General features: G+C 65.5%; 51 protein-coding genes and 1 pseudogene (2 of these 52 only partly in view). 26 read left to right on the top strand and 26 right to left on the bottom strand.

The genetic code is table 11. From position 1 onward, the window contains the following. A protein-coding gene (locus QX128_RS23155) for a YggS family pyridoxal phosphate-dependent enzyme (protein WP_315800891.1) crosses the window boundary here: on the bottom strand, nucleotides 1–481 show its 5' portion. The gene continues 206 nt to the left of window position 1, outside the view; 481 of the gene's 687 nt are visible here — the first part of the coding sequence; it begins with the start codon at nucleotides 479–481; the stop codon falls past the left edge of the window. Between the two features lie 107 nt (nucleotides 482–588). Between QX128_RS23155 and QX128_RS23150 the strand changes: the two genes are divergently transcribed. Beyond that, nucleotides 589–2286 (top strand): diguanylate cyclase domain-containing protein, encoded by a 1698-nt coding sequence (locus QX128_RS23150; protein WP_316238611.1) that lies wholly within the window; start codon nucleotides 589–591, stop codon nucleotides 2284–2286. Between the two features lie 20 nt (nucleotides 2287–2306). Here the strand turns inward: QX128_RS23150 and QX128_RS23145 are convergent, their stop codons facing one another. Continuing rightward, nucleotides 2307–3293: a GGDEF domain-containing protein gene (locus QX128_RS23145; protein ID WP_315800933.1), complete on the bottom strand. Its 987-nt coding sequence runs from the start codon at nucleotides 3291–3293 to the stop codon at nucleotides 2307–2309. A 324-nt stretch (nucleotides 3294–3617) separates the two neighbouring features. On the opposite strand from QX128_RS23145, the gene leuS reads away from it, so the two are divergent. From leuS to holA, 3 genes are read left to right on the top strand one after another with little or no spacing between them, the layout of a single operon-like run. Beyond that, the gene (gene leuS / locus QX128_RS23140) at nucleotides 3618–6242 is read left to right on the top strand and encodes a leucine--tRNA ligase (protein WP_316238610.1); all 2625 of its coding nucleotides are present in this window, start codon (nucleotides 3618–3620) and stop codon (nucleotides 6240–6242) included. Next, nucleotides 6229–6780 (top strand): LPS assembly lipoprotein LptE, encoded by a 552-nt coding sequence (gene lptE, locus QX128_RS23135; RefSeq protein WP_315800888.1) that lies wholly within the window; start codon nucleotides 6229–6231, stop codon nucleotides 6778–6780. Before leuS ends, lptE begins: the two co-directional genes overlap by 14 nt. Nucleotides 6781–6798: 18 nt before the next feature. Further along, a complete protein-coding gene (holA, locus tag QX128_RS23130) occupies nucleotides 6799–7827 on the top strand; it encodes a DNA polymerase III subunit delta (RefSeq protein ID WP_315800887.1) in 1029 nt (342 codons plus the stop codon). A 306-nt stretch (nucleotides 7828–8133) separates the two neighbouring features. On the opposite strand, the gene QX128_RS23125 is transcribed toward holA, so the two are convergent. From QX128_RS23125 to hemJ, 7 genes are all read right to left on the bottom strand, one after another. Then, nucleotides 8134–9030 (bottom strand): ParB/RepB/Spo0J family partition protein, encoded by an 897-nt coding sequence (locus tag QX128_RS23125; RefSeq protein ID WP_315800886.1) that lies wholly within the window; start codon nucleotides 9028–9030, stop codon nucleotides 8134–8136. 151 nt (nucleotides 9031–9181) lie between these two features. Continuing rightward, nucleotides 9182–10033: a ParA family protein gene (locus tag QX128_RS23120; RefSeq protein ID WP_315800885.1), complete on the bottom strand. Its 852-nt coding sequence runs from the start codon at nucleotides 10031–10033 to the stop codon at nucleotides 9182–9184. A 34-nt stretch (nucleotides 10034–10067) separates the two neighbouring features. After that, entirely contained in the window at nucleotides 10068–10727 is a 660-nt protein-coding gene (rsmG, locus tag QX128_RS23115; protein WP_316215423.1) for a 16S rRNA (guanine(527)-N(7))-methyltransferase RsmG, read from the bottom strand. Between the two features lie 12 nt (nucleotides 10728–10739). Continuing rightward, nucleotides 10740–12617, bottom strand: a complete 1878-nt coding sequence (mnmG, locus tag QX128_RS23110) for a tRNA uridine-5-carboxymethylaminomethyl(34) synthesis enzyme MnmG (protein WP_316238609.1) — start codon at nucleotides 12615–12617, stop codon at nucleotides 10740–10742. 227 nt (nucleotides 12618–12844) lie between these two features. After that, nucleotides 12845–14182, bottom strand: a complete 1338-nt coding sequence (gene mnmE / locus QX128_RS23105; RefSeq protein WP_316238608.1) for a tRNA uridine-5-carboxymethylaminomethyl(34) synthesis GTPase MnmE — start codon at nucleotides 14180–14182, stop codon at nucleotides 12845–12847. A 163-nt stretch (nucleotides 14183–14345) separates the two neighbouring features. Then, nucleotides 14346–15611, bottom strand: coding sequence for a transcription termination factor Rho (gene rho, locus QX128_RS23100; protein ID WP_315740414.1), 1266 nt, complete (start codon nucleotides 15609–15611; stop codon nucleotides 14346–14348). A 240-nt stretch (nucleotides 15612–15851) separates the two neighbouring features. Beyond that, the gene (hemJ, locus tag QX128_RS23095; protein ID WP_316183031.1) at nucleotides 15852–16274 is read right to left on the bottom strand and encodes a protoporphyrinogen oxidase HemJ; all 423 of its coding nucleotides are present in this window, start codon (nucleotides 16272–16274) and stop codon (nucleotides 15852–15854) included. 414 nt (nucleotides 16275–16688) lie between these two features. On the opposite strand from hemJ, the gene QX128_RS23090 reads away from it, so the two are divergent. Genes QX128_RS23090 through dnaQ form a run of 4 tightly spaced genes read left to right on the top strand, consistent with a single transcriptional unit; the run spans nucleotide 16689 to nucleotide 19540 of the window. Beyond that, on the top strand, nucleotides 16689–17528 hold the full coding sequence (locus QX128_RS23090; RefSeq protein ID WP_315740416.1) for a pyruvate, water dikinase regulatory protein: 840 nt from the start codon (nucleotides 16689–16691) through the stop codon (nucleotides 17526–17528). A gap of 11 nt (nucleotides 17529–17539) precedes the next feature. After that, the gene (locus tag QX128_RS23085) at nucleotides 17540–18148 is read left to right on the top strand and encodes a Maf family protein (RefSeq protein ID WP_315800880.1); all 609 of its coding nucleotides are present in this window, start codon (nucleotides 17540–17542) and stop codon (nucleotides 18146–18148) included. Nucleotides 18149–18185: 37 nt separating this feature from the next. Further along, nucleotides 18186–18785, top strand: coding sequence for a dephospho-CoA kinase (gene coaE / locus QX128_RS23080; RefSeq protein ID WP_316238607.1), 600 nt, complete (start codon nucleotides 18186–18188; stop codon nucleotides 18783–18785). A gap of 56 nt (nucleotides 18786–18841) precedes the next feature. Further along, the gene (gene dnaQ, locus QX128_RS23075; protein ID WP_316215426.1) at nucleotides 18842–19540 is read left to right on the top strand and encodes a DNA polymerase III subunit epsilon; all 699 of its coding nucleotides are present in this window, start codon (nucleotides 18842–18844) and stop codon (nucleotides 19538–19540) included. A gap of 60 nt (nucleotides 19541–19600) precedes the next feature. On the opposite strand, the gene secB is transcribed toward dnaQ, so the two are convergent. Continuing rightward, nucleotides 19601–20089, bottom strand: coding sequence for a protein-export chaperone SecB (secB, locus tag QX128_RS23070; protein WP_315800877.1), 489 nt, complete (start codon nucleotides 20087–20089; stop codon nucleotides 19601–19603). A 384-nt stretch (nucleotides 20090–20473) separates the two neighbouring features. On the opposite strand from secB, the gene QX128_RS23065 reads away from it, so the two are divergent. The 3 genes from QX128_RS23065 to QX128_RS23055 all read left to right on the top strand — a co-directional run bounded on the left by QX128_RS23065 (nucleotide 20474) and on the right by QX128_RS23055 (nucleotide 23553). Then, entirely contained in the window at nucleotides 20474–21175 is a 702-nt protein-coding gene (locus QX128_RS23065; RefSeq protein ID WP_315716796.1) for a Tim44/TimA family putative adaptor protein, read from the top strand. Between the two features lie 167 nt (nucleotides 21176–21342). Next, nucleotides 21343–22965: a murein transglycosylase A gene (locus tag QX128_RS23060; RefSeq protein WP_316238606.1), complete on the top strand. Its 1623-nt coding sequence runs from the start codon at nucleotides 21343–21345 to the stop codon at nucleotides 22963–22965. Between the two features lie 12 nt (nucleotides 22966–22977). Continuing rightward, nucleotides 22978–23553, top strand: a complete 576-nt coding sequence (locus QX128_RS23055) for a Smr/MutS family protein (protein ID WP_316238605.1) — start codon at nucleotides 22978–22980, stop codon at nucleotides 23551–23553. A 3-nt stretch (nucleotides 23554–23556) separates the two neighbouring features. On the opposite strand, the gene QX128_RS23050 is transcribed toward QX128_RS23055, so the two are convergent. From QX128_RS23050 to hslV, 4 genes are all read right to left on the bottom strand, one after another. Continuing rightward, the gene (locus QX128_RS23050) at nucleotides 23557–24678 is read right to left on the bottom strand and encodes a hypothetical protein (RefSeq protein ID WP_316238604.1); all 1122 of its coding nucleotides are present in this window, start codon (nucleotides 24676–24678) and stop codon (nucleotides 23557–23559) included. A 234-nt stretch (nucleotides 24679–24912) separates the two neighbouring features. Next, nucleotides 24913–26217 (bottom strand): ATP-dependent protease ATPase subunit HslU, encoded by a 1305-nt coding sequence (gene hslU, locus QX128_RS23045; RefSeq protein WP_316183036.1) that lies wholly within the window; start codon nucleotides 26215–26217, stop codon nucleotides 24913–24915. Between the two features lie 50 nt (nucleotides 26218–26267). Continuing rightward, a complete protein-coding gene (locus QX128_RS23040) occupies nucleotides 26268–26867 on the bottom strand; it encodes a DUF2585 domain-containing protein (RefSeq protein WP_316238603.1) in 600 nt (199 codons plus the stop codon). A 3-nt stretch (nucleotides 26868–26870) separates the two neighbouring features. Continuing rightward, nucleotides 26871–27431 (bottom strand): ATP-dependent protease subunit HslV, encoded by a 561-nt coding sequence (gene hslV, locus QX128_RS23035; protein ID WP_315750519.1) that lies wholly within the window; start codon nucleotides 27429–27431, stop codon nucleotides 26871–26873. A 195-nt stretch (nucleotides 27432–27626) separates the two neighbouring features. On the opposite strand from hslV, the gene hisB reads away from it, so the two are divergent. The 7 genes from hisB (at nucleotide 27627) to coaA (ending at nucleotide 32391) form a co-directional block, all read left to right on the top strand. After that, nucleotides 27627–28220, top strand: a complete 594-nt coding sequence (gene hisB, locus QX128_RS23030) for an imidazoleglycerol-phosphate dehydratase HisB (protein WP_316183038.1) — start codon at nucleotides 27627–27629, stop codon at nucleotides 28218–28220. A gap of 27 nt (nucleotides 28221–28247) precedes the next feature. Beyond that, the gene (locus tag QX128_RS23025) at nucleotides 28248–28772 is read left to right on the top strand and encodes a DUF2628 domain-containing protein (protein ID WP_315800869.1); all 525 of its coding nucleotides are present in this window, start codon (nucleotides 28248–28250) and stop codon (nucleotides 28770–28772) included. After that, the gene (hisH, locus tag QX128_RS23020; protein ID WP_316215433.1) at nucleotides 28769–29419 is read left to right on the top strand and encodes an imidazole glycerol phosphate synthase subunit HisH; all 651 of its coding nucleotides are present in this window, start codon (nucleotides 28769–28771) and stop codon (nucleotides 29417–29419) included. The genes QX128_RS23025 and hisH overlap by 4 nt, the downstream gene beginning before the upstream one ends. A 59-nt stretch (nucleotides 29420–29478) precedes the next feature. Then, on the top strand, nucleotides 29479–30213 hold the full coding sequence (gene hisA / locus QX128_RS23015) for a 1-(5-phosphoribosyl)-5-[(5-phosphoribosylamino)methylideneamino]imidazole-4-carboxamide isomerase (RefSeq protein WP_316238602.1): 735 nt from the start codon (nucleotides 29479–29481) through the stop codon (nucleotides 30211–30213). An 11-nt stretch (nucleotides 30214–30224) separates the two neighbouring features. After that, nucleotides 30225–31001 carry an imidazole glycerol phosphate synthase subunit HisF gene (gene hisF, locus QX128_RS23010; protein WP_316183041.1) on the top strand — a complete coding sequence of 259 codons (777 nt, stop codon included), beginning with the start codon at nucleotides 30225–30227 and terminating at the stop codon, nucleotides 30999–31001. 77 nt (nucleotides 31002–31078) lie between these two features. Further along, on the top strand, nucleotides 31079–31402 hold the full coding sequence (locus tag QX128_RS23005) for a phosphoribosyl-ATP diphosphatase (protein WP_316183042.1): 324 nt from the start codon (nucleotides 31079–31081) through the stop codon (nucleotides 31400–31402). Between the two features lie 32 nt (nucleotides 31403–31434). After that, entirely contained in the window at nucleotides 31435–32391 is a 957-nt protein-coding gene (coaA, locus tag QX128_RS23000) for a type I pantothenate kinase (protein WP_315800864.1), read from the top strand. Nucleotides 32392–32439: 48 nt separating this feature from the next. On the opposite strand, the gene QX128_RS22995 is transcribed toward coaA, so the two are convergent. The 6 genes and pseudogenes from QX128_RS22995 to QX128_RS33250 all read right to left on the bottom strand — a co-directional run. Continuing rightward, nucleotides 32440–34674 carry a PAS domain-containing hybrid sensor histidine kinase/response regulator gene (locus QX128_RS22995; RefSeq protein ID WP_316238601.1) on the bottom strand — a complete coding sequence of 745 codons (2235 nt, stop codon included), beginning with the start codon at nucleotides 34672–34674 and terminating at the stop codon, nucleotides 32440–32442. 135 nt (nucleotides 34675–34809) lie between these two features. Continuing rightward, nucleotides 34810–35286: a hypothetical protein gene (locus QX128_RS22990; protein ID WP_316183044.1), complete on the bottom strand. Its 477-nt coding sequence runs from the start codon at nucleotides 35284–35286 to the stop codon at nucleotides 34810–34812. A gap of 99 nt (nucleotides 35287–35385) precedes the next feature. Beyond that, nucleotides 35386–36924 carry a YifB family Mg chelatase-like AAA ATPase gene (locus tag QX128_RS22985; protein WP_316238600.1) on the bottom strand — a complete coding sequence of 513 codons (1539 nt, stop codon included), beginning with the start codon at nucleotides 36922–36924 and terminating at the stop codon, nucleotides 35386–35388. Nucleotides 36925–37106: 182 nt separating this feature from the next. Next, complete coding sequence (locus QX128_RS22980) at nucleotides 37107–37409, bottom strand: hypothetical protein (RefSeq protein ID WP_316238599.1); 303 nt, start codon at nucleotides 37407–37409, stop codon at nucleotides 37107–37109. Next, nucleotides 37406–37828, bottom strand: coding sequence for a hypothetical protein (locus QX128_RS22975; RefSeq protein ID WP_316238598.1), 423 nt, complete (start codon nucleotides 37826–37828; stop codon nucleotides 37406–37408). The genes QX128_RS22980 and QX128_RS22975 overlap by 4 nt, the downstream gene beginning before the upstream one ends. A gap of 244 nt (nucleotides 37829–38072) precedes the next feature. After that, nucleotides 38073–38174, bottom strand: a pseudogene (locus QX128_RS33250) (ATP-binding protein); the annotation flags it as partial. A 232-nt stretch (nucleotides 38175–38406) separates the two neighbouring features. On the opposite strand from QX128_RS33250, the gene QX128_RS22970 reads away from it, so the two are divergent. Beyond that, the gene (locus QX128_RS22970) at nucleotides 38407–39477 is read left to right on the top strand and encodes a DUF2336 domain-containing protein (RefSeq protein WP_316238597.1); all 1071 of its coding nucleotides are present in this window, start codon (nucleotides 38407–38409) and stop codon (nucleotides 39475–39477) included. 19 nt (nucleotides 39478–39496) lie between these two features. On the opposite strand, the gene QX128_RS22965 is transcribed toward QX128_RS22970, so the two are convergent. The 3 genes from QX128_RS22965 to QX128_RS22955 all read right to left on the bottom strand — a co-directional run bounded on the left by QX128_RS22965 (nucleotide 39497) and on the right by QX128_RS22955 (nucleotide 44157). Continuing rightward, on the bottom strand, nucleotides 39497–40285 hold the full coding sequence (locus QX128_RS22965; protein WP_409997877.1) for an outer membrane lipoprotein carrier protein LolA: 789 nt from the start codon (nucleotides 40283–40285) through the stop codon (nucleotides 39497–39499). Between the two features lie 168 nt (nucleotides 40286–40453). Then, nucleotides 40454–42931 (bottom strand): DNA translocase FtsK, encoded by a 2478-nt coding sequence (locus QX128_RS22960; RefSeq protein WP_316238596.1) that lies wholly within the window; start codon nucleotides 42929–42931, stop codon nucleotides 40454–40456. Between the two features lie 11 nt (nucleotides 42932–42942). Beyond that, on the bottom strand, nucleotides 42943–44157 hold the full coding sequence (locus QX128_RS22955; RefSeq protein ID WP_316238595.1) for an aminotransferase class I/II-fold pyridoxal phosphate-dependent enzyme: 1215 nt from the start codon (nucleotides 44155–44157) through the stop codon (nucleotides 42943–42945). An 889-nt stretch (nucleotides 44158–45046) separates the two neighbouring features. Here QX128_RS22955 and bamA point away from each other — a divergent pair. Beyond that, nucleotides 45047–47551 (top strand): outer membrane protein assembly factor BamA, encoded by a 2505-nt coding sequence (bamA, locus tag QX128_RS22950; RefSeq protein ID WP_316183048.1) that lies wholly within the window; start codon nucleotides 45047–45049, stop codon nucleotides 47549–47551. Nucleotides 47552–48069: 518 nt separating this feature from the next. Here the strand turns inward: bamA and QX128_RS22945 are convergent. After that, a complete protein-coding gene (locus QX128_RS22945) occupies nucleotides 48070–48471 on the bottom strand; it encodes a hypothetical protein (protein ID WP_316238594.1) in 402 nt (133 codons plus the stop codon). A gap of 230 nt (nucleotides 48472–48701) precedes the next feature. Then, nucleotides 48702–49460: an SDR family oxidoreductase gene (locus QX128_RS22940; protein ID WP_316238593.1), complete on the bottom strand. Its 759-nt coding sequence runs from the start codon at nucleotides 49458–49460 to the stop codon at nucleotides 48702–48704. A 179-nt stretch (nucleotides 49461–49639) separates the two neighbouring features. Here QX128_RS22940 and QX128_RS22935 point away from each other — a divergent pair, with 179 nt between their 5' ends. Further along, nucleotides 49640–51166, top strand: a complete 1527-nt coding sequence (locus QX128_RS22935) for a malonyl-CoA synthase (RefSeq protein ID WP_316238592.1) — start codon at nucleotides 49640–49642, stop codon at nucleotides 51164–51166. 7 nt (nucleotides 51167–51173) lie between these two features. On the opposite strand, the gene QX128_RS22930 is transcribed toward QX128_RS22935, so the two are convergent. Then, nucleotides 51174–51431, bottom strand: coding sequence for a hypothetical protein (locus tag QX128_RS22930; RefSeq protein WP_316238591.1), 258 nt, complete (start codon nucleotides 51429–51431; stop codon nucleotides 51174–51176). A gap of 555 nt (nucleotides 51432–51986) precedes the next feature. On the opposite strand from QX128_RS22930, the gene sdhC reads away from it, so the two are divergent. The 5 genes from sdhC to QX128_RS22905 form a co-directional block, all read left to right on the top strand. Further along, nucleotides 51987–52385, top strand: coding sequence for a succinate dehydrogenase, cytochrome b556 subunit (gene sdhC, locus QX128_RS22925; protein WP_315800853.1), 399 nt, complete (start codon nucleotides 51987–51989; stop codon nucleotides 52383–52385). A 20-nt stretch (nucleotides 52386–52405) separates the two neighbouring features. Beyond that, complete coding sequence (sdhD, locus tag QX128_RS22920; protein WP_315800930.1) at nucleotides 52406–52780, top strand: succinate dehydrogenase, hydrophobic membrane anchor protein; 375 nt, start codon at nucleotides 52406–52408, stop codon at nucleotides 52778–52780. Nucleotides 52781–52783: 3 nt separating this feature from the next. Next, the gene (sdhA, locus tag QX128_RS22915) at nucleotides 52784–54622 is read left to right on the top strand and encodes a succinate dehydrogenase flavoprotein subunit (protein WP_315800852.1); all 1839 of its coding nucleotides are present in this window, start codon (nucleotides 52784–52786) and stop codon (nucleotides 54620–54622) included. 48 nt (nucleotides 54623–54670) lie between these two features. After that, entirely contained in the window at nucleotides 54671–55453 is a 783-nt protein-coding gene (locus tag QX128_RS22910) for a succinate dehydrogenase iron-sulfur subunit (RefSeq protein WP_315800851.1), read from the top strand. A 116-nt stretch (nucleotides 55454–55569) separates the two neighbouring features. Beyond that, on the top strand, nucleotides 55570–56232 hold the beginning of the coding sequence (locus tag QX128_RS22905) for an ATP-binding protein (protein WP_316238590.1). 1488 nt of this gene lie beyond the right edge of the window; the window shows 663 of its 2151 coding nt (coding positions 1–663); its start codon is at nucleotides 55570–55572; its stop codon lies beyond the right edge, outside the window.

Here is a 56232-nt window from a genome sequence, read left to right as displayed (position 1 = left end):
TGCGGCAGGCGGCGATGAAGGCGTCGGCGTCGCCGGGCGCGATGCCCGCCTTCTGCGGCTCCTCGCCGGTGTTGATCTGGATGAACAGTTGCGGATGCCGGCCCTGGGCGGAAATCTCCTTGGCAAGCGCCACGCACAGGCTCGGCCGGTCCACCGAATGGATGGCGTCGAACAGCGCCACCGCCTCCTTGGCCTTGTTGGATTGCAGCGGCCCGATCAGGTGCAGCGCGAGTCCCGGATGCGCGGCCATCAGCGGCGGCCACTTGGCTTTGGCTTCCTGAACGCGATTTTCACCGAACACGCGCTGTCCGGCCGCGATCACCGGCTCGATCGCGTCGGCATCGAAGGTCTTCGACACAGCGATCAGCGTGACCGAGCCGCGATCACGTTTGGCGTCGCGGCAGGCCCGCAGAATCTCCTGCTCGACGGCGGCGAGCGCGGACGGCGAGGACGAGGTTGAGGCGTTCGATTCATCAGGCACGATGGCGTCCGTCGGTAGATTACGGGTTTGGCTGCAATTTTACGCAGTTCGAGAAAAGGTTCTTGAGCCCTTCTCCTTACCCTCCACGGCCGGGGGTAGGGGAAGAAATGCCAAGCATCCGGTTCAATCGCAATAGAGTGAAGCTGAACCGGCTGATGGGGATCCGCGCCCGGCTGGCGCTGCTCGCCCTGATCCTGGTGGCGCCGCTGATGCTGGAACGTGCGCGCTCGCTGGAAGGCGCCAGGACAAGGCAGATCGCGCTCGCATCGGAGGAATTCTCCAGCCTCGCCCGGCAGAGCGCCGACATGCAGCGCGAGGTCATCATGTCGGTGGAGACGGTGCTGAAATCGACGGCCTATGTCCGGGCGTCGAGCACCGGCGTGAGCCGCAGCTGCGACATGATGCGCGCCAGCCTGCCGGCGACCCTGCCGTGGATCCGCACCCTGATGATCGCCGGCCGCGACGGCCGCATCCAGTGTTCGACCAACAACCAATATGTCGGGCTCGATTTCAGCGACCGGCCATATTTCCGTGGCGCCCAGGAATCACGTGATTTCGTGTTCAGCGACTACCTGCTGTCGAAACCGTCGCACGTGCCGATCGTCATGGCCGCCTATCCGGTCGGCGCCATCACCGGCGAGCCGGACGCGGTGATGCTGGCGAGCGTGAACCTGGAATGGATGTCCAAGATCATGAGCAATCTTGGCGGCCGTCCCGGCATCACGGCGGTGCTGATCGACAGCGAGGGAACCGTGCTGGCGGCGCCCGCCGACCGCACCGAGCTGATCGGCCGGCCGCTCGACAGCGTGCCGTTGTTGTCGGCCGTTGCCGAGACCGCGCTGAGCTCGGGCAAGCCGTCCGAGACGATGAGTTTCACGGCGGCGGATGGCTCCAAGCGCGCGATCACCTTCACCCGGATCGCCGACACCGGCTCGCGGCTGATCGTCAGCATCGATGAGACGCGCGTCACCGCCGCCATCGTCCGCGAGATCCGCAATGCCTATCTGCAGGCTGGCCTCGTCTGCCTGATCGTGCTGCTCGGCGCGCTGATCGCCGCCGAGAAGCTGATCGTGAAGCCCGTCAGCATGCTCGCCGCGACCGCCAAGCGCTTCGGCCACGGCCACTGGTCGGCGCGCGTCACCACCAAGCATCTGCCGTCGGAGTTCGTTCCGCTGGCAAAGTCCTTCAATGCGATGGCCGCCAAACTCGGCCAGCGCGAGCGCGAGCTGGTCGCCGCCAATGACCGGCTGACGGTGATGGCGTCGATCGACATGCTCTCGGGCCTCGCCAACCGCCGCGGCTTCCAGAACCGCATCGACGTCGAATGGAGCCGCGCGCAGCAGGCCGGCACCGAGCTGTCGCTGCTGATGATCGACGTCGACCACTTCAAGCTCTACAACGACACCTATGGGCACCCTGAGGGCGACGCCTGCCTGTCACGTCTCGGCGAGACGCTGTCGCAGATCGCCGGTGCAATGACGGCTTTCGCCGGCCGCTATGGTGGTGAGGAGTTCTGCCTGTTGCTGCCGGGCATGGGTGCGAGAGAGGCGCTCGCGGTCGGCGAGCAGGTGCGCGCCACGGTGCTGGAGCTCGAGCTGCCGCACGCGACGTCGGCGCATCGATGCGTCACCGTGAGCGTCGGTGTCGCCTCGACCCGGCCGAACGAGTCGCTGATGCCCTCCGACCTGATCGAAGCCGCCGATGCCGCGCTCTATGCGGCCAAGCATCGCGGCCGCAACACGGTCATCGCGCATGGCTTCGCGGATGTCGCGGATGACAGGAGCGGCGTGGCACGCGCCGGATAGGGCTGCGCCGCGGCCAGCGATCAGCCGACCGCGAGCTTCCGGTCGAGCTCGAGCTCGGTGACCACGCGGTTTCGGCCGAGCTTCTTGGCGAGATACAGCGAGCGGTCGCAACGGTCGATCAGATCAGCCATCGATTCGCCGAACTGGAACTGGCCGACGCCGATCGACACCGTGATCTGCGGCAGCACCTCGCCGGTCGAGCGCCGCGTGAACTGACAGTCGGCGATGGTGCGCCGGATGCGCTCAGCGATGACGGTGCAACCTTCGAGATCGGTCTGCGGCAGCACCGCGATCAGTTCCTCGCCGCCGTAGCGCGCCGGAAGATCCTTGTCGCGGACGCGCTCGCGCAATGCCTTGGCGACGAGGCGCAGCACCTGATCGCCGACGCCATGGCCGTAATTGTCGTTGAACTTCTTGAAGTGGTCGACGTCGATCAGGAGAATGCTGAGCGGTTCGTCGCGCTCCATCGCCTCGACCTGTGCATGGCGGAAGAACTCTTCGAGCGCGCGCCGGTTCGGCAATCCGGTCAGCGTGTCGGTGCGGGCGCGCTGCTCCGACTTGTTGAGCGAGTCCCGGATGGTGTCGAGCTCGCGTGACTTCTCGGCAAAGCTCGCTTCGAGTTTCGCCGCACGCGCGGTTGCCTGGGCGAGCTCACTGACCAGGTTCTCGATCAGGATCTTCGGATCGACACCCTGCTCGCTGCGTTCGGCGACGCCATCGATCGCCGCCATGTGCGTGCGGTTGTCGGCGATCGCGGCCGTCAGATACTGCTTGGCGGAGTCCATCACGCCATGCAACTGCTGCGAGACTTTGTGGACGACAGCCGCTTCCGTACCCTGCTGGCCGATATAGGTGTCGAACAGCGCCTGGTTGGTGGTCTTGTCGAACTTGCGCTTGTTGCTGACCAGGATGTCGACGGCGCGCTTGAGATCCGACGCCGAGCCCAGTGAGTACTTGAACCACAGATGGAAGTTGTTAGGCGTCGGTGGCACGCGCTGTTGAGCCATGGATTTCATGGCCTTTTCCGCGACCGTCGTCGCGTACTCGAAGTCAAGCTCGTCGAACGTAGCGCCGGACACGATGTGGAGTGATCCCAGATGCGGGCTGATGCCTGGATGTATGCACTCAGTCTCCCATTCAAGTCTTAACCGTGCCTCAATCGGACCTTCGACACAGCCGGCGGAGGCTGCAAAAAAACTCGCGATTACCGTCGCTTAGCGGATGCCCAAAATGGTATCATCATCTGTCGCCCCATTGACCGGGCTGCCGCTTTTGTGGCCTAGTCCGCCGTCTTCAAACGACGCGAATCCTCGAAAATTATAAGCGATTCCATGACATCCGAACGCTACAACGCCCGTGAAGCCGAGCCGCGCTGGCAGCGCCAGTGGGACGAGAAGGCGATCTTCGCCACCAGGAACGACGATCCGCGTCCGAAATACTACGTACTCGAGATGTTTCCCTATCCGTCGGGACGCATCCATATCGGCCATGTCCGTAATTATACGCTCGGCGACGTGCTGGCGCGCTTCATGCGCGCCAAGGGCTTCAACGTGCTGCATCCGATGGGCTGGGACGCGTTCGGCCTGCCGGCGGAGAACGCCGCGATCGAGCGCAAGGTCGCGCCGAAGGCATGGACCTACGACAACATCGCCGCGATGAAGAAGCAGCTGCGCTCGATCGGCCTGTCGCTCGACTGGGCGCGCGAATTCGCGACCTGCGATCCGTCCTACTACAAGCACCAGCAGAAGATGTTCCTCGATTTCATGCAAGCCGGGCTGGTGGAGCGCGAGCAGCGCAAGGTGAACTGGGATCCGGTCGACATGACCGTGCTCGCCAACGAGCAGGTCATCGACGGTCGCGGCTGGCGGTCCGGTGCGGTGGTCGAACAGCGTGAGATGAACCAGTGGGTGTTCAAGATCACGAAGTACTCGCAGGAGCTGCTGGACGCGCTCGATGGTCTCGACCGCTGGCCCGACAAGGTCCGGCTGATGCAGCGGAACTGGATCGGCCGCTCCGAAGGCCTGCTGATCCGCTTTGCGCTGGATCCCAAGACGACGCCGGCGGGCGAGACCGAATTGAAGATCTTCACGACGCGGCCCGACACGCTGTTCGGCGCCAAGTTCATGGCGATCTCGGCGGACCATCCGCTGGCGCAAGCCGCGGCCGCCAAGAACCCGGAGCTCGCCGCGTTCATCGCCGAGATCAAGCGGATCGGAACCGCGCAGGAAGCGATCGACACCGCGGAGAAGCAGGGCTTCGACACCGGCATCCGCGCCGTGCACCCTTTCGACCCCAGCTGGACCTTGCCGGTCTATGTCGCGAACTTCGTGCTGATGGAATACGGCACCGGCGCCATCTTCGGCTGTCCGGCGCACGACCAGCGCGACCTCGACTTCGTCAACAAATACGGCCTCGGCAATGTCCCGGTGGTCTGCCCCGAGGGCCAGGACCCGGCGAGCTTCGTCATCACCGACACCGCCTTCGACGGCGACGGCCGGCTGATCAATTCGCGCTTCCTCGACGGCATGACGATCGCGCAGGCCAAGGACGAGGTCGCCAAGCGGCTGGAGACCGAGCAGCGTGGCGGCGCTGCCGTCGGCGAGCGCCAGGTCAATTTCCGCCTGCGCGACTGGGGCATCTCCCGGCAGCGCTACTGGGGCTGTCCGATCCCGGTGATCCACTGCGCCAAGTGCGACGTCGTGCCGGTACCGCCGAAGGACCTGCCGGTGGTGCTGCCGGACGACGTCAGCTTCGACAAGCCAGGCAATGCGCTCGATCACCATCCGACCTGGAAGCACGTCACTTGCCCGACATGCGGGGGCAAGGCGACGCGCGAAACCGATACCATGGACACCTTCGTGGACTCGTCCTGGTACTTCGCGCGCTTCACCGATCCGTGGAACGAGACCTCGCCGACCACGCCGGCGGTGGCCAACCGGATGATGCCGGTCGACCAGTATATCGGCGGCGTCGAGCACGCGATCCTGCATCTGCTCTACAGCCGCTTCTTCACCCGCGCGATGAAGGCCACCGGGCACGTCGCCATGGACGAGCCGTTCGCCGGCATGTTCACGCAGGGCATGGTGGTGCACGAGACCTACCAGAAGGCCGACGGCACTTATGTGAACCCGGCCGAGGTCAAGATCGAGGTTGGCGGCAATGGCCGCCGCGCGGTGCTGAGCGCGACCGGCGAGGACATCACGATCGGCCCGATCGAGAAGATGTCGAAGTCGAAGAAGAACACGGTCGACCCCGACGACATCATCGAGAGCTACGGCGCCGACGTCGCGCGCTGGTTCATGCTGTCGGACTCGCCGCCGGACCGCGACGTGATCTGGAGCGACGAGCGGGTGCAGGGCGCGGCGCGCTTCGTCCAGCGTCTCTGGCGGCTGGTCAACGAATCGGTCGCGGCGTCCGCCGAAACCCCCTCCCCCCGTCCCGCCGCCTTCGGCGCCGACGCGCTGGCGCTACGCAAGGCGGCCCACGGCGCCCTCGACAAGGTGACCGGCGGCATCGAGCGGCTGCACTTCAACGTCTGCCTGGCGCATATCCGCGAATTCGCCAACGCGCTGGCCGACGTCCTGGCGCGGCCGGCCAAGCCGGCCCCCGACCTGGCCTGGGCGATTCGCGAGGCTGCGGGGATCCTGGTGCAGCTTTTCTCGCCGATGATGCCGCATCTGGCCGAGGAATGCTGGCAGTTGCTGGGCCACACTGGGCTGATCTCGGAGGCGTCCTGGCCGCAAATCGAACGAGATTTGCTGGTTGAGGACAGCATGAGCCTGGTCGTCCAGGTCAACGGCAAGAAGCGCGGAGAAGTCACAGTCGCCAGCAACGCGCAGAATCCGGAAATTGAGGCTGCCGTTTTGGCCCTCGATGCAGTAAAACTGGCGCTGGATGGCAAACCCGTCCGCAAGGTGATCATTGTTCCCAAGAGGATCGTGAATGTCGTCGGCTAGGTTTCGGATCGCTGCTCGGCTTGTTGCCGTGGCCGCTTTGGCCGCGCTGACGGCAGGCTGCTTCCAGCCGATGTATGCGGAGCATACCGACGGCACGCCCGGCCTGCGTGAAAAGCTTGCCGGCATCGAGCTGCCGCCGGTCGACAAGCCGAACGCCTCGCCCGAGGCGCGCATCGGCGTCGGCATCCGCAACGCGCTCGCCTTCAAGCTGTACGGCACCGCAACCGGCACGGCGCCGACCCACAAGCTGGTGCTGCGATTGCAGACCAGCCGGTCCTCGCTGATCGTCTCGCAGACCACCGGCCTGCCGACCACCGAGAATGTCGGCCTCGACGTGCAGTACAATCTGGTCGAGCTGGCGACCAACAAGTCGGTCATGACCGGAACGACCTTCGCGCGCACCTCCTACGACATCCCCGGCTCGTACCAGCGCTTCGCCCGGCAGCGGGCCTTCCGTGACGCCGAGGATCGCGCCTCCGAGGAGGTCGCCGAGAAGATCAAGACCCGGCTCGCGGCCTATTTCACCGCGGGCACCTGACGCACGGCTGACATCGCCGTGGTCGCGCTGCGCGGACGAGACATCGATGCCTTCCTGGCCAAACCGGACGCCGCGCGTCCGCTGATCCTGTTGTACGGACCTGATACGGGCCTGGTTCGCGAACGCGCCGAGGCGCTTATCGCTTCGGCCGTCGACAACCCCGATGATCCGTTCTCCGTGGTCAGGCTCGATGGTGACGAACTCGCCGCGGAGCCGTCGCGCCTCGTCGACGAAGCCATGACCGTGCCGCTGTTCGGCGGCCGGCGAGCCATCCGAGTCCGCGCCGGGTCGCGCAATTTCGCCAGCGGCGTCGAGACGCTCAGCGAGATGAACGTGCGGGATTGCCGCATCGTGATCGAGGCCGGCGACATCCGCCCCGATTCGCCACTGCGCAAGATCTGCGAGAAGGCCAGAACGGCGGTCGCGATCGGCTGCTACCCGGACACCGAGCGCGATCTCGCCAAGCTGATCGACGACGAATTGCGCATCGCGGCCCTGCGCATCGCGCCCGACGCTCGCGCCTATCTGATGGCGCTGCTCGGGGGCGACCGCCAGGCCTCGCGCAACGAGCTGCGCAAGCTGACCCTGTTCGCCCATGGCGAAGGCGAGGTGACGCTCGACCATGTGATGGCCGTGGTCGCGGACGCCTCGGAGATGAAGCTCGACCCGATCGTTGACGGCGCCTTCGGCGGCAAGCCCGAAATTGTCGAGACCGAGTTCGGCAAGGCGATGATCGCCGGCACCTATCCCGGCGTCATCATCTCCGCTGCGCAGCGACATGCGGCATGGCTGCACAAATCGGCGCTCGCCGTCGCTTCCGGCACGCCGGTCTCGTCCATCCTCGAAGGCGGCTTCCCCCGGCTGCACTTCTCGCGCAAGCCGAGCGCGGAAGTCGCACTGCGCAATTTCTCCCCTGCCCGGCTGCTGCCGATCATCGACCAGCTGGCGACGGCCGCGCTCGACATGCGCAAGCAGCCGGGGCTCGCAGCGGCGATCGCGCAGCGGACATTGTTGTCGATCGCGGTCGCGGCACGGCGGAAGGGGTGACGCGTCTACGTAACGTCGGCTGAGGCAGCGGCGGTGACGAAGCGCACACCCCAAGTTGGCCAGCGACCGCGCTCCAATCTCCGGCGTCATTCCGGGGCGACGCGCGGCAGCGCGGCGAACCCGGAATCCATCGGGATGCGTCATCTGCCGTAAAATGGATTCCGGGTTCGCGCTACGCGCGCCCCGGAATGACGGAGGAGAGAGCCGAGATCATTAGTAGCTCGTCATGCTCGTGCTTGACGAATGTGAGTTCGGGGCAACGAACTCATGAGAGACCGCGGCGCAGTAAGCGCCGCCAACTCACATCTAACCCTGCTCCAACCGACGCATCACCTCGTCGAGCTGCTCCAGGCTGCGATAGGTGATCTGCACCGTGCCGCCGGGATCGCGGTGGCTGATCGACACGGAAAGGCCGAGCGCATCGCCGACGCGCTTCTCCAGCGCGATGGTGTCGGCGTCCTTCTTCTCCGCCGTCGCGCTGCCTCCAGCGCTGCGCGGCTTCTGCGGCTTGCGCTCCGGCACGCCCTCTTCATGCGCGAGCGCCTCGGTCTGCCGGACGTTCAATCCTTCCGCGATGATCTTCTTCGCCGCCGACATCGGATCCGGCAGATTGATCAGCGCGCGCGCATGGCCGGCCGAGATCTGCCCGGTCGCGATGAAGCCCTGCACCTCGGCCGGCAGCTTGGTCAGCCGCATCATGTTGGCGACGTGGCTGCGGCTCTTGCCGACGATCTTGGCGATGTCTTCCTGGTTGCGTTTGAACTCGTTGGCGAGCGCGTGATAGCCCTGCGCCTCCTCCATCGGGTTGAGATCCTCACGCTGCACGTTCTCGATGATCGCGAGCTCCAGCGCATCGCTGTCGCTGACATCGACCGGAACGATCGGCACCTCGTGCAGGCCGGCGGCCTGCGAGGCGCGCCAGCGTCGCTCGCCGGCGATGATCTCGTAGCGGTCGTGCTGGCCCTTCACCGGACGCACCACGATCGGCTGGATCACGCCGTGCTGCTTGATCGAGGCCGAGAGCTCGGCGAGCTCGCCGTCGGAAAACGTCTTGCGCGGGTTGCGCGGATTGGGCTTGAGAAACTCGATCGGCACCTTGCGCTGATTGCGCGGCCGCTCCGGCGGCGCGCCGGCCTCGCGGCCGACGTCACCGATCAGACTTGCAAGACCCCGGCCCAATCGCGATCGCGACTCGTCGGCCATCGCCTTCTCCTTTGGATTCACGTCACGCTCCGCTTGCGTCTGCTGCCGATCAGTCCCGCCGGCACAATGAACGAGGGAGCGGATCCTGACCGGATCCGCTGCCGTCCTCAAATGAGATCCGGGCGACGAGGTGCCCGGAGCAGAGGCAAGGTCAGTTCGTGCGCAGGTCACGCTCGCGCTGAATGACCTCGGTGGCGAGCTTCAGATAGGCCTCGCTGCCGACGCACTTCAAATCGTAGACCAGCACCGGCTTGCCGTAGGACGGTGCTTCCGAGATGCGCACGTTGCGCGGGATCATCGTGTTGTAGACCTTCGATCCCATGAACTGACGGACGTCGGCCACCACCTGGTTCGACAGGTTGTTGCGCGAGTCGAACATCGTCAGCACGATGCCGTGGATCGACAGGTTCGGGTTCAGGGTCGAGCGCACCTGCTCCACGGTCTGCAGCAATTGCGACAGACCTTCGAGCGCGAAGAACTCGCACTGCAGCGGCACCAGGATCGCATCCGACGCGGCCATCGCATTGACGGTCAGCAGGTTCAGCGACGGCGGGCAATCGACCAGCACGTAGGTGTAGTCGTTCTCCGGCGAGACGTTGTTGTTGAGACCGGCGATCGCGTCGCGCAGACGGAAGGCGCGGTTGGCGCTGGAGCCGAGCTCGAGCTCCAGACCCGACAGGTCCATCGTCGAGGAGGCGATGTGCAGCCGTGGCACGGCCGTCGCAACGACGGCGTCGCGCAGCGAGGCCTCGCCGATCAGCACGTCATAGGTCGAGCAGTTGCGGCTGCCACGGTCGATGCCGAGCCCGGTCGAGGCATTGCCCTGCGGATCGAGGTCGACGATCAGCACGCGCTCGCCGATCGCGGCCAGCGCCGTGCCGAGATTGATCGCGGTCGTGGTCTTGCCAACCCCGCCCTTCTGGTTGGCGAGCGCCAGGATGCGCGGATGCCCCTCCGGGTGAGGAGCCCTATCTTCTTGATAAATCTGATCAATTACGGCCATGCGCGATCGCCATTGGTTGTCGTCTTGACGGAATTCAGCTCTGTCGCTCGATGCAATCGATTGCGACGATCCAGCCCTGCCCGCCCGTCCGGCTGGAATGAAGTTTCGGCTCAATTTTCCAATACTTAGTAGATTCGGTCAATTCCGCTTCTACATCTTGACCCTTGAGAAACAGCGCTTTCGCGCCTTTTTTCACCAGGGGCTCCGCAAAGCCGATGAGTTGGTGTAGCGGAGCCAGCGCGCGTGCGGTCACGCAATCGACTCGCCCACTCCACTTCTCCACGATATCCCCGATCTCTGACAAATGCACGATCCCCGGAGCACCGGTGACGCGAATTGCTTCGCGCAGGAACGCCGCCTTCTTGGCGATGCGCTCAACCAGATGGACCTGGGCGCCGGGCCGCTCGGCCAGCGCGCAGGCGAGGACGACGCCCGGAAACCCGCCGCCGCTGCCGAGATCGACCCAGATCCGGGCGTCGGGCGCGAGATCGAGAAGCTGCAGCGAATCCGAAATGTGCCGGGTCCAGAGATGCGGCAAGGTCGAAGGCGCGACGAGATTCGTCTTGGCCTGCCACTCCAACAGCAGGGAGACATAGCGATCGAGGCGCTGCTCCGTTTCACGTGAAACGGGCGTCAAGGCGAGCGCAGCCGCCTTGTCGGATTCGATCACCTTGGACGCCACTGCCTGTTTCACGTGAAACGCCCCTCAGCCCGCGGCCTTGCTGCGACGCGCTTCGCGGCGAAGATAGGCCGCGAGAATTCCGAGCGCCGCCGGCGTCATGCCGTCGATCCGGCCCGCCTGCCCGATCGTCCAGGGCCTGGCAGCCGCCAGCTTCGCCCGCGCCTCATTGGAAAGACCCGGAACGAGCGCATAGTCGATGTCGCCGAGCACCAATCCCTCGTCGCGCCGGAAGGCATCGACGTCGTCGCTTTGGCGGCGGACATAGACATCATATTTGGCATCGATCTCAAGATGGGCGGCGATGGCGGCATCGATCGCGCCGAGCTCCGGCCAGATCACCCTCACCTCGGAGAAGCCGATCTCCGGATAGGCCATCAGCTCGAAGGCCGAGCGGCGCTGGCCATCCTTGTTGAGCGTGAGGCCATGCTTAGCCGCCTCGTTGGGCGTGATCGTCAGCGACCTCGCCAGCGAACGGGCAGCCTCCAACGCATCCATCTTGCTTCGATGGAAACACGCACGCTCATTGCCGACACAGCCGAGTGCGATGCCCTTGTCGGTCAGCCGCTGGTCCGCATTGTCCGCCCGCAACGTCAGCCGATACTCGGCGCGCGAGGTGAACATCCGATACGGCTCGGTGATCCCTCGCGTGACCAGGTCATCGATCATCACCCCGAGATAACCGTCAGCGCGATCAAACACGACCGGCGCGCCGCCGCCTGCGGCCAGCGCCGCATTGAGGCCGGCGACCAGACCTTGAGCCGCGGCCTCCTCATACCCGGTCGTGCCGTTGATCTGACCGGCCAGGAATAGACCCTTCATCCGCCTGGTCTGCAGGGTCGGCTCGAGCTCACGCGGATCGACGTGGTCATACTCGATCGCATAGCCGGGCCGGATCATCCGGACCCGCTCGAGACCCGGGATGGTCGGCAGCAGCGCGAGCTGAACCTCTTCTGGCAGCGAGGTCGAGATGCCGTTCGGGTAGACCGTCGTGTCGTCGAGTCCTTCCGGCTCCAGGAAGATCTGGTGGCCGTCGCGATCACCGAAGCGGACGATCTTGTCCTCGACCGAGGGACAATACCGCGGCCCGGTCGACTTGATCTGCCCGGAGTACATCGGCGAGCGATGGACATTGGCGCGGATCACCTCATGGGTCGCGGTCGTCGTCCGGGTGATGCCGCATTGGATCTGCGGGGTGGTGATCTTATCGGTCAGCGCGGAGAACGGCTCCGGCGGATCGTCGCCGGGCTGCATCTCGACTGCCGTCCAGTCGATCGTCGATCCATCCAGACGCGGCGGGGTCCCGGTCTTGAGCCGGCCGAGCTGAAGCCCGATGGCCTCCAGGGACCGGGAGAGCCCCAGCGCCGGCGCTTCGTCGACCCGCCCAGCCGGCCAGGTCCGCTCACCCAGGTGAATCAGACCACGCAGGAAGGTGCCGGTCGTGATGACCACCGCGCCACAAATAAAAGCCCGGCCATCGGCCAACCGCACTCCCGTGACCCGGCCGTCCGTGACGATCAATTCGTCCGCCTCGCCTTCGATCACGGAAAGGTTCGCGGTCTCCCGGATCGCCGACTGCATCGCTGCGGCATAGAGCTTGCGATCGGCCTGGGCACGGGGACCTCGAACGGCCGGTCCCTTCCGGCGATTCAGAACCCGAAACTGGATGCCGCCGGCATCGGCGACCCGGCCCATCAAGCCGTCGAGCGCGTCGACCTCGCGAACCAGATGTCCTTTCCCCAGTCCTCCGATCGCTGGATTGCAAGACATGGCCCCGATCGTCGCGAACTGATGGGTGATCACTGCGGTCCGGGCGCCCATGCGTGCCGCACCCGCCGCAGCTTCGCAGCCGGCGTGGCCGCCACCGATGACGATGACGTCGTAGGATGTCAGATGCTGGAACATGGGGGCTTATCTAACGCTTGCAGACAACGCTCGGAAGACGTTTCACGTGAAACATTCGCCACGACAAGGCGAGGACGTTTCACGTGAAACAGCACCCTGAGATCGGAACTTGTTTCACGTGAAACGTCGCGAGAGTTCCGTCCCTGTTTCACGTGAAACAGTTGATGGTCCGTTAACCAAGCAACGCTTCATTAAGTATATCTGTCGCGCCGAGACCGTTGCCGTCGCTACTTGCCGATACAGAACTCGCGAAAGATCACGTCCAGCACATCCTCGATGTCAACCCGCCCCAAGAGGCGCCCGAGCGCGAGGGCGGCGATCCGCAGCTCCTCCGCGGCGAGCTCCTCCCCGAGATCTACGGCCGCAATGCTCTGGCGAAGTGCGGCCGCCGTCTCCTCGAGCAGGGTTCGTTGCCGTTCTCGCGTGATCAGGCCACTCTCGGTCGATCCAAAGAAGTCACCAGCGAAGCCGATCAGGGCCTCCAGCAGTTCGGACAAGCCTGCTCCGGTTCTCGCCGAGATCGCAAAAACCCGATCCGCGCTTTGCACCGACGCCGCAGCTCTCGCCTGGGGGGCCGGCAGGTCGATCTTGTTGCGGACCAGCCAGACAGGCACCCCAGTTCGACGCTCTGCCTCCGCCTGATCATCCTCGGACAGCCACAGCACGAGATCGGCCTGCGCCGCCCGATCGCGGGCCCGCCGCACGCCCTCCTGCTCCACGGGATCGTCCGTCTCCCGGATCCCCGCAGTATCGATCACCGTGACCGGATAGCCCTGGAGGTCAAGCTGGATCTCGATGACGTCGCGCGTGGTGCCGGCATGGGGCGAGACGATCGCCACCTCACGCCGGGCGAGCTGGTTCATCAATGTCGACTTGCCGGCGTTTGGAGGTCCGGCGATGACGACCGTCAGGCCGTCGCGCAGTCGCTCGGCCCGGCCCTGCGCTGACAAAACGGTCTCGATCTCCGTCAGGAGTTGTTCAATCCGCGCTAGCGCCGGCGCCATCAGCTCGGTCGGCACGTCGCCTTCGTCGGCAAAGTCGATCCCGGCTTCGATCAGCGCCGCCGCTTCGATGATCTGCTCCCGCCAGCTTCGCGCCTTGTCACCGAGCAGGCCCTTCAGCTGGCGCAACGCCTGGCGCCGCTGGCGATCAGTGTCGGCATGAATGAGATCGTCGAGCCCCTCGGCCTCGGTCAGATCGATCTTGCCATTCTCGAACGCGCGCCGCGTGAACTCGCCCGGCTCCGCAGGGCGCATCTGCGGCATCGTCGAGAGGACCGAGAACACCGCCGCGATGACGGCACGACTGCCATGGACGTGCAGCTCGGCGACATCCTCGCCGGTGGCGCTTGCGGGTCCGGGAAACCACAGCACGACGGCATCGTCGATCGCTTCGCCACCGCCATCGCGCAACAAGGCGCGTGTTGCAGTCCTCGGCACCGGCAATCTTCCCGCCAGCAGCCGAAGGGCAGATCCCGCATGTGAGCCAGAGAGTCTGACAATCGCAATCGCGCTCGGCAGCCGTCCCGAGGACAATGCAAAGATGGTCTGATCGTGAGGATGCATCATCCTCAGTTGGGCTTGCCGGCAGCGAAACACAATCGGTTTGCAGCGGCATGCTTTACGTCGGATGCCGCCGACGAGCGGTGGCGCCCGCGCCTGATACAGTCCCGCAAACAAAAAGGGCGCTCCGAAGAGCGCCCCCGTCCAGATCGAGACCGTGGTCCAATCAGGTATTCATGGATTCGAAGAACTCGGCATTGCTCTTGGTGCTGCGGAGCTTGTCGAGCAGGAAGTCGATCGCGTCCATGGTGCCCATCGGATTGAGGATGCGGCGGAGGACGTACATCTTCTTGAGGTTCTGCGGCTCGGTGATGAGCTCTTCCTTGCGGGTGCCGGACCGGGCGATGTCGATCGCCGGGAAGGTTCGCTTGTCCGCGACCTTGCGGTCGAGGATGAGTTCGGAGTTACCGGTGCCCTTGAACTCTTCGAAGATGACCTCGTCCATGCGGCTGCCGGTGTCGACCAGCGCAGTAGCGATGATCGTCAGCGAGCCGCCTTCCTCGATGTTGCGCGCGGCACCGAAGAAGCGCTTCGGCCGTTGCAGCGCGTTGGCATCGACACCGCCGGTCAGCACCTTGCCGGATGACGGCACGACGGTGTTGTAGGCGCGACCGAGGCGGGTGATCGAGTCCAGCAGAATGACGACGTCGCGGCCGTGTTCGACCAGGCGCTTGGCCTTCTCGATCACCATCTCCGCGACCTGGACGTGACGGGCCGCCGGCTCGTCGAAGGTCGAGGACACGACCTCGCCCTTCACCGAGCGCTGCATGTCCGTGACTTCCTCGGGGCGCTCGTCGATCAGCAGCACGATCAGGTAGCACTCGGGATGATTCGCCGTGATCGAGTGCGCGATGTTCTGCATCAGCACGGTCTTGCCGGTGCGCGGCGGCGCGACGATCAGCGCGCGCTGGCCCTTACCGATCGGCGCGACGATGTCGATGACACGCGGCGACAGATCCTTGCGGGTCGGATCCTCGAGCTCGAGCCGGAAGCGCTCGTCCGGAAACAGCGGCGTGAGGTTGTCGAAATTGACCTTGTGCTTGGACTTCTCGGGATCCTCGAAGTTCAGCGTGTTGACCTTGAGCAGCGCGAAATAGCGCTCGCCTTCTTTCGGGCTGCGGATGTGGCCCTCGATCGTATCACCGGTCCGCAGGCCGAAGCGGCGGATCTGCGAGGGCGAGACATAGATGTCGTCGGGACCCGGCAGGTAGTTGGCGTCGGGCGAGCGGAGGAAGCCGAAGCCGTCGGACAGAACCTCGACGACGCCCTCGCCGATGATGTCGATCTCCTGGATGGCGAGCTGCTTGAGGATGGCGAACATCAGCTCCTGCTTGCGCATCGTGCTGGCGTTCTCGACCCCGTTTTCCTCCGCGAAGGAGACGAGCTCGGCCGGCGTCTTTGACTTGAGGTCCTGTAGTTTGATTTCCCGCATTGGGGTGGTCCTGTGGAAGCGACTTGGGAGGGATGCGAGGTGGCTGTGGGAAGGCGGACGAAAATGAGGTCCGCAGGTCTGAGCAAGGTTGGCGCCAATGAGGCACCAGACCTGATGCGGCGGCCGGTCAAGCCGGAACGCAACCACATCCGCCTGCGTGGGGTGGGATATCGACAATATAGAAAATCGCGCCGTTGTCCGCAAGGCGTCTGCGGCGGAGCGGTATTCCCTGGGAGACGGTCAGAACGGCTTGACGATCACGAGAATCACGATGCCGATCATCAACACCGTCGGTACCTCGTTGATATAGCGGTAGAATTTCTGGCTGCGCGTGTTCTTGTCGGCGCCGAATTCCCTGACCCAGCGGGTAAACAGGCCGTGGACGCCGGACATGATCAGCACCAGCAGGAATTTGGCGTGGAACCAACCGCTGGTATACCAGTGTCCGGCCCAGACCAGATAAAGCCCGGCCAGCCAAGTCACGGTGATGGCGGGATTGATGATCGCCTTGAGCAGGCGCCGTTCCATGACCTTGAACGTTTCGGACTGCTTCGAACCGATCTCGGCGTCGCAATGATAGACGAACAACCGCGGCAGATACAGCATGCCGGCCATCCAGGCGATGACCGCGATGACGTGCAGGGCCTTGATCCACTCATACATCGGAAACGCGCGATCCTCTCAGCCAGCGATCAGCTTGCGTGCCGAGACATATCCGCTCGCTCAGTCCCCTCCAAACCAAATAATTTTAGAATCTTAAGGTTTGAGTCTAGGTAGCGGTGGATTGGACTCATGCAATGTCATCCGCAGTCTGCCCGCAGCTTGTTCACATCCCTCAACATGCTAGCTGCACACGCCGGATCGCCCCAGAGTCTAATGTGATTCAGACGCTTGTCGAAATCCTTCGACAGCTTATCCAGAGACAAATGGGCCTCGTCCCGATATCATCGCGCTGCTGCCTGACGTTGTCCCGGACGGCGACCATGTGCAGAACAATCGGGGTTATACAAAGGGAGCGGTCGGCGGCTGCTTTTTGGCCCCATCCTTCACAGGGATTCACAGATCGTTAAGGATTTGATGCCCACCACCGGCAACTACTTTCACCTCCATCTGGTTTCCGATTCGACCGGCGAAACCCTGATCACGGTCGCGCGAGCAGTCGCCGCGCAATACACCAACGTGACCCCGGTCGAGCACGTCTACCCGCTGGTGCGGAGCCAGAAGCAGCTCGACCGCGTGCTCGACGAGATCGAGGAAGCGCCGGGCATCGTGCTGTTCACCCTGCTCGAGAAGGACCTGGTCAGCCGGCTCGAAGGCAAGTGCCAGCAGATCAACATTCCGAGCCTGTCGATCATCGGTCCGGTGATGCAGCTGTTCGAGGCCTATCTCGGCGCGTCGACCGCCGGCCGCGTCGGCGCGCAGCACGTGCTCAATGCCGAATATTTCGCCCGCATCGATGCGCTGAACTACACGATGCTCCACGATGACGGGCAAATGGTCGACGGCCTCGAAGACGCTGAGGTGGTGCTGGTGGGCGTCAGCCGGACGTCGAAGACTCCGACCTCGATCTATCTCGCCAACCGCGGCGTGCGCACAGCCAACGTGCCGCTGGTCCCGGGCATTCCGATCCCGCACCAGCTCGAGACATTGAAGAAGCCGCTGGTCGTCAGCCTGCATGCGACCCCGGAGCGGCTGATCCAGGTGCGGCAGAATCGCCTGCTCAGCATGGGTGCGGAATCCGGCAATGAGAACTATGTCGACAAGCAGTCGGTGACGGACGAGGTCGCCTATGCGCGCAAGCTCAGTGCGAAGTTCAACTGGGTCATGCTCGACGTGACGCGGCGCTCGATCGAGGAGACGGCCGCCGCGATCCTGAAACTTTATACCGACCGGCAGCGGCAGCGGCTTCCGGACTAGTGAGCGGATCAATGTCCATCTGGTGCAGTGACGAGCCTCTCATTCTGGCATCGCAGAGCCGCGCGCGGCGGATGCTGCTCGCGAACGCAGGACTCGCGTGTGAGGCGCTTCCGGCCGATATCGACGAACGCGCGGTCCAGGCCGAAGCCGGCCTGGTCGCGCCCTACGAGATTGCGTTACACCTCGCCAATGCGAAGGCCGCTGCGGTCTCGGCAAGCAGGCCCAATTCCTATGTGGTCGGCGCGGATCAGACGCTCGCATTGGGTGAGCGCATGTTCAACAAGCCGGCCGGCCGCCAGCATGCCATGCAGCAATTGTTGGCGCTGGGCGGGCGCACCCATGCGCTGCACTCGGCCATCGCGGTGGTCCGCAACGGCGAGGTGCTGTTCTCGCACGTCGCCGTCGCCTGGATGACGATGCGCGCCCTCTCTGAGGCCGAGATCGCCGCCTATCTCGATGCCGCCGGCGACGCCGTCACATCCAGCGTCGGCGCCTATCAATTGGAGGGGCTCGGGGTGCACCTGTTCGACCGGATCGACGGCGATCACTTCACCATCCTCGGCCTGCCGCTGTTGCCGCTGCTCGCCTATTTTCGCGAAGCGAAGCTGCTCAGGATCTGATGCCGACCGCAGCCACGCGTAAGGGGAGTGACCGCGGATGAGAGTGCTGGGTCTGACCGGCTCGATGGGCATGGGCAAGTCGACGACCGCGAAGCTGTTCGCCGAAGCCGGCGTCCCGGTCTACGACGCCGACGCGACCGTTCATAAGGTCTATGAAGCCGAAGCCGCGCCGGCGATCGAAGCCGAATTTCCCGGGACAACGGTGGACGGCAAGGTGGATCGATCCAAGCTGTCGGCGAAGGTCGTCGGCGATCCCGCCGCAATCCGCCGGCTCGAAGCGATCGTGCACCCGATGCTGCGCTCCTATCATCAGAAGTTTCTCGATGACGCCGAGCAGTCCGGCGTGCCCGTTGCCGTTGTTGATGTCCCCTTGCTGTTCGAGACCGGCGGCGACAAGCGCGTCGATGCCGTGGTGGTGGTGTCGACCTCGCCCGAGATCCAGCGTCAGCGCATCCTGGCGCGCGGCACGATGACGGACGAAGCGCTCGATGCGCTGCTCGCACGGCAGATGCCGGATGCCGAGAAGCGCAAGCGCGCCGATTTCGTCGTGGATACCTCGCACGGGCTCGATCCGGTGCGGGCACGCATCCGCGACATCCTGGCGGAGGTCGTTAGAATGCCGCAGCGCCGGGGCTGATTCGCAAATCCGGCCGCGCGGAATTTCGACGGATCAAGTCAGACGGATCAAATCAGATGCGTGAGATCGTTCTCGACACCGAAACCACCGGCCTCGACGCCCTGCGCGGCGACCGCCTCGTCGAGATCGGCTGTGTCGAAATCATCAACCGCATGCCCACCGGCCAAGTCTACCATCGCTACATCAATCCCGAACGCGACATGCCGGCGGAAGCGTTCGCGGTTCACGGCCTGTCGAGCGAGTTCCTGGCCGACAAGCCGCTGTTTCACGAGGTCGTCGAGGAGTTCCTGGAGTTCATCGGCGATGCCCCGCTGGTGATCCACAACGCCTCGTTCGATATCGGCTTCATCAATGCCGAGCTCGACCGGGTCAAGCGCGCGGCCATTCCCAGGGATCGTCTGGTCGATACGCTGCTGCTCGCACGTCGCAAGCATCCTGGCGTGTCGAACCGTCTCGACGACCTCTGCTCGCGCTATGCGATCGACAACTCACGCCGGACCAAGCACGGTGCGTTGCTCGACGCCGAGCTGCTGGCGGAGGTCTATGTCGATCTGGTCGGGGCGCGGCAGTCGCAGCTGATCCTGACCCAGGACAGCCAGGAAATCCGCATCGGGTCCGCCGGCGAGACGCCGCGCCGTCAGCGCGAGCAGCCGCTGTTGCCGCGGGTCACGGAGGCGGAGCGAGAGGCACATCGCGCCTTCATCGCTACCCTCGGCGACAAGCCGATCTGGATGGAGTTTCTCGCCGGCACGTGATCCGCCCGATCGGCGGCGGATCACGCCCTGCAAACATCAAATTTTTAAAGAGCGAAACGATCAGCTCGACAGCACCTGGCCGCCCTGGGCCGCGGCTTGGCGTTCCATGTTCTGGCGGTACAGGCCGACGAAATCGACCGGGTCCAGCATCAGGGGCGGGAAGCCGCCGTCGCGCACCGAGTTGGCGACGATCTCGCGGGCGAACGGGAACAGCAGGCGCGGGCATTCGATCAGCAGCATCGGCGACAGGTTCTCGCGCGGGATGTTGACCAGCCGGAACACGCCGCCATAGACCAGTTCGAAGCTGAACATCACCTGGCTGCCGCTCTCGGCCTTGCCCTCGATCGTCAGCGTCACCTCGTATTCGGTGTCATTCAGCGCATTGGCACCGACATTGATCTGGATGTTGATCTGCGGCGGCTGGCCCTGCGGCGCCAGGGACTGCGGAGCGTTCGGATTCTCGAACGAGAGATCCTTGATGTATTGCGCCAGCACGTTCAGTTGAGGAGGAGGAGCCGCGTCGGGAGTGGCGCCGTTACCGTTGGTCATCGCAGTGTTCTCCAGGCAAAAAGGGCGGGTCGTTGCGGCGCGTGGCTACCATAGGGCCGGCTTGTTCCACAAGGACGAGCCACCGACGCCGTCAAGGGCCGAAGCAACCGCTCGATCCGGCCAGTATGCCTCTATTTGTCGCATCGGCCGTCGGAGGGAACCGGAGACGGGCCTCCCCTGTTCCAATCCGGGGCCGATCGGATTTCCCCTTGAGGGGGAAAAGGGTTAGGATCGGCGCGCCACAATGCGCCATTGGCCGGGCCCAATTCGATGACTACATCCGGGTCGACCAGGGATTCACGGGTCTTAACCTGGATCCTGTAGAACGGGTGCCCGGTGGCCGGGCTCCGCGTTCGGCTCGACAAGTCAGAAAGCGAACACGACGTGGACATTTATACCATCATCTTCCTGGCGCTGGCGGTCTTCATCTTCATCCGCCTGCGCGCCGTGCTCGGGCAGCGCACCGGGAGCGAGCGGACGCCGTTCGATCATGCCGCCCGAAACGCGGTCCAGGGCGCGCCGGACAACCACGTCATGCCGGTTCCCAACAAGCCCATCGACCCCTCGGCTGCGGTCCCCGGCGGCGAGATGCCGGCGCCGGGTGATCGCTGGCGTGGTCTGGCCGAGCCGGGCACGCCGCTCGCCCGTGGCCTCGATGCGATCGTCGCCGACGACTCCTCGTTCGATCCGCGCCATTTCCTGACCGGCGCGCGCAGCGCCTACGAGATGATCGTGCTGGCGTTTGCCAATGGCGATCGCCGCGCGTTGCGCGACCTGTTGTCGTCCGAGGTCTATGAGAGTTTCGACGCCGTCATCAAGGAGCGTGAGAAGCAGGAGCAGAAGACTGAAACCCGCTTCGTCTCCATCGATACCGCCGAACTGGTCGGCGCCGAGCTGCGCGACCGCACCGCGCAGGTCACGGTGCGCTTCGTCTCGCAGATGATCTCGGTGACACGCGACAAGGGCGGCAACATCGTCGACGGCAATCCGGACAAGGTCGCCGACATCACCGACATCTGGACTTTCGCCCGCGACACCGGCTCGCGCGATCCGAACTGGAAGCTGGTCGGAACCGGCAGCCATTGATGGAATAGGCTGCCGCCGCTGGCGTTACATTGGGAGATCGCCTGCTCCCGTTGTCGACCGGCTGCGTGAGGCGCGTGAAGAGGCGCATCCTCGATTTTTGACACGGATCTTTTCAGCATCCCGTTTTCTCCGAATTTCGCGTTGAGTGGTACTTTGATGGTGCAAGCATGGTTCGCGAAATTTGGAAGCGGGGTTTTACCGCCCGCCGCCTGACCTACTGGACGCCGGCGCTCGCCCTGAGCGTCGCTGCCGTGGCGCTCGCCCCCTATGCAGCCGAGCCGGTTCGCGCGCGCCATCGGGCGGCGACGCCGCCGATGCGCCACCTGCCCTACCCGCAGCTCGACTGGCCGCTCGAGATCAGCAACAGCCAGTACCTGCCGATGGATTGGACCGACGTGCCCGGCTGGAACGACGACGATCAGCTCGCGGCCTATCGGACGTTCCGCGCCAGCTGCAAGCCGATCGCCGCGAAGACGGATGCAGCGCCGGATGCCAGGGTGGATGGTAAGGCGCTGGGTGATTCCCTGCGCGACCCCTGTCGCGATGCTCGGGCCACCGATCTCGCCGACAATGCTGCGGCAAGGGCTTTTTTCGAACGGCACTTCGAGCCGCTGAGGATCTCCAAGCTCGGCGATGCCGACGGTTTCGTCACCGGCTACTACGAACCCGTCATCGAGGGCTCGCGGACCCAGAATGAGGTCTACAACGTTCCAGTCTATCGCCGGCCCTCCAATTTGTTTGTCCGTGGTTTCAAGCAGGATGCGACGAGTCTGCCCAACAAGGGCCCCGTCTATCGCAAGATCGGACGGCGCAAGCTGGTCCCCTACTACGACCGCGCCGAGATCGAGGACGGTGCCATCGAGGGGCGCGGCCTGGAGATCGCATGGCTCAGGAACCAGACCGACCTGCTGTTTGCCCAGATCCAGGGATCGGCGCGCATCAGTCTCGACGACGGCTCGACCATTCGCATCAACTACGATGCCTATAATGGCCTTCCCTACACACCGGTCGGCCGCATCCTGATCGAGCGCGGCATCATTCCACGCGAGCAGATGTCGATGCAGCGCATCCGCGACTGGATGGAGCAGAATCCGGAAGGTGCCAACGAGCTGCGGCGGATGAACCGCTCCTACATCTTCTTCCGCGAGGTGCAGCTGTCGGAGAAGGACGAGGCGGTCGGCGCGCAGGGCATTCCGCTGACCCCGGGCCGCTCGATCGCGGTCGACAAGTCGCTGCACGTCTATGGCACGCCGTTCTTCATCACCGGCGAGCTGCCGATCGAATCCGAGAAGTCGAAGACGGCGTTCCACCGGCTGATGATCGCGCAGGATACGGGCTCGGCGATCGTCGGACCTGCGCGGGCCGATCTCTATTTCGGCGCCGGCCAGGACGCCGGCAAGGTTTCCGGCCGTCTCAAGCACAGCATCCAGTTCGTGATGCTGGTGCCGAAGAGCCTCGATCCGGTTGCGCGTGGCCGCAAGATGCCGCTGCCGGATGCACGGCCGTCGGAGAAGATCGCAAAACTGTTTCCGCAGGTGCTGCCGAAGGAGGCAGCCAAGGATCAGGTCAAGGATCAGGGGCAGGCCAACCAGGCCAACAAAGCCGCCGCCTCTCCGGTCAACGATGCGAAAGCCTCTGCTCCCGCCGCGAGCGCAAGCCCGGCGACCACGGTGGCGCAGAACGTCGTGGCACCACAGCCCGTGCCCCTGCCCGAGGCCCGCCCCCGTATCGAAAGTGATCGCAATATCCGCCGATTGCGTTATGGCAGGCGCCACCGCAACCGCCGATGACAAGCCGTCTCCATGTCTGAAGATCCCGAGCCGCCCCGCGGCCGTCGCAAGCGTGGCCTCTCCGAGGACGAGCGTACGCTGTGGGAGACGGTCGCGCGCCAGGTCAAGCCGCTGCGCAAGACACCGCGTCCGGTGCGGCCGCATCCTCCGATGGTGACGGCCGAGCCGCAGCCGGACAAGCCGATGATGACGCCGCGGCCGGTCGCGCCGGTGGTCGTGCCGAAGCCGGCCCGGCCGGCCATCCCGCCTCTGGTCTCGCTCGGCCGCAAGGAGCGCTCGAAACTGTCGCGCGGCCGCAGCGAGATCGATGCGCGGCTCGATCTACACGGCATGACCCAGAGCCGGGCGCACCAGGCGCTGCATCATTTCCTGCATCGCGCCCAGCATGACGGGCTCACCTTCGTGCTCGTCATCACCGGCAAGGGTACGATCGGTGCGGATGCCGAACGCGGCGTGCTCCGGCGCCAGGTGCCGCATTGGCTGAGCCTGCCGGAATTCCGCTCGCTGATTGTCGGCTTCGAGGAGGCTCATGTGGGACATGGCGGTGCCGGCGCGCTCTATGTCCGGATCAGGCGCGCCCGGGGCTGAGCGTCAGAACGGCCGGATGATGCCGACGCGCGGGATGGCGGTGACGATCCAGCCCAGGATCGTGGTCGTGCGGTCGCCGGCGTCGATGAGGGCCACAGGCTTTGTGGTGGGCAGCGTCTTCACCGCGTGCAGCATCAGCACCATGCAGACCACCCAGCTCGAGATCCAGCGCGAATAGTCGAACACCATCGCGAACATCACGAGGTAAGCGAGAGTGATGACAACCAGCGCGGCGATGACGATCTGGCGATGGCGCTGCTCTTCCAGCGCGCCAATCAGGTCCCTGAAAGTGCGCCAGAGCGGCGCGTGAAGCCAGAGCAGCAGCGCATACACGGGAACGCCGAGCAGGTTCGACGGCAGTCTTGCCCAGGTGTCCTGCACCTCCTTCGTCAGTGGCTGGTACCACACGTAAGCGAACTGCAAGAGCTCGGTGCGTGTCGGATCGGCCATGCGGGTCCGCAGATATGCTGTGAAGTCCGCTTCCGGCAGCGGCATCGTGCCGAGGAACTGCGCCGTCAGGAACAGCGCGCCGAGTCCGATCAGTGCGGCTCCGCCGACGGCCATGTCGAGGCGCGTCGTCCTGCGCGGCAAGTAGTAGCGCAGCACGACGATGGCGGCGATGGTGGGCACGTACATCAGCAGATGGATGTGATGGATCAGCACCAGCACCGCCGAGGTCAGCGCAGCGAGCAGGACGTAGCCGAGCGAGCCTGCCGGCACCAGCATCAGGATGATGGCACCAAGACAGCCATAGACGTCGAAGTGCCCGAGCGTGAACAGGAAGTTCTTGAACACGAACGGCGAGCCAGCGGTGAAGACGAACAGCGGGAGCTGTGCGCTGTTCAATCCGAATGTTCGGCGGAATAGCTGGACGAACAATCCGAACGTGATCAGCCAGACGAGGCCTCCCAACGCGAACACCAGCCACACCGGCACCTTCGTCGTGAACAACCCGACGATGGCCCCGATCAGCGCGCGCTTGATGAAGCCGTGGTGATAGTCGACAAGCAGGTGGATGTAGGGAATGTAGGGCGGCAGCGTGAGCTTGTGCAGGAACACGCCGAGCATGACCGCGGCGTTGACGGCGAGCATCGTGCGCCAGTGCCGGCTGTAGGCGGCCGTCATGCGATGTCCGAGCGGTGAGAGATGGAGGCAAGCTCGCCGCCACACCCACCGCTGTCGTCCCGGCCTTGAGCCGGGACCCGTAACCACCGCTGTACGTGATGAGGCAGGGCTGGAGCCGCCATCTTGAGTGACAATCAGCTTCGGTGGTTATGGGTCCCCGCCTTCGCGGGGACGACAGCGGAGGGTGACGCTACGCCTGTGCGAAAGAGCGCAGAGGCTGAAGGGCGACGCCTCTTACAAAATGAACCGGCTGAGATCCGTGTTCTTGGCGAGGTCGCCGATATGCTGCTGCACATAGGCGGCGTCGACACGCATCGTCTCGCCGCCGCGGTCGGAGGCGTTGAAGGAGATCTCGTCCAGCACGCGTTCCATCACCGTCTGCAGCCGGCGCGCGCCGATGTTCTCGACCGTGGAATTCACCGCGACCGCGATGTCGGCGAGCGCGTCGATCGCATCGTCGGTGATGTCGAGCGTCACGCCCTCGGTCCGCATCAGCGCGACATATTGCTTGATCAGCGATGCCTCCGGCTCGGTCAGGATGCGGCGCATGTCGTCGCGCGTCAGCGCCTGCAGCTCGACCCGGATCGGCAATCGTCCCTGCAGCTCCGGCAAGAGGTCCGAGGGCTTGGCGATGTGGAACGCGCCCGAGGCAATGAACAGGACGTGATCGGTCTTGACCGCGCCATGCTTGGTCGAGACCGTCGTGCCCTCGATCAGCGGCAGCAGGTCGCGCTGCACGCCCTCGCGCGAGACGTCGCCGCCGGCGCGGTTCTCGCGCACGCAAATCTTGTCGATCTCGTCGAGGAACACGATGCCGTTGTTCTCGACCACGCCGATCGCCTCCTGCACCAGCTGGTCGCTGTCGAGCAGCTTGTCGGATTCCTCCGCGATCAGGATGTCGTGCGAGGCCTCGACCGTCACGCGCCGCGTCTTGGTGCGGCCGCCGAGCTTGCCGAAGATGTCGCCGATCGAGATCGCACCCATCTGCGCGCCCGGCATGCCGGGGATTTCGAACATCGGCATGCCGCCGCCCGAGGACTGCGTCTCGATTTCGATTTCCTTGTCGTTCAGCTCGCCGGCGCGCAGCTTGCGGCGGAACGAGTCACGCGTCGCAGCACTCGCATTGGCGCCGACCAGCGCATCCAGCACGCGCTCCTCGGCGGCGAGCTGGGCGCGGGCGGCGACATCCTTGCGCTTGCGCTCGCGCACCTGGACGATCGCGACCTCGACGAGGTCGCGAATGATCTGCTCGACGTCGCGGCCGACATAGCCGACCTCGGTGAACTTGGTCGCCTCGACCTTGAGGAACGGCGCGCCCGCGAGCTTGGCCAGCCGCCGCGCGATCTCGGTCTTGCCGACGCCGGTCGGGCCGATCATCAGGATGTTCTTCGGCAGCACCTCCTCGCGCAGGCCGGCATCGAGCTGCAGCCGGCGCCAGCGGTTGCGCAGGGCGATGGAGACGGCGCGCTTGGCGTCGGCCTGGCCGACGATGTAGCGGTCGAGTTCGGAGACGATTTCGCGGGGGGAAAAGTCGGTCATGGGCTCTAGCTAGGGTCGGACGGGGATGAGGGCAAGCCGGATTTCCGTCGTCACAGGAGCGGCGGCCCGGCCTGCCACTGCCGGATCGCCTCGGTTGGATGGATCAGCATCAGGATGTTCAGGGTCAGGTTGTCACGGATGTGCAGGCCGACCCCGATCTCGAACGCGATTGCGATCACGACGGTCAGCCAGACCGGCAGCACCCGCGCCAGCAGGAAGCCGGTCATCATCGCCAAGGTGTCGCCGACGGAGTTCACGATGCTGTCGCCGAAATAGTCCAGCGAGATCGTGGCGGCACGATAGCGCTCGATGATGAAGCTGGAGTTCTCGACCAGCTCCCAGGCGCCCTCGATCAGCATCGCGGTGAGCAGTCGCCCCTGCCACGGCAGAAACGGCAGAACCAGCGCGGTCAGCGCATAGAACAGGAAGCCGTGAATGACATGGGAGAACGTGTACCAGTCGGTGAGATGCTGGGAGTTCTCCGAGCTCTGCACCACGCCGTGCCACAGCTTCACGGTGCCGCAGGCGCAGATCGGCAGCCGGCCCATCGCGAACAACAGTGCGGCCTGCAGCACCAGCAGACCGAGCGCCAGGATGAGCCAGGGTCCGGACCAAGGCCGGGACGGGGCGCCGATCTCGTCCGCGGTCATCGTCTACTCGGCCGACAGCGCTTCGATGGTGATGTTGCGGTTGGTGTAGACGCAGATGTCGGCGGCGATGTCGAGCGAGCGGCGCACGATGCTCTCGGCGTCCTTGTCGGTGTCGATCAGCGCCCGCGCGGCCGCCAGCGCATAGTTGCCGCCGGAGCCGATCGCCATCACGCCGGCCTCCGGTTCCAGGACGTCGCCCGTCCCGGTCAGCACCAGCGAGACCTCCTTGTCGGCCACGATCATCATCGCCTCCAGCCGCCGCAGGTAGCGGTCGGTGCGCCAGTCCTTGGCGAGCTCGACCGCGGCCCGGGTCAGCTGCCCCGGATATTGCTCCAGCTTGCTCTCCAGCCGCTCGAACAGGGTGAACGCGTCGGCGGTGGCGCCGGCGAAGCCGCCGATGACGTCGCCCTTGCCGAGCTTGCGCACCTTGCGGGCGTTGGACTTGATCACGGTCTGGCCGATCGAGACCTGGCCGTCGCCGCCGATCACCACCCTGCCCCCCTTGCGGACGGTCAGGATCGTGGTGCCGTGCCAGACGGTGGGCTCGTTCGAAGATGCGTGCATGGGGGATCCCTGGTTGATGCCCTGATTTAGGGGCTGAGGCGTCGGGATACAATTACCGGGCCCCTGCCCTGCCCTGTCAGGCCTTGAAATCCGCTCACCATGGCCCGAGATCAGGCGTCCGGGGCGTCATCCCGCAGTAGCTAAGGTGTCATCCGCCTGATAAAAGGGCCGCGTTTTCAAGGGAAAGCTGACCCCATGCGTAGCGCGACCATCAAGCGCAAGACCAAAGAGACCGAGATCGAGGTGTCCGTGAACCTCGACGGCACCGGCGTGGTTGATATCGCGACCGGGATCGGCTTCTTCGATCACATGCTGGATCTGCTTGCCCGGCATTCCCGCATCGACATGACCGTCAAGGCGGTCGGCGACCTGCATATCGATTTCCACCACACCACCGAGGATGTCGGCATCGCCCTCGGCCAGGCCGTGCGTCAGGCGCTCGGCGACATGGCCGGCATCACCCGCTACGCCTCGATCCACATGCCGATGGACGAGACGCTGACGCGCGTCGTGATCGACGTGTCGGGCCGGCCGATGCTGGTGTTCCGCACGACCTTCGCGCGCGACAAGATCGGCGAGTTCGACACCGAGCTGGTGCGCGAGTGGTTCAACGCCTTTGCCATGAACGCCGGCATCACGCTGCATGTCGAGACGCTGTACGGCGAGAACGCCCATCATATCGCCGAATCCTGCTTCAAGGGTCTGGCCAGGGCGCTGCGAACCGCGCTCGCGATCGACCCGCGCAACAAGGGCGAAGTGCCATCCACCAAGGGTCAGCTCGGCGGCTGACCTCCCTCCTCCCAAGGGAATTTCGACATGCCCGTTTATACGGTTCACGCTCCCCTCGCCGCCGGAGCCGATCTGCGCTCGACCGATCGCTTCGTCTTCATCCGTGACGGCTTCCATTTCTGGGCCGCCGTTCTCGGCGCCGTCTGGCTGGCCTGGCATCGCCTCTGGCTTGCGATGCTGGTCTGGGCCCTGCTGATGATCGCGCTCGACGTCGTCCTGGTACGCGTCGGCGTCAGCGGCGCCGCGATTGCCGGAATCGATCTGTTGCTTGCGATCCTGCTCGGGCTCGAAGCCTCGAGCCTGAAGCGCTGGAGCTATTCGCGCGGCAATTGGCGCCAGCTCGACGTCGTCGTGGCCGACGATCTCGATGCCGCCGAGCGCCGCTTCTTCGAGCGCTGGGCCGCCCGGCGCAGCGATCTCGGCTACAGCAACTACACCGTCGATCGCGGCGCACCGCCGCCGTCGCGTGACAATGGCAATGGGCAGCACCCGCCGCCGCTGCCGCATGCCAGCATCATTGGCTTGTTCCCAGAACCCGGAGGTGGACGATGAGTGTCGCGATCATCGATTACGGCTCCGGCAATCTGCATTCCGCCGCCAAGGCGTTCGAGCGCGCCGCACGCGGCATGGCGGATCCGCAGAAGGTCGTGGTGACGCGCGATCCGGACACGGTGTATCGCGCCGACCGCATCGTGCTGCCCGGCGTCGGCGCCTTCGCCGACTGCCGCCGCGGACTCGACTCCGTCGATGGCATGCTGGAGGCGATGACCGAGGCCGTGCGCCACAAGGCGCGGCCGTTCTTCGGCATCTGCGTCGGCATGCAGCTGATGGCGACGCGCGGCAAGGAGCACGTCACCACCGACGGCTTCGACTGGGTCTCCGGCGACGTCGAGAAGATCACGCCTCGCGACGAGAGCCTGAAGATCCCGCACATGGGATGGAACACGCTCGATGTGCTGCAAGAGCATCCGGTGCTGGAGCGGCTGCCGCTCGGGCCGAAGGGCCTGCACGCCTACTTCGTGCACTCCTATCACTTGAATGCCGTCAACGAGAACGACGTGCTGGCGCGCGCGGACTACGGCGGTCCGGTCACCGCGATCGTCGGCAAGGACACCGCGATCGGCACGCAATTCCATCCCGAGAAGAGCCAGCGTTTCGGTCTCGCCCTCATTTCCAACTTCCTGAAGTGGAAGCCGTGAGCGCAGCGCGCCTGTCCGTCCAGGAGGCGGGCAGGGCGCTTGCCTGAAAGACAGCTCCGATGATCCTTTTTCCTGCCATCGATCTGAAGAACGGCCAGTGCGTGCGCCTGGAGCAGGGCGACATGGCCCGCGCCACCGTGTTCAATCTCGATCCCGCTGCGCAAGCCAAGAGCTTCGCCGACCAGGGCTTCGACTATCTCCACGTCGTCGATCTCGACGGCGCCTTCGCCGGTAAGCCGATGAATGCGCACGCCGTGGAAGCGATGTTGAAAGTCGTCAACATGCCGGTGCAGCTCGGCGGCGGCATCCGCGATCTCAAGACGGTGGAGGCCTGGCTCAGCAAAGGCATCACCCGTGTCATCATCGGCACCGCGGCGGTGCGCGATCCCGAGCTGGTGAAGACCGCAGCCAAGGCCTTCCCCGGCCGCGTCGCCGTCGGACTCGATGCCCGCGACGGCAAGGTCGCCGTCGAAGGCTGGGCCGAGACCTCCGAGGTCACGGCGCTCGACATCGCCAGGCGTTTCGAGGACGCCGGCGTCGCCGCGATCATCTTCACCGACATCGCGCGCGACGGCCTGCTCAAGGGCCTCAATCTCGAGGCCACGATCGCGCTCGGTGACGCCATCTCGATCCCCGTGATTGCCTCCGGCGGCCTGGCCTCGATCGAGGACGTCAAGGCGATGCTGACACCACGGGCGAAAAAGCTCGAAGGCGCCATCGCTGGCCGCGCGCTCTATGACGGCCGCCTCGATCCCGCGGAAGCACTGGCGCTGATCCGCGCGGCGCGTGCGTAGGAGGAAACAGGATGTTCAAGGTCCGTGTCATTCCCTGCCTCGACGTCAAGGACGGACGGGTCGTCAAGGGCGTCAACTTCGTCAATCTGCGCGACGCCGGCGATCCGGTGGAGGCGGCGATCGCCTATGACGCCGCCGGCGCCGACGAGCTCTGCTTCCTCGACATCACCGCCACCCATGAGAACCGTGGCATCATGCTGGACGTCGTCCGGCGCACGGCGGAGGCCTGCTTCATGCCGGTCACGGTCGGCGGCGGCGTGCGCACCATCGACGACATCAAGACCCTGCTGCGTTCCGGCGCCGACAAGGTCTCGATCAATTCGGCCGCGGTGAGCAGGCGCGAATTCGTCAAGGAGGCGGCCGAGAAGTTCGGCGAGCAGTGCATTGTGGTCGCGATCGACGCCAAGTCCGTGTCGCGGCCTGGCGGCGGGTCGCGCTGGGAGATCTTCACCCATGGCGGCCGCAAATCGACCGGCATCGATGCGCTGGAATATGCCCAGGAGGTGGTATCGCTGGGGGCAGGGGAGATCCTGCTGACCTCGATGGACCGCGACGGCACCCGCCAGGGCTTCGACCTGCCGCTGACCCGGGCGGTCGCCGACAGCGTCCCGGTGCCGGTGATCGCCTCCGGCGGTGTCGGCAACCTCGATCATCTGGTGGACGGCATCCGCGAGGGCCGCGCGACCGCGGTGCTGGCCGCGTCGATCTTCCATTTCGGGGAATTTACCATCCGGCAGGCCAAGGAGCACATGGTGCGCCAGGGCCTGCCGATGCGGCTCGATCCCTGACGACATTGCGTCGCAAAAATGTTAGATGAACGCTGGTCCGGCCGCCGTGGTCGGGCAGGCGTTCCGAGTACCGGCTGATGTCCCGCTTCACGCTTCACGATCTCGCTGCCATCATCGACGCGCGCGCCGCGGCGGGCGGCGAGGCGTCCTATACGCGCAAGCTGCTCGACAAGGGGCCGCCGCAATGCGCCAAGAAGATGGGCGAGGAGGCGGTCGAGACGGTCATCGCCGCTGTTGGCACCGACCGCGAGCATCTGATCTCCGAAAGCGCCGATCTGCTGTTTCATCTGTTGGTGTTGTTGAAGTCGCGCGACGTCCGGCTCGAGGAGGTCGAGGCGGCGCTCGGCAAGCGCACCGGTCAATCGGGGCTGGAAGAAAAGGCGTCGCGCAAGACGGAGTAGGGCGCGGCGGCGGGGAAACGAAGGGCAGCGTCATGGATATGCGCACCACCGAACAACAATATAATCCGTACCGCGTCTTCACCCGCGAACAATGGGCCGAGCTGCGCAACGACACGCCGATGACCTTGGAGCCCGGCGAGTTCTCCAAGCTGCGGTCGATGCACGATCGTCTCGACCTTCAGGAGGTCGAGGACATCTACCTCCCGCTGTCGCGACTGCTGTCGATGTATGTCGACGCGGCGCAGCGGCTGTACTACGCGCAGCGTCAGTTCCTCGGCATCCGCGACCGCAAGATGCCCTACATCATCGGCGTCGCCGGCTCGGTGGCGGTCGGCAAGTCGACCACAGCGCGCGTGCTGCAGGCGTTGCTGACCCGCTGGTCGCCGCGGCCCAAGGTCGATCTCATCACCACCGACGGCTTCCTGTATCCGAACGCGGTGCTGGAGCGGCAGGGCCTGATGCAGAAGAAGGGCTTTCCGGAAAGCTATGACCTGCCGCGGCTGCTCGGCTTTCTGTCCGACATCAAGGCCGGCCGCCATCCGGTGCGCGCGCCGGTGTATTCCCATCTGAGCTACGACATCGTCCCCAATCAGTGGACCGAGATCGACCAGCCGGACATCCTCATCGTCGAAGGCGTCAACGTGCTGCAGACCGGTCCGCTGCCGCGCGACGGCAAGGCCGTGCCGGTCGTCTCCGACTTCTTCGACTTCTCGGTCTATATCGATGCCGACGAGGCGATCCTGCGCAAATGGTACGTCAAGCGCTTCCTGTCGCTGCGCGACACGGCGTTCCATGATCCCAGGTCCTACTTCAACCGCTACGCGCTGCTGTCGGACGAGGAGGCCATCGCCACCGCGATCGCGATCTGGGAGCGCACCAACCTGGCCAATCTCGAGGACAATATCCTCCCGACACGGCCGCGCGCGACCCTGATCCTGAAGAAGGGCGCGGATCACGAGATCGAGACGGTGGCGCTGAGGCGGCTGTAAACGGGGCCGGCGGGCGCGGCGCCGGGCTGATCCGCCCCAACTAATTCCTTACGCTGGCACCTGTCGCGCCGCCGCCAGATTCGCCAGCGCCTCGTCGAGCTTGTCGCGATCGATCGGCTTGACCAGGAACCCGTCCATGCCCGCCTCGAAGCAGGCGTAGCGGTCCTCGACCAGGGCATTGGCCGTCAGCGCCAGGATCGGGGTGCGCCCGCCGGGCTCGCTGGCCTCGATGGCGCGGATGCGCCTGGCGGCAGCGATGCCGTCGAGCTTCGGCATCTGCACATCCATCAGGATCAGATCGTATGGCGCGCCGGCCGAGCGCGCCGCGAGCCAGGAGTCGAGCGCCGCTTCGCCATGCACGGCGATGTCGGCGTGATGGCCGAGCTTGGTCAGCAGCGAGCGCATCAGGAGCGCGTTGATGTCGTTGTCCTCGGCGACGAGGATCGACAGGCCCGCGCCGGCCTGAGCCGCGATCGGCGGCGCGATCGTCGGGACCGGATCGTCGGCGAGGACCGTGCCGTCGGTGTCGAAGCTCACGCGCGCGGCGAGCGAGGCGGCGCGCAGCGGCTTGACGAGATAGCCGTGGAATGGCGCCGCCGGTGCCAGCTCGTGGCGGCTCGCCGGCGTCACCAGCACGATCAGCCGTGTCGTATGGTGGTGCGCGACCCGGCCCAGACGCAGCGATTCATCGCTGCCGATGGCGTCGTCGACCAGCACGGCATGCCAGGCGCGTTCGGGCAGCAGGGCTCGCGCGACCTCGGCCTCGGCGATCAGGCAGGTCTGCGCGCCCCAGTTCTGCAGGCGCCGCTCGATCAGCTCGGCCTGCAGCCCGGCCGGCGCGACCAGCATGATCGACTGTCCGGCGAGGTCGGGGCCGCGGAAGCTGTTCTGCTCGCCGCGCTCCAGCGCCGGCGGCAGCGGCACCGCCACCTCGAAGGTCGAGCCGGCGCCGAGCTGGCTTTGCAGCGAAATGCGCCCGCCCATGCGCTTGACGATCCGGTCAGAGATCGCAAGGCCGAGCCCGGTGCCGCCGAAGCTGCGCGCCACGCTGTCGTCGGCCTGCTCGAATTCGCGGAAGATGCGGTCCTGCGCGTCGGCTGCGATGCCAATGCCGGTGTCGCGCACCTGGAAGCTGATCTCGTTCGGCCAGATGCCGGGCTCGGCGATCAGGGCAACGCCGCCCGTCGCGGTGAACTTGATGGCGTTGCCGGCGAGGTTGAGCAGCACTTGGCGCAGCCGCGCGGCGTCGCCCGTCACCCAGGTCGGCAGGCGCTCGTCGAGATAGGCCGCGATCTCCAGCTGCTTGGCCTGCGCGCGCGGCGCCAGCAATTCGGTGATCTCCTCGATCAGCGCTGCCAGCGAGAACGGCTGCGCCTCGAGCGCCAGCTTGCCGGCCTCGATCTTCGAATAGTCGAGCAGCTCGTCGATCAGCGACATCAGCGCTTCACCCGAGGTGCGGACCGCCTTGGCGTAGGTCGTCTGCTCCGGCGTGAGCTGCGTGTCGAGCAACAGGCCGCTCATGCCGAGGATGCCGTTCAGCGGCGTGCGGATCTCGTGGCTCGCCATCGCCAGGAAGCGTGACTTGGCGCGGTTCGCGGCGTTGGCCTGGTCGCGCGCCTCCGCCAGCGCGCGCTCGGTTTCGGTGCGGTCGGTGACGTCGCGGCCGACACATTGCAGCAGGGCGGGCTCGCCGGCGTCGGACCGCACGAGCGCCTCGCGCCACGCGATCCAGCGCGGTCCGATCGCGCTCTCGATGCGCTGGTCGTGGACGCGGGTGCCGTTCGGCTCCAGCGCGCTGTCGCCCTGCTCGATCAGCTGGAAGCTGAACGCGCTGCCGAGCAGATTGTCGCGGTCGAGACCCGCCATCCGGCAATAGGCGTCGTTGACGAAGACGATGGTGCCGTCGCGGGCGCGCATGACGATGAGATCGCCCTGCTGCTCGAACAGATTGCGGGCGCGCTGCTCGGCTTCCTGCAGCTCCCAGTTCCGGTCGGCCAGCACCTCGTTGTGGAGCGCGATCTTGTGCATCTTCCTGGCGACGAAACGCAGCCGCATGCTGAGCGTGGCCAGGCCGACGCAGGCGAGCGCGAACAGGAAGCTGGCTCCGATCGCGAACGTGTGCGGGTTATAGCCGGAGTTGTCGGAGATGCTGGCCTTGATGAAGCCGTACGCGCCGCCGAAGCCGGCGGAGAAGATCATCAGCGAGCGCAGGATGGCGAAGATGGTGCGGTGACGGCGCATGAACCGGCGCAGGCGCAGCCTGACGTGAAAAATCGGTCCCATCTCGTTCACCCCCAGCTTCCGATCCCAATGTCCTCGCCGACCCGCACCATGCGGCGTCGGTATTGCTGAGACTTTGAAAGGTCATGCCCACGCCAGCCGGCGGTGCAGAGATGGTGAACCGGGCGTTAGCCCGAGTCACAGAACCGGATTGGCCGGCGATGAGGAATGATTGCGGGCCGCCACGATCAATGCGGCGGCGTCCCTGGCCGTCGTGTGGCTGGAGCGGACGTAGATGCGATAGTCGGCGCGGCCATCGGCATCATCGCTGGCGAGATAGATCCGCTGCGAACCCGCAAGGCGATCAGCCGCGATCGCGACGACCTGGGTGGCGGCCGTGATGCCGCAACCCCGATCCTCTTCCACGGGCGCATCGTCGACCACGACGACATCGGCCGCCTCCGGACTGTCCGCCAGGGCCACGCGCACCGTGGCGAGCGCGGGATCGTCGGTGAAGTCGACATGCAGATCGGCGTGGAACGGCGCCGATCCAAGCGAGGCGCTGTCGGCGCCGACGGCAATGCAGGGCTGCGGGGAGGGTGCCAATTCGACCTTGGCAATGACCACGGCCGCGATCAGCGGCACGGCCGAAACGATGACCTTGAAACGCAACATGATACGCACCGACGCGGCAGGCCTGAGGACGAAACGCGGGCCTTATGGTTGTCGGAGCGTAAAGAGAAGTCGTTACCAGAGTGTTGAAGGGGCGGGCAGTCACGCCGCGTGACGACTGTCCTCCGCCAGCGCGCGATACGACAGCGCTTCGGCCAGATGCAGCCGGCCGATCGCCTCGGCGTGATCGAGATCGGCGAGCGTCCGCGCCACGCGCAGCACGCGGTGATAGCCGCGCGCCGACAGCCGCATCGTCTCGGCGGCCTCGCGCAGCAGCTTCTGGCCGGGGGCGTCGAGCTTGGCGATCTCGTCGAGCACGGCGGCGGGCGCTTCGGCATTGGTCCTGACCTGCGGCAGGCGCGCTTTGGCATAGCGTTCGCGCTGCAGGTCGCGCGCGGCGGCGACGCGGGCAGCGACCTCGGCCGAGCCTTCCTTGGACGGCGGCAGGATCAGGTCGGCGGCGGTGACGGCGGGGACCTCGATGCGCAGATCGATGCGGTCCATCAGCGGGCCGGAGATGCGCGTCTGGTAGTCGGCCGTGCAGCGGTCGATGCGGCCGCGCTTGCAGGCATAGCCGGGCTCGAAGGCGTTGCCGCAGCGGCATGGATTCATCGCCGCGACCAGCATGAAGCGGGCAGGGTAGGTGACGCGGTGGTTGGCGCGCGAGATCGAGACCTCGCCGTTCTCCAGCGGCTGCCGCAGCGAATCCAGCACGCGCGGATCGAACTCCGGCAACTCGTCGAGGAACAGCACGCCCTGATGCGCCAGCGAGATCTCGCCGGGGCGGGCGCGCAGGCCGCCGCCGGTCAGCGCCGCCATGCTGGCAGAATGATGCGGGCTGCGGAACGGCCGCCGGTTGGTCAGCGCGCCGCCCTCGATCTCGCCGGCGACCGAGGCGATCATCGACACTTCCAAGAGCTCGGCCGGCGACAGCGGCGGCAGGATCGACGGCAGCCGCGCCGCCAGCATCGACTTGCCGGCGCCGGGCGAGCCGATCATCAGCAGGTGATGCCCGCCGGCGGCGGCGATCTCGAGCGCGCGCTTGCCGCTCTCCTGGCCCTTGATGTCGCGCAGGTCGAGCAGGCTCGCGGGCGCCTCCTGGATTTTCGGCTGCGGCCGCGACAGCACCTGCGTGCCCTTGAAGTGGTTGGCGATCTGGATCAGCGAGCTCGCCGCGATGATCTGCAAATCGGGGCTCGCCCACGCCGCCTCGGCACCGCAGGCGGCCGGACAGATCAGGCCTTCCTCGCGGCCATTGGCGCCGATCGCGGCCGGCAGCACGCCGGCGACCGGCGCGATCGAGCCGTCGAGGCCGAGCTCGCCGAGCACGGTGAATCCGCTGAGCGCATCGGGCGGGATGGCGCCGATCGCGGCCATCAGGCCGAGCGCGATCGGCAGGTCGTAATGGCTGCCTTCCTTGGGCACGTCGGCCGGCGCCAGGTTCACGGTGATCCGCCGCGCCGGCAGCGCCAGCCCGGAGGCGATCAGCGCCGAGCGCACCCGCTCGCGCGCCTCCGACACCGCCTTGTCCGGCAGTCCGACGATCGCGAACGCCGGCAGTCCGGGCGCGACCTGGACCTGCACGTCGACCGCGCGGGCCTCGATCCCCTCGAAGGCGACGGTGGAAACGCGCTGGACCATGATGCCCCTCCCAGCGACAAGCTAGCGGAAGCAGGCCTTGTTCGCAAGAACAATACGGGAACATCCTCGTCTCAATCGTGCCATCATATGACGGTCAGAACCTCCAACCGGTCGCTGACCTCAAGCTCTCGGCGGCGCCTCGTAATTTATCTGCAGTAATCCCGGGTGCCATGTGCAAACCACTAGGCCTCGCTGCCAAAATGTTTCTGGATCCAGCGGAACATGCTCCGATTTTCACTGTCCGGGCCAAAACCCGCCCAACTGGCCTCGCCAGTTAGTTCGAAAACCAAGACGTTAACGCCGGGAGCAATTTCCTCCATGATCTGATCGCGAATTGCTTCGATGGTCAGGTTTTCTGGCGTATCAAGCAGCCAGAGATTTTTCAGGTAATGCCACCAAGACGCGCCGTTTTCTCGCGCAAACTGAATGAAGGCACGCTCTTGATCTTTTGTCAGATCGTTCGTGGCGACAATGAAGAGGCTCATTGGGAACCCTTTGACCGAGACTTCTTAGTCGGGGAAGTCTCACCAGCGATAAGCCGAGGCCTTCGGGCGAGCCTGCGGGGCTCTTGAACCACTTCGGCTTCCACTACTTCTTCAATGGGTCCCGTCATGTCGTCGCCGACAATCCGGTGTTCGATTTCCAGCTTCCTAATCGCATACTGTTCGGACCGAAGAAGCTCGGGATTGATCTTAGCAAAGTAGATGTATGCGCCAATAAAGACGATGAAGTCGATTGAGAGGAGAACAGAGAGTAGCACCAAAAGCCATTCTGCAATGTGAGCAACCGCTGATCCAACGAGAGCCAGCGCAAGAAGCACCATCATCCAGGACAGGGTTTGCAGTACGGTGCTGCGAGCGCCATTGATGAGGGCCGGAGCAGGAAAAAATGCTGACCAATTCATCGCATTGAATGTCCAACCAAAGCAGCGTGCCGAAGCCCAATGAACGAGATTGGTATCATACCTGCCGCATGATCGGAACCGTTAGATGTGCCTCCTCAATATGACAACAACAACAGCAACGTCGATGGCGGCCGCCTCCAATAGTCAAGTAGTTCGAACCCGAGCCCGCAGCGGGGCAATAGGGTTCGGTTTCGAACATGGACCCATTCCGCGAAACTTGTCGCAAGAGTCGTCATTGACGAGCTACGATGGCGAAGGCCGGCAGGCCGGGCGCGACTTGGACCTGTACGTCGGCCGCGCGGGCCTCGATCCCCTCGAAGGCAACGGTGGAAACGCGCTGGACCATGGGGCTCCCCTCCTGCCAGTGACGGTGGCGGAAGCGGCCCCCAATCGCAAGAACAATACGGGAACATCGTCGTTGCCGCGCTCTGCCGCAATCCATTAACGACAGCCGCGTGGGGTTTCAGCTCCGTCCGCTGCGCTTAACGCCCCTTTAGTCCGGCCTTCGCATTCTTCCGCAATCGATGATCGACCCGCGCCTCCGTCACGGCCGAGAGGCGCCCAACGAGGGACGTGTGATGCCTCCAGCGCCCGCGGCAGCTCCGACCGCCAAGACGCCCGCCGGTGATGCGCGGACGGTGTCCGAGCTCGCCACCGACATGCTGCGCCGGACCACCAGCCTGTTCCTGGCCGGTCCGCGGCCGGCGTCGAACGAGCAGCTCGATCTCTACGATCAGATGTTTGCCCGGCTGATGCCGCAGGTCGCGACCGAACTGCTGGCCGAGCTGAGCATGGCGCTCGCCGGCGTCGAGCGCGCGCCTTACGCGACGGCGCGGATGCTCGCTGTTCACCCCGAATTGCGCGTCGCCGGGCCGATGCTGGCCAAGGCGGCGGTGTTGACCGAGCGCGACCTCGCCGAGTTCATCCGCACCGGCAGCCCGGCGCATCTCGTCGCGCTCGCCAGCCGCAGGGGCATCGGCGACAACCTAACGACGCAGCTGATCGCGCGCGGCTTTCCGGCGGTCCGCATGGCGCTGGCGCAGAACCTCACAGCAAAGCTGTCCGAGGATGGCTATCGCAGCCTGTTCAAGATCGCCGAGCGCGATGAGGATCTCGCCGAGAAGCTCGCGCTGCGCACCGACCTGCCGGCCAAGCTGTCGCGGGCCTTCGTCGCCGCGGCCAGCGAGGGCGCCCGCGCCCGCTTCATCAAGGCCGCACCGCCGGCGACCCGCGCGACCCTTCAGGCGACGCCGACCCGCTCGCCCGGCGCGGCGATGCGCGCGATCTGGGACTATCAGCAGGTCAAGGCTGAGGTCGCCGCCCTCAGCCGCACCGGCAAGCTCGGCGACTCCGCCGTCAACCGCTTCTGTGCCACCGGCGATTTCCCTGCCGTGATCGCGGCGCTGGCGCTGCTCTGCGTCGTCACCATCGAGACGATCGAGACGCTGCTGGAGGAGGATCGCCTCACGGATCTGCTGCTGGCCTGCAAGGCGGCACGGCTGAGCTGGGCGACGACGTCGATGATCCTGCGCGACCGGCCCGGCTGCGACGCGCTTCCAGCCGATGACCTCGAAGAGGCGCGCAAGCGCTTCGAGAAGCTTGCGCTGTCCGAAGCGCAGTGGAAGGTGCGCGGGCTCGAATCGCGCTGAGCGAGCGCGGGAAGCGGCGTCAGCCCGGCGGGGTCGACGGGTAGGCCGTGAAGTCGATCTTGAACATCGCCGGGTCGAGCTTCTTGGTCGTATCGAGATTGTAGACGGCAATCGTGGTGTCGTAGCCCTGCGGATCGGTCACGGTCCACTGCTTGAGCTGGCCGTCCTTGGCGCCGAGCATCAGCATCAGCCGGCTGGTGCCGATCAGGGCCTGCTTCTCCTCGATCGTGATCGTGACGTAGAGGTCGTCGGCGGCGACCGCGATCACGTTGGTGTCCTTCAACAGGTCGATGCGGTCGGACAAGAGATAGCGCAGCGGCGTCTGCGACAGCGGATAGACGTCCTGGGTGGCGAGCTTGCGGTCGCGCACCACCAGCGAGGAGCCGTCGGCGATGATGTCGATCGGGGTCGGCGGGTCATATTCGAAGCGGACCTTGCCGGGCTTCTGGATGTAGAAATCACCCTTGGTCTTGCTGCCGTCCGGGCCGACCTGGACGAAATTCCCGACCAGCGTCTGCAGCGACGACAGATAGGCGCTGACCTTGGCCGCCTGCGCCTTCTGGTTGGCGTCGAACGAGGTGAAGATGCTGGCCGGCACGTTGCGCCGGGGATCGGGAATGACCGGATTGGGCGGGGCCGTCTGGGTGGTCGAGGGGCTCTGGCCGGCCCGCTGCTGGTCGGAGGCGCTGAGCTGGGAGCCGCTCTTCGGGCCTGATTTCGGAGCCGGCGTGCCTTGCGCGGCGGCGTGACCGGACGCTCCGGCGATGGAGCATGTCGTCACGGCGCAGGCGACCAGCCAGGCGCCGATCCGGCGCCCGCGCCAAGCTGCGTGATACGAAAACGTGCTGTTCAACAAGGAGCTTTTCAAAACGACGTCCTGAGGTTTTACGCGTTCTATCCCGGTTCGGCCGGGCAGCGTGATCGTAATCGCGTGAAGATCGGGCACCGAAGCGGCGTTTCTGCGGCCATCGGGCCGTCAGAACCCGCCTTCCTCCTCGGGCACCAGGATCTCGCGCTTGCCGGCGTGGTTGGCCTGGCCGACGATGCCTTCCTGTTCCATCCGCTCCATCAGCGAAGCGGCCTTGTTATAGCCGATCTGCAGCCGCCGTTGAATGTAGCTGGTGGAGGCCTTGCGGTCGCGCTTGACCACGGCGACCGCCTGCGAGAACAGGTCGTCGCCGCCGCCACCGCCGCCCATGCCGGTGGCGTCGAACACGGCGCCATCCTCCTCGCTCGGCTCCTCGGCGGTGACCGCCTCGAGATATTCCGGCGAGCCCTGGGCCTTGAGATGCTTGACCACCTTCTCGACCTCCTCGTCGGAGCAGAACGGGCCGTGCACGCGGCTGATGCGGCCGCCGCCGGCCATGTAGAGCATGTCGCCCTGGCCGAGCAGCTGCTCGGCGCCCATCTCGCCCAGGATGGTGCGGCTGTCGATCTTCGACGTCACCTGGAAGGAGATGCGGGTCGGGAAGTTGGCCTTGATGGTGCCGGTGATGACGTCGACCGACGGACGCTGCGTGGCCAGGATCACGTGCAGGCCGGCGGCGCGCGCCATCTGGGCGAGGCGCTGCACCGTGCCTTCGATGTCCTTGCCGGCGACCATCATCAGGTCGGCCATCTCGTCGACGATGATGACGATGTAGGGCAGGGGATCGAGGTCGAGCTTCTCTTCCTCGTAGATCGCCTTGCCGGTCTCCTTGTCGAAGCCGGTGTGGACGGTGCGCGTCAGCTCCTCGCCCTTGTTGCGGGCTTCGCCGAGACGGGCATTGTAGCCGTCGATGTTGCGCACGCCGAGCTTGGCCATCTTCTTGTAGCGCTCCTCCATCTCGCGCACGGCCCATTTCAGCGCGACCACGGCCTTCTTCGGGTCGGTCACGACGGGCGTGAGGAGATGCGGGATGCCGTCATAGACGGAAAGCTCGAGCATCTTGGGGTCGACCATGATGAGGCGGCACTGATCGGGGCGCAGCCGATACACCAGGCTCAGGATCATGGTGTTGATCGCGACCGACTTGCCCGAGCCGGTGGTGCCGGCGATCAGCATGTGCGGGGTGCGGGCGAGATCGATGATGATGGATTCGCCGCCGATGTTCTTGCCGAGGCACAGCGGCAGCTTTGCGACGCTCTCGGTCGCCTCCTTGGCCACCAGCAGCTCGCGCAGGTACACCTTCTCGCGATGCACGTTGGGCAGCTCGATGCCGATGGCGTTGCGGCCGGGCACGACGGCGACGCGCGCCGACAGCGCGCTCATCGAGCGGGCGATGTCGTCGGCCAGGCCGATCACGCGCGACGACTTGATGCCGGGCGCGGGCTCCAGCTCGTACAGCGTGACGACCGGGCCGGGATGCGCCTTGACGATCTCGCCGCGCACCCCGAAATCCTGCAGCACGCCTTCCAGCGCGCGCGAATTGGCCTCCAGCTCGCTCTTCGACAGCGGCTGGCGGTCGGAGGATTTCGGCGCCGCCAGCATCGAGACCGAGGGCAGATCGTATTTGTCGTTGGACTTTTTCGCAGGAGTCTTCGGCGCCGGCTTCTTGCGCGACTTCGGAGCGGGCTCCTCCTCCTCTTCTTCGTCCTCGCCCTCCTCGGCTTCTTCCTCGTCGCCGCCGTCCTCGTCCATCTCGGGCGCGAGCGTCGGCTTGCCCTGGCCGCGGCCGAGGCTCGGCTCCTGCCGGCCTGCGGCGGCGGCGCGCGGCTGCGGTCCTGACGACACCAGCGCGCGGTAGGCCGTGCTGAGGAACCAGACGACCTGCGCCTTGGCGCTCATGATGGCGTGGAACACCCAGCCGAGCCGGATCGCCTTGCGGTCGTCATCGTCCTCCGGGTCGGCCAGCGGCGTGTCGTCGTCCTCGTCGGCGAGCAGGCTCGGGTCGGCTTCCTTCGCGCCCATGCCGCCGGCCACCAGCAGGCAGCCGATCATCGCCACCAGAAGAAGGGCGCCGAGCACCAGCCGATAGATCACGCCGGGCGGTCCGAACACCACGGCCGGTGCGCGCACCAGGGCATCGCCGACGACACCGCCGAGACCGGTCGGCAGCGGCCAGGCATGCGAGCGCGGCCAGCAGCTGGCAAAGCCGGCGGCGATGACGGCGCCGAGAATCCAGGCGCCGAAGCGCAGCGCCTCGCGGTCGAACGGCCGGTGCGTCATCATCCGCCAGCCGCGGATCGAAAGCGGCAGGATCGCCATGATCGAGCCGAGACCAAGGATCTGCATCAGGAGATCGGCGCTGATCGCGCCGGGATAGCCGACGATGTTGCGGATCGCGCGCGAGGTGGCGTGGCTCAGGCTGGGGTCCTGCACCGACCACGTCATCAGCGCCGCCGCGGCCACGCCGCACAGCGCGATCAGGCAGAGGCCCGCGAGCTCGCGCAGCCGCCGCACCAGCGCGTCGCGCAGCGACGTCGGCAGGTGGTTGACCAGGGGAATGACTCGTTCGATCGCCGGCATCTGCATCAGCCCCGCGATTATCCCAGGACCTCGACCAGCCGGTGCAACGCCTCACCGGTGGATTCGGCATCGGCCACCAGCGCCAGCCTGATGTAGCCGAGGCCCGGATTGAAGCCGTCGGCCTGCGGCCGCGCCAGGTAGCTGCCGGGCACCACGCGCACGCCGGCGTCGCGATACAGCCGCAGCGTCACCTCCTCGTCGCCGCCGCGCTCAGTGACGTCGAGCCAGACGCAGAAGCCGCCATCGGGCCGCCTGTAGCCATAGCGGTTGCCGATGATCTGGTCGGCGAGGTCGAACTTGGCGCGGTACAGCCGCCGGTTGTCCTCGACATGGGCCTCGTCGGCATAGGCGGCGACCGCCACGTGCTGCAGCGGCACCGGCACCTGCGGCGCCGCGACGTTGCGCAGCTCGTGAAAGCCCGCGAGGAATCGGCGGTCGCCGGCGGCGAAGCCGATCCGCATGCCCGGCACGTTGGAGCGCTTCGACAGTGACTGGAACGCGACCACATTGGTGTAGTCGGGCCCGGCATGCTCCAGCATGCTGCCGGGCGCCGCCTTCGTGTAGATCTCCGAATAGCATTCGTCGCTGAAGATCAGGAAGCCGTAGGCGTTGGCGAGCCGGACCAGCTTGCGCATATAGTCCGCTGATGCCACCGAGCCCTGCGGGTTGGCCGGCGTCGCAAGGTAGAACGCGATCGTGCGCGACAGCGTCGCCTCGTCGATCGCATCGAGGTCCGGCAGAAAGCCGTTCTCGCGCGTCGTCGGCAGATAGATGGAGTCGCAGCCGGCGGTGCGCGCGCCGACGCCATACACCGGATAGAACGGGTTCGGCATCAGGATCGCGGGCTTGCCGCTGCGCGGGCCGACATGGCGGAGCGCCGCATGGGCGGCAAAGAACAGGCCCTCGCGGCTGCCATTGAGGACCAGGATCTCGTGCTCGGGATCAACAGCGCGCGGCAGCGCGAATCGGCGCGACAGCCAGCCGGCGGCCGCCTTGCGGAACGGCTCGATGCCCTTGGCCGCGGGGTAGCGGCCGAACTCGGCGATGTGCTGGGCCAGCACCGGCCCGACGAAGCCCGGCACCGGATGCTGCGGCTCGCCGACGGCGAGCGTGATCATCGGCTTGCCCGGCTTGTAGGGGGCGAGCAGCTCGTTCAGCCGCGCAAACGGCGAGCGTTCGCTCTCCGAATGGCTGGCGCCAGCGGGCGCGGGGGATGAAGCGGTCATTGCCATACGTAAAACGCGCGCCAAACCAGTGGAAGCCGCCGATCGCCCATGAACCGGTGCCTTTAGCGGTCACCATAGGTGGGGCGAGGTTAAGACGCGATTAACCATCGGCGCTGCCGCCCGTTTTGATCGGTTTTCCTGCCCCGATCCAGAGGCAATTTCGCAACAGCGGCGGACATTGTGGTGATTCGGGGGGCGGAGGGGAACCGTCTCATTTGGCTAGGCCCAAGCCGCCGCCAGCGCGCTGCCCGATACAGCGCCCTCGCCCCTTGTGGGGAGAGGGCATCGCTGGCCCATCCGCGAGCGCGGTTGGGTGAGGAGGGGTCTCTCCACGGGCTGAACTTGTGGAGAGATACCCCTCACTCAACCGCGTCTGCCGCACGCTCATACATGCCCTCTCCCACAAGGGGAGAGGGCGCATTCATAAGCACCGCCGCAGATGACAAAAACGGGCGGCCCGGTGCGCCGGAATATCAATGGGAATCTGCGCGCACCGGGCCTTGGCCGAACTACTTGGGGGCTTAGTTCGGGTGATGGTCAATTAGCACCCTGGTTTTTCCCTTGTATTGCCAACTTCCGAAGATTTGTAGAATTTGATTTCGGAAGCCACTGAGTGCGGCGTGGATGGACCAATTGCTTAACGGAGATGTCCGCCTCCGCCGTGGCTTTCCGGTCGCAGCGCGGCGGACGCACTTATTAGCGTGTCGCACGCTTTGTCGACCCGCCGGGCCGAGAATCTTGTCTGGCCGGACATAATCAGCCACATCCAGAATCATCAGACATTTCGCGAAACGAGATCGGCGCATCGCGACCATGATTGGCGGGCATCAGCGATTCCGGTGGCGTGCCGGCGAATGCGTGCGCGCCGAGGACTCTGACTTTCGAAAGAGCGTCGATGATGCGTCTGAGACTGCCGGGCGTGTTTGCCCTGATCATGCTGGCCCTGCCAATGACCGCGCCGCCCCGCATCGCCATGGCAGCGCCGGCCGCGGTTGCTACTTTGATTACCGTCGAGGGCAACCGGCGCGTTGAATCCGACACCATCCGCTCCTACTTCAAGCCCGGCCCGTCCGGCACGCTGGATGCCGGCCAGGTCGACGACGGTCTCAAGGCGCTGGTCGAGACCGGCCTGTTCGCCGACGTGAAGATCGACCGGCAGGGCGGCCGGCTGATCGTGCGCGTTGTCGAGAATCCCGTGATCGGCCGCGTCGCCTTCGAGGGCAACAAGAAGGTCAAGGACGAGCAGCTCACGGCGGAAGTGCAGTCGAAGCCGCGCGGCACGCTGTCCCGTCCGATGGTGCAGTCCGACGCGCAGCGCATCGCCGAGATCTATCGCCGCTCCGGCCGCTACGACGTCCGCGTCACGCCCGAGATCATCGAGCAGCCCAACAACCGCGTCGATCTCGTCTTCACCATCGAAGAGGGCGTCAAGACCGGCGTGAAGTCGATCAGCTTCGTCGGCAACAACGCCTATTCCGCCGCGCGCCTGCGCGACGTGATCAAGACCCACGAATCGAACTGGCTCAGCTTTCTCGGCAACAACGACGTCTACGACCCCGATCGCGTCGAGGCCGATCGAGACCTGATTCGCCGGTTCTATCTGAAGAACGGCTATGCCGACGTTCAGGTCGTCGCGGCGCTCAGCGAATACGACCCTGGGCAGAAGGGCTTCCTGGTCACGTTCCAGATCGAGGAAGGCCAGCAATACCGCGTCAGCTCGGTGCAGTTCCAGTCGAGCGTCGCGGCGCTCGACGCCAACACGCTGCGCGGCTATTCGCGCGTCAATGTCGGCGCGCTCTACAACGTCGAGCAGCTCGAGAAGTCGGTCGAGGAGATGCAGATCGAGGCGTCGCGCCGCGGCTTCGCCTTTGCCGTCGTGCGTCCGCGCGGCGACCGCAATCTGGAAGCCCATACGGTGGCGATCGTGTTCCAGGTCGACGAGGGCCCGCGCACCTATATCGAGCGCATCACCATCCGCGGCAACACCCGCACCCGCGACTACGTGATCCGGCGCGAGTTCGATCTGTCCGAGGGCGACGCCTACAACCGCGCGCTGGTCGATCGCGCCGAGCGCCGGCTGAAGAACCTGGATTTCTTCAAGGACGTGAAGATCACCGCAGAGCCGGGCTCGTCGAGCGACCGCGTCATCCTCGTGGTCAATCTGGAGGAAAAGTCGACCGGCGATTTCTCGATCTCGGGCGGCTATTCCACCACCGACGGCGCCCTGGCCGAGGTCTCGATCTCCGAGCGCAATTTCCTCGGCCGCGGCCTGTACGCCAAGGCGGCGGTCACCTACGGACAATATACCCGCGGCGTGTCGCTGTCCTTTGTCGAGCCCTATCTGCTGGACTACCGCGTGGCGCTCGGGCTGGACGTCTCCTACCGTCAGCAGCTCGCCAACAGCTATACGAGCTACGGCACGCGCACGATCGGCTTCAGCCCGCGGCTCGGCTTCCAGCTGCGCGAGGACCTGTCGCTGCAGCTGCGCTACTCGCTGTACCGGCAGGAGATCACGCTGCCGTCCTATCTGGCGAACTGCAACAACAACAACGCCAACGGCCTGCTCGCCTTCAATCCGACCCCGGCCTATATCCAGAGCGTGCTCGGCGGCGTCGATCCGACCAACGCGACCAGCTCCGGCGTCTATGGCTATGGCTGCTACGGCGACGGCGAATCCAGCCTGGCGGTGCGCAAGGAGCTGAATGACGGCGCCGCGCTGACCTCGGCGCTCGGCTACACTCTTACCTACAACACGCTCGACAACACCAAGAACCCGACTGACGGCCTGCTGATCGACTGGCGGCAGGATTTCGCCGGCGTCGGCGGCAATGTCAGCTATCTGAAGTCGGCGGTGGACGCGAAATATTACACCCCGCTGGTCGCCGATATCGTCAGCGTCATCCATCTGCAGGGCGGCATGCTGAACAAGATCGGCGACAAGGACCTGCGCATGCTCGACCACTACCAGATGGGCCCGACGCTGGTGCGCGGCTTCGCGTCCAACGGCATCGGGCCGCGCGACATCACCTATCGCAGCCTCGGCGCCACCGGCGATTCGCTGGGCGGCACCAAATATTGGGGCGCCTCCGCCGAGCTGCAGATGCCGTTCTGGTTCCTGCCGAAGGAAGTGGGTTTGAAGGGCGCCGTCTATGCCGATGCCGGTTCGCTGTGGGGCTATCAGGGCCCGACCTCATGGGCCGCGACCGGCGAGGTCAACTCCGCCGCCTGCAAATGCGGCATGCTGTATGACGACAGCAAGGTCGTGCGCTCCTCGGTCGGCGTCGGCCTGATTTGGGCCTCCCCGTTCGGCCCGCTCCGCTTCGACTACGCGGTGCCGCTGTCCAAGGGCAAATACGACGTCACCCAGGAATTTCGGTTCGGCGGCGGCACGTCGTTCTGAGGGCGGGCGTGACGAACTCTGGGCAGTTATGACGTTGCTTTCCGTCGGTGACGCCGCCCTTGCCGCAACGACGGTGCGCTCCCCTCCCCCTTGCAGGGAGGGGTCGGGGGTGGGGGTCCACGAATCCCGCTGTTCATGAGAGTCGAGGCTCACAACGGACATCAGCGAAGGTCCGTCGCTTCGCTACTCAGACCGCATTTGCGCCGCTGACGTCATCGCCCGCGGACCCCCACTCCCAACCCCTCCTCGCGAGGGGGAGGGGAGCCGACCGTCAGCGCCGGGCGATTCTCGATCCACATCGTCTCTCGCCACGGTCGCATCGATCGCATGATGTCGCCCGCATCCCTCCCATGCACAAATTGCCCGTCGTGTTAGTTTGTCGCGATATTCGGCCTTGCGCCGTCGGGCAAATCACCTGCACATTTCCGCGCGTCCCTGCTGCCGCATGAGGGGCGTTTCGCGACCGTCACGGATCGTTGGCAGTGGGATGCGATGGGCGTGTGTTGCTGCAGCGTGGATCAGTCTGCGCGGACGAACGGCGATGCACGCACGGTCAAGTCGCGCGGTCCTGATATCCCGACGCTGATATCAAGCGGGTGGCGATGCCCTGGCGTGTCGCGCTCGTGATGGTGGCCAGCAAGCCGGCGCACCAGGGAGAACGCGAAGCAGCCGTTAAAACCGTTGCGCAGGGAGGGCCGGGTGTGTTCGGCCAGACCTGTGGTACCTGCCGCCTGCATTTTCTTTCGCAGGCGGGCCACGGGCGCGGCCAGCGCCCGGCCTTCCCTGCGCCCTCTGTTATCGGGGGCGACGAATTCAGCATAGCTCGGGCGGATCGAGTCGCGAGGATGAGACCGCACGATTTCAATCTGCTTTTCGGAGGCGGCGCTCGATGCGCCAACCTCCACTGTCGTCCCGGACAAGCGCGAAGCGCGCAGATCCGGGACCCATAACCACAGGGCTAAGTTGTCGTGCTCGATACTGGCCGCCTGCCTGTTTCAGACATCACGCGGTATGGGTCCCCGCGTTCGCGGGGACGACACCGGTGGGGTCGCGCGTGATAGGCCCGCCCGACAGTGGTTATCCCGTGAGATCAGGCCCGAGGTCCTCTATCGTTGTGCGAGCGTTCGGCGTGTTTGAGATGCACCCCCTCTCAATCCCTGTTCCCCGGCGTCTGGATGAATCCCCGATTCCAAGTCGGGCTGATCAGGATCTCGTTGATGCACACGCGCGGCGGCATGTTGGCGACGAAAGCAATCGTGCGGCCGAGATCCTCCGGCTGCAGCATGCGCGCCTGCTCCTCCGCGCTCGGCACCACCGGCCGCTGCTCCAGGATCGGCGTCGCGACTTCGCCCGGCATCAGGCAGCACGCGCGCAAGCCATTGACGCATTCCTCCATGTTGAAGGAGTGCGTCAGCGCCAGCACCGCGTGCTTGGTCGCGGTGTAGGCCGGCCCCGGCATCTTCGAGACGTGGCGGCCGGCCCAGGACGAGACGTTGATGATGGTGCCGTCCGCTTGCGCGCGCATCGCCGGCAGCACCGCCTTCATGCAATACAGCACGCCGTTGAGATTGATCTCGACCAGCTGGTTCCAGCCGTCGAGCGTCATGTCGTCCCAGCGCCGCCGCGGCACGTTCACGCCGGCGGAGTTCACCAGCAGATCCATGCGGCCGTGCCGCATCAGGATGGCATCGGCGGCGGCCTGCACGTCTGCCGCCTTGGCGACGTCGAGCACGACAGCCTCGGCTGTGCCGCCGCTCGTCGCGACCCGCGCCACCACGGAGTCGAGCGCCGCCTTGCGACGGCCCGACACCACGACCGTCCAGCCATCGGACGCCAGCGCCAGCGCGCCGGCCTCGCCGATTCCGGTGCCGCCGCCCGTGATCCACGCGATCCGTTTCCCTTTGGTCATATCTTGGCGTCTCCCGTTGCCTTTGAAAGGGCGTTTTTGCTAAGGCAGCCTCGATCAGAGACGGCAACCCTGGCGACATCGCCGGTGCCATCCGCCGTCCCAGCCCTTTTCGTCTTCGTCGAGCATCATGTTCCGCAGGCTGGCACTGCCGGCGGGCCACCGCTCCAGGGGAATGTCGCATGAACCAAGCCGCCAACGCCAATCTGTTCTCCCGCCTGTTCGACGGTCTCGACGATCCCAGCCGTCTCGCGATCGAGACCCATGACGGCCAGCGCATCACCTACGGCGATCTGATCGCGCGCGCGGGCCAGATGGCGAACGTGCTGGTGGCCCGTGGCGTCAAGCCCGGCGATCGCGTCGCGGCACAGACCGAGAAGTCGGTGTCCGGCCTGGTGCTCTATCTCGCCACGGTCCGCGCCGGCGGCGTCTATCTGCCGCTCAACACCGCCTACACGCTCAACGAGCTCGACTATTTCATCGGCGACGCCGAGCCGACCGTGGTGGTGTGCGATCCGTCGAAAGCCGAGGGCATCGGTGCGCTCGCGGCCAAGGTCGGCGCCAAGGTGGAGACGCTGGATGCGTCGGGCAGGGGCTCGCTGACCGAAGCGGCCGACAAGGCCGACAAGGCGTTCACCACCGTGCCGCGCGGCGCCGATGACCTGGCGGCGATCCTCTATACGTCGGGCACGACCGGCCGCTCCAAGGGCGCGATGCTGTCTCACGACAATCTCGCCTCGAACTCGCTGACCCTGATCGACTACTGGCGCTTCACCAAGGACGACGTGCTGATCCACGCGCTGCCGATCTATCACACGCACGGCCTTTTCGTGGCCAGCAACGTGACGCTGTTCGCGCGGGCCTCGATGATCTTCCTGCCCAAGCTCGATCCCGACCTGATCATCAATCTGATGGCGCGCGCCACCGTGCTGATGGGCGTGCCGACCTTCTACACGCGGCTGTTGCAGAACCCGCGGCTGTCGAAGGAGACGACCAGTCACATGCGTCTCTTCGTCTCCGGCTCGGCGCCGCTGCTCGCCGACACGCACCGCGAATGGTTCGCGCGCACCGGCCATGCCGTGCTCGAGCGCTACGGCATGACCGAGACCAACATGAACACGTCGAACCCGTATGAGGGCGAGCGCGTGCCCGGCGCGGTCGGCTTCCCGCTGCCCGGAGTCTCGGTGCGCGTCACCGATCCGGAGACCGCGAAGGAGCTGGCGCGCGACGAGATCGGCATGATCGAGGTGAAGGGCCCGAACGTGTTCAAGGGCTATTGGCGCATGCCGGAGAAAACGAAGTCGGAATTCCGCGACGACGGTTTCTTCGTCACCGGCGATCTCGGCAAGATCGACAAACAGGGCTACGTCCACATCGTCGGACGCGGCAAGGACCTCGTGATCTCCGGCGGATTCAACGTCTATCCGAAGGAGATCGAGAGCGAGATCGACGCCATGCCGGGCGTGGTCGAGTCCGCCGTCATCGGCGTGCCGCATCCCGATTTTGGCGAAGGTGTCACGGCGGTCGTGGTGCGCCATCCCGGCGCTGATGTCAGCGAGGCCGGCGTGCTCAAGGGTCTCGACGGCCGACTGGCGAAATTCAAGATGCCCAAGCGCGTGTTCGTGGTCGACGAGCTGCCGCGCAATGCGATGAGCAAGGTGCAGAAGAACGTGCTGCGTGATCAGTACAAGGACATCTATACGAAGTGACGGCGGCCTAGCGCCGTCGTCCGATCGCGAGGCCGGCGAGCGCGGCCAGCGGCGGCGCGGCGCAGATCAGCACGAATTCGAGCACGGCGAGCGAGGCAATCTCATGCTGGATGGCCAGCGCGAGACAGGCGGCGAACAGGCCGGCGGCGGCGAAGCCGAGCACGCAGGTCAGGGGCTCCTCGACGGGCTCGTGCGACGACACCTTGCGCGCCGGCAGTTCCGCCGGGCGTTCAGTGGCTGTCAGTCGCACCGTCGGCAGCGGCATCGAGGCTCCCTGCACCGCGTCTGTTGCACCTCGTTGAGACTAGGCTGCTTCGCCGGGTGGCGACATGCGGCAAAATCGACCGGCGGAGGGCCATGTGCGCGGCGAGGAACGCGGGAGATCGAGGCGCTTTTGCTGCCGCGCGGGCCGGCGCCGAGACAGGTTGTTGCTCCGCGTATCGCTCCGGGCAGGTTTGCAGAATCATCAGATGGCGCTGGCTGTTGTCGCGAAACCGCTCGCTCAGGACCATCGTTAAGCGGTGAATCAGTGCTCGGCGATCGGCGCTATTCAGCTGTTCCGCCACGTTGGCAACGGCCTGGGAGAGGAGGTAGCAATGAATAGTGGTTCGCTGCATCCAGTCGCGACCGGTTTCTGGTATACCACGGCGGCGATTGATCCTTTTCCTTCGGGCCGCCTAGTACTGAATCCGCGTTCTATTTTGAGCGATTTGTTCGTTGCAACGCCTGTTCCTTCTCCGTAAATAAAGGCCGCCTTGCCGATCCACACGGCCGCAAGCCCCCCGCGTTCACGGCCCACAAGAAATCATCAAAGCAACCAATGACAGCCAGGATCGAACGACCGCTTTCGCCGCATCTGCAAACCTACCGCTGGACGCTGACGATGATCCTCTCGATCGTCCATCGCGCCACCGGGGTTGCACTATATTTCGGGACGCTGCTGCTGGCCTGGTGGTTGATCGCCGCCGCGTCTGGTCCCAGCGCCTACTCCTACGTCCAGGGCTTCATGGGCAGCTTCCTCGGCCGCCTGATCGTGTTCGGCTACACCTGGGCGCTGCTGCACCACCTGCTGTCCGGCATCCGCCACTTCGTCTGGGACCTCGGCTACGGCTTCAAGCCCAATGAGCGCGAGGCGCTGACCTGGGGTGCCCTGATCGGCGGCATCACCTTGACCGTCCTGGTGTGGATCGTGGCTTACGCGGTGGGAGGCGGCCGATGAGCAACGCACGCGCGAAATCGATGCGGACCCCGCTCGGCCGCGTCCGCAACCTCGGCGCAGCGCATTCCGGCACCGGCGACTTCTGGCGCCAGCGCATCACTGCCGTCGCCATGACTCTGCTGATCGTGCCGGTCGTCGTGGTCGTGATCATGCTGCTCGGCCGCAACCAGGCCGGCGCGGTCCAGATCCTGGGCTCGATTCCGATCGCCGTGATCATGCTGCTGTTCGTGATCGCGAGCTGCTGGCACATGAAGATCGGCATGCAGGTCGTGATCGAGGACTACGTCCACAGCGAGCCGCTCAAGCTCGTTGCGATCATGGCCAACAACTTCTTCGCGGTGACCGTGGCGCTCGCCTCGATCTACGCCCTCATCAAACTGTCCACTGGAGTCTAGCCCATGGCCGGCGGAGCAAATGGCAGCGCGAACGGCGCGCCCGCGACGAACGGAAAAGCCTATCCGATCGAGGACCACACCTACGACGTCGTTGTGGTCGGCGCCGGTGGCGCGGGCCTGCGCGCCGTCGTCGGCTGCAGCGAGGCGGGCCTGCGCACCGCCTGCATCACCAAGGTGTTTCCGACCCGCTCGCACACGGTGGCGGCGCAGGGCGGCATCTCGGCCTCGCTCGGCAACATGCACCAGGACGACTGGCGCTGGCACATGTACGACACCGTCAAGGGGTCGGATTGGCTCGGGGACCAGGACGCGATCGAATACATGGTGCGCAACGCGCCCGAGGCCGTCTATGAGCTCGAGCATTGGGGCGTGCCGTTCTCGCGCACCGAGGACGGCAAGATCTACCAGCGGCCGTTCGGCGGCATGACCCTGGACTACGGCAAGGGCCAGGCGCAGCGCACCTGCGCCGCCGCCGACCGCACCGGCCACGCGATGCTCCACACGATGTACGGCCAGTCGCTGCGGCACGCCGCGGAGTTCTTCATCGAGTTCTTCGCCATCGACCTGATCATGGACGACCAGGGCGTCTGCCGTGGCGTCATCGCGCTGAAGCTCGACGACGGCACGCTGCACCGCTTCCGCGCCCAGACCACGATCCTGGCGACGGGCGGCTATGGACGCGCCTTTGCCTCCTGCACCTCGGCGCACACCTGCACCGGTGACGGTGGCGGCATGGCGCTGCGCGCCGGCCTGCCGCTGCAGGACATGGAGTTCGTGCAGTTCCACCCGACCGGCATCTACGGCTCCGGCTGTCTGGTCACCGAAGGCGCGCGCGGCGAAGGCGGCTATCTCGTCAACGCCGAGGGCGAACGCTTCATGGAGCGCTACGCGCCATCCGCCAAGGACCTCGCCTCGCGCGACGTCGTCTCCCGCGCGATGACCATCGAGATCCGCGAAGGCCGCGGCGTCGGCCGGAAGAAGGACCACATCTTCCTGCATCTCGACCATCTCGATCCGAAGGTGCTGGCCGAGCGTCTGCCCGGCATCTCCGAATCGGCCAAGATCTTCGCCAATGTCGACGTCACCCGCGAGCCGATCCCGATCGTGCCGACGGTGCACTACAACATGGGCGGCATCCCGACCAACTATCACGCCGAGGTGCTGACCAAGAAGGACGGCGACGACAACGCGATCGTCCCCGGCCTGATGGCGGTGGGCGAGGCCGCCTGCGTCTCCGTGCACGGCGCCAACCGGCTCGGCTCGAACTCCCTGATCGACCTCGTGGTGTTCGGCCGCGCGGCGGCGCTGCGACTGGCGGAGAAGCTGACGCCGAACGGCAAGCAGCCGGACCTGCCGAAGGACTCCGCCGACAAGGCGCTCGGCCGGCTCGACCATTATCGCCATGCCTCCGGCGGCACGCCGACCGCGAAGCTGCGCGAGAGCATGCAGAACGTGATGCAGACCAACTGCGCCGTATTCCGCACCGGCGAGGTGCTGCAGGAAGGCCATAACCTGATCCACAAGGTGTATGGCGGCATCGGCGACATCGCCGTGTCTGACCGCTCGCTGGTGTGGAATTCCGACCTGATCGAGACGCTCGAGTTCGACAATCTGATCGCGCAGGCGGTCGTGACGATGGACTCGGCCGTCAATCGCACCGAGAGCCGCGGCGCCCATGCGCGCGAGGATTTTCCCGATCGCGACGACACGAACTGGATGAAGCACACGCTGGCGTGGATCGACAGCAAGGACGGCAAGACGACGATCGATTACCGCCCGGTGCACAACTACACCATGACCAACGACGTGCAGTACATTCCGCCGAAGGCGCGCGTGTACTGATCGCGTGTGACCTGAGCCCGACCGTCAAACCCAAGAAGGCCTTCCGAAATGGCTGAGTTCGCACTTCCAAAGAATTCTCAGATCACCGGTGGCAAGACCTGGCCCAAGCCGGCCGGTGCCACCGAGGTTCGCGAGTTCAAGGTCTATCGCTGGAATCCGGACGACGGCAAGAATCCGAGCGTCGACACCTACTACGTCGACGTCAACGATTGCGGCCCGATGGTGCTCGACGGCCTCATCTGGATCAAGAACCACATCGATCCGTCGCTGACCTTCCGCCGCTCCTGCCGCGAGGGCGTGTGCGGCTCCTGCGCGATGAACATCGACGGCCAGAACACCCTGGCCTGCACCCGCTCGATGCACGACGTGAAGGACGGCGCGGTCAAGATCAATCCGCTGCCGCATCAGCCCGTCGTGAAGGACCTGGTGCCCGACCTCACCAATTTCTACGCGCAATACGCCTCGATCGAGCCCTGGCTGAAGACGACCTCGCCGACGCCGCAGAAGGAATGGCGGCAGAGCCACGAGGATCGCGAGAAGCTCGACGGCCTTTACGAGTGCATCCTGTGCGCCTGCTGCTCGACCTCGTGCCCGAGCTACTGGTGGAACAGCGAGCGTTATCTCGGACCCGCCGCGCTGCTGCAGGCGACGCGCTGGGTCAAGGACAGCCGCGACGAAGCCACCGGCGAGCGGCTCGACAATCTCGAGGACCCGTTCCGGCTGTATCGCTGCCACACCATCATGAACTGCGCCAAGGCCTGCCCGAAGGGGCTGAACCCCGCCGAGGCGATCGCGGAACTCAAGTTCAAGCTGGTCGAGCGGCAGATCTAGCCGGGCGGACAGCTTTACCGATCATGCGCCCGGAACCGGCACAAGTTCCGGGCGCAGCGAGTTTGTAGCCGCCGTCGATTGCGTTAAGCTCGTGGCCCTTTGAGGCCGGAGCGACCGTGCAGACCGCACAACGCAAATCGCTGACGATGCTGCGCTGGATGATGGTCGCGTCACTTGCGCTTCCTGTCGCTCTGTTCGTGATCGCGGCCTACGTCTCCCACGGCACGACATATGAGGAGGCCGATCGCGAGATCAGCCGCTCGCTCGAAATCGTCCACGAGCACGCGCTGAAGGTGTTCGAGACCATCGAGCGCAGCCTCTCGGAGATCGACGAGGTCGTCCGCGACCTGTCGGATGCCGACATCAAGGCGCGCGAGCAGGCGCTGCACGCCCGGTTGCGACAATTGTCGGACGCGCTGCCGCAGATGAAGTCCGCCTGGGTGTTCGACGCCAATGGCCGGCCGCTGGTCAACAGCATGATCTATCCGGCGCCGGACATGACGTTCCTCGACCGCGACTACTTCAGCGCCCACGTCAAGGACAGCATCGGCACCTTCATCGGCGCGCGGTTGACGCCGCGGCCGCCCTATCAGGGCGCGCCGTTCTTCAGCATCAGCCGCCGCCGCCAGAGCGACGACGGCAGCTTCACCGGTATCATCCAGGCCTCGGTGTTGCCGGATTATTTCGAGCACTTCTACGCCCGGATCGGCCGGGCGCCCGGCAGCTACTTCGCGCTGCGCCGCTTCGATGGTCTCATCCTGGCGCGCTTCCCGGGCGGC

It is taken from the genome of Bradyrhizobium sp. SZCCHNR1015 (assembly GCF_032489875.1).
Taxonomy (GTDB): domain Bacteria; phylum Pseudomonadota; class Alphaproteobacteria; order Rhizobiales; family Xanthobacteraceae; genus Bradyrhizobium.
This window is presented reverse-complemented; position numbering and strand designations above follow the sequence as displayed.

What these genes read in the sequence shown, in the direction of transcription:
- QX128_RS23120 (WP_315800885.1), bottom strand. Translation starts at nt 10,033, where the DNA reads ATGGCCGTAATTGATCAGATTTATCAAGAAGATAGGGCTCCTCACCCG.
- lptE (WP_315800888.1), top strand. Translation starts at nt 6,229, where the DNA reads ATGTCGTCGGCTAGGTTTCGGATCGCTGCTCGGCTTGTTGCCGTGGCC.
- hemJ (WP_316183031.1), bottom strand. Translation starts at nt 16,274, where the DNA reads ATGTATGAGTGGATCAAGGCCCTGCACGTCATCGCGGTCATCGCCTGG.
- mnmG (WP_316238609.1), bottom strand. Translation starts at nt 12,617, where the DNA reads ATGTTCCAGCATCTGACATCCTACGACGTCATCGTCATCGGTGGCGGC.
- QX128_RS22975 (WP_316238598.1), bottom strand. Translation starts at nt 37,828, where the DNA reads ATGAATTGGTCAGCATTTTTTCCTGCTCCGGCCCTCATCAATGGCGCT.
- QX128_RS22960 (WP_316238596.1), bottom strand. Translation starts at nt 42,931, where the DNA reads ATGCAGATGCCGGCGATCGAACGAGTCATTCCCCTGGTCAACCACCTG.
- QX128_RS22970 (WP_316238597.1), top strand. Translation starts at nt 38,407, where the DNA reads ATGCCTCCAGCGCCCGCGGCAGCTCCGACCGCCAAGACGCCCGCCGGT.
- QX128_RS23055 (WP_316238605.1), top strand. Translation starts at nt 22,978, where the DNA reads ATGTCTGAAGATCCCGAGCCGCCCCGCGGCCGTCGCAAGCGTGGCCTC.
- QX128_RS23145 (WP_315800933.1), bottom strand. Translation starts at nt 3,293, where the DNA reads ATGGCTCAACAGCGCGTGCCACCGACGCCTAACAACTTCCATCTGTGG.
- QX128_RS22995 (WP_316238601.1), bottom strand. Translation starts at nt 34,674, where the DNA reads ATGGGACCGATTTTTCACGTCAGGCTGCGCCTGCGCCGGTTCATGCGC.
- QX128_RS22980 (WP_316238599.1), bottom strand. Translation starts at nt 37,409, where the DNA reads ATGAGCCTCTTCATTGTCGCCACGAACGATCTGACAAAAGATCAAGAG.
- leuS (WP_316238610.1), top strand. Translation starts at nt 3,618, where the DNA reads ATGACATCCGAACGCTACAACGCCCGTGAAGCCGAGCCGCGCTGGCAG.
- QX128_RS22985 (WP_316238600.1), bottom strand. Translation starts at nt 36,924, where the DNA reads ATGGTCCAGCGCGTTTCCACCGTCGCCTTCGAGGGGATCGAGGCCCGC.
- QX128_RS23050 (WP_316238604.1), bottom strand. Translation starts at nt 24,678, where the DNA reads ATGACGGCCGCCTACAGCCGGCACTGGCGCACGATGCTCGCCGTCAAC.
- QX128_RS22935 (WP_316238592.1), top strand. Translation starts at nt 49,640, where the DNA reads ATGAACCAAGCCGCCAACGCCAATCTGTTCTCCCGCCTGTTCGACGGT.
- QX128_RS23125 (WP_315800886.1), bottom strand. Translation starts at nt 9,030, where the DNA reads ATGGCCGACGAGTCGCGATCGCGATTGGGCCGGGGTCTTGCAAGTCTG.
- secB (WP_315800877.1), bottom strand. Translation starts at nt 20,089, where the DNA reads ATGACCAACGGTAACGGCGCCACTCCCGACGCGGCTCCTCCTCCTCAA.
- QX128_RS22930 (WP_316238591.1), bottom strand. Translation starts at nt 51,431, where the DNA reads ATGCCGCTGCCGACGGTGCGACTGACAGCCACTGAACGCCCGGCGGAA.
- sdhC (WP_315800853.1), top strand. Translation starts at nt 51,987, where the DNA reads ATGACAGCCAGGATCGAACGACCGCTTTCGCCGCATCTGCAAACCTAC.
- QX128_RS23085 (WP_315800880.1), top strand. Translation starts at nt 17,540, where the DNA reads ATGTCCATCTGGTGCAGTGACGAGCCTCTCATTCTGGCATCGCAGAGC.
- hslU (WP_316183036.1), bottom strand. Translation starts at nt 26,217, where the DNA reads ATGACCGACTTTTCCCCCCGCGAAATCGTCTCCGAACTCGACCGCTAC.
- rho (WP_315740414.1), bottom strand. Translation starts at nt 15,611, where the DNA reads ATGCGGGAAATCAAACTACAGGACCTCAAGTCAAAGACGCCGGCCGAG.
- hisH (WP_316215433.1), top strand. Translation starts at nt 28,769, where the DNA reads ATGAGTGTCGCGATCATCGATTACGGCTCCGGCAATCTGCATTCCGCC.
- QX128_RS23090 (WP_315740416.1), top strand. Translation starts at nt 16,689, where the DNA reads ATGCCCACCACCGGCAACTACTTTCACCTCCATCTGGTTTCCGATTCG.
- QX128_RS22990 (WP_316183044.1), bottom strand. Translation starts at nt 35,286, where the DNA reads ATGTTGCGTTTCAAGGTCATCGTTTCGGCCGTGCCGCTGATCGCGGCC.
- sdhA (WP_315800852.1), top strand. Translation starts at nt 52,784, where the DNA reads ATGGCCGGCGGAGCAAATGGCAGCGCGAACGGCGCGCCCGCGACGAAC.
- bamA (WP_316183048.1), top strand. Translation starts at nt 45,047, where the DNA reads ATGATGCGTCTGAGACTGCCGGGCGTGTTTGCCCTGATCATGCTGGCC.
- mnmE (WP_316238608.1), bottom strand. Translation starts at nt 14,182, where the DNA reads ATGCATCCTCACGATCAGACCATCTTTGCATTGTCCTCGGGACGGCTG.
- coaA (WP_315800864.1), top strand. Translation starts at nt 31,435, where the DNA reads ATGGATATGCGCACCACCGAACAACAATATAATCCGTACCGCGTCTTC.
- QX128_RS23150 (WP_316238611.1), top strand. Translation starts at nt 589, where the DNA reads ATGCCAAGCATCCGGTTCAATCGCAATAGAGTGAAGCTGAACCGGCTG.
- QX128_RS23005 (WP_316183042.1), top strand. Translation starts at nt 31,079, where the DNA reads ATGTCCCGCTTCACGCTTCACGATCTCGCTGCCATCATCGACGCGCGC.
- hisF (WP_316183041.1), top strand. Translation starts at nt 30,225, where the DNA reads ATGTTCAAGGTCCGTGTCATTCCCTGCCTCGACGTCAAGGACGGACGG.
- QX128_RS23060 (WP_316238606.1), top strand. Translation starts at nt 21,343, where the DNA reads ATGGTTCGCGAAATTTGGAAGCGGGGTTTTACCGCCCGCCGCCTGACC.
- dnaQ (WP_316215426.1), top strand. Translation starts at nt 18,842, where the DNA reads ATGCGTGAGATCGTTCTCGACACCGAAACCACCGGCCTCGACGCCCTG.
- QX128_RS22940 (WP_316238593.1), bottom strand. Translation starts at nt 49,460, where the DNA reads ATGACCAAAGGGAAACGGATCGCGTGGATCACGGGCGGCGGCACCGGA.
- QX128_RS22910 (WP_315800851.1), top strand. Translation starts at nt 54,671, where the DNA reads ATGGCTGAGTTCGCACTTCCAAAGAATTCTCAGATCACCGGTGGCAAG.
- hslV (WP_315750519.1), bottom strand. Translation starts at nt 27,431, where the DNA reads ATGCACGCATCTTCGAACGAGCCCACCGTCTGGCACGGCACCACGATC.
- sdhD (WP_315800930.1), top strand. Translation starts at nt 52,406, where the DNA reads ATGCGGACCCCGCTCGGCCGCGTCCGCAACCTCGGCGCAGCGCATTCC.
- QX128_RS22955 (WP_316238595.1), bottom strand. Translation starts at nt 44,157, where the DNA reads ATGGCAATGACCGCTTCATCCCCCGCGCCCGCTGGCGCCAGCCATTCG.
- hisA (WP_316238602.1), top strand. Translation starts at nt 29,479, where the DNA reads ATGATCCTTTTTCCTGCCATCGATCTGAAGAACGGCCAGTGCGTGCGC.
- QX128_RS23040 (WP_316238603.1), bottom strand. Translation starts at nt 26,867, where the DNA reads ATGACCGCGGACGAGATCGGCGCCCCGTCCCGGCCTTGGTCCGGACCC.
- hisB (WP_316183038.1), top strand. Translation starts at nt 27,627, where the DNA reads ATGCGTAGCGCGACCATCAAGCGCAAGACCAAAGAGACCGAGATCGAG.
- QX128_RS23025 (WP_315800869.1), top strand. Translation starts at nt 28,248, where the DNA reads ATGCCCGTTTATACGGTTCACGCTCCCCTCGCCGCCGGAGCCGATCTG.
- coaE (WP_316238607.1), top strand. Translation starts at nt 18,186, where the DNA reads ATGAGAGTGCTGGGTCTGACCGGCTCGATGGGCATGGGCAAGTCGACG.